The sequence below is a fragment of the Bradyrhizobium sp. CCBAU 11386 genome, assembly GCF_028128955.1.
Classification (GTDB): Bacteria; Pseudomonadota; Alphaproteobacteria; order Rhizobiales; family Xanthobacteraceae; genus Bradyrhizobium.
This window is the reverse complement of the sequence record NZ_LBKA01000228.1, coordinates 1-57671: the sequence shown is the minus strand read 5'-3', so window position 1 is coordinate 57671 and position 57671 is coordinate 1. Positions and strand designations below refer to the sequence as shown.

The window sequence follows — 57671 nt, the reverse complement described above, 5'->3', positions numbered from 1 at the left end:
CGTGTTGTCGAGGTCGAACACCCAGGTATCGACGTGGGTGAAGGCGCGGGGTGGGTTCATTTCAATGCTCTATCTGCTGCACGCAACCGTCGCCCATTCTCCACCGTCGTCCCGGCGAAGGGACCCATACTCCCGGGAGTGGTTTTGCGAAGACTCGGAGTTGGCAGCTTCGCGCGACAACTTGCTCTTGTGGTTATGGGTCCCTGTGTCTTCGCCGGGACGACACCGGCATTTTTGGCCATCATCAAATCACGGCATCGCAAACCGCAGCGTCCTGCCGCCGCTCGACATGTCGACCGCGCCAAAACCCATCGCTGCAAAACCGCGCGCGCCGCAATCGGTCTGCTCGTTGGTCTCGAACTTGGTCTCGCGCGTGCAGAGCTGCCTGTCGCCGCCCCAGTTCAGCGGCTTGTCCTTCAGCTTGACCGCGCGGTTGTCGGCATCGACGGCTTCCGCGAAGCTGAAGGTCTGCTTCGGCTGGCCGCTCACGTCGGGGTGCAGGCATTTGCCGGGGTCGATGCGGTACCAGCCGCGGCTCGTCACCGACTTGCCGTCGTCGGTGGCGATCGCCGCCATCACCTTGTGCGGGGTGTCGTTGCACCAGGTCAGGCCGCTCGGCGACGGCGTCTGCGTCGCATCGACCATGGTCTTGAAGAAATTCGGCGACGACACGGCGTCTGACGAGAGCCCGCGGCTCTTCAGGAACGCAGCGAGCGCTGCTTGCGTCTTCGGTCCGTCGACACCGTCGATCGCGCCGACGTCATAACCGATGATCACCAGCAGCCGCTGGATGCCGGCGAGGCGCGCCTGCTCGTCGTCATATTCGGAATCCTCGGCGAGATACGTCACCAGATTGCCGTCGTCGCCCTGCGTCGGCGTCACTTGTGTGAAGGCGGCCTGGGTCTGGCCGCTGCGGCATTGCCGCGCAGCCGCGATGACGAAATTGTCCTGGGCGACGCACAGCATGTCGCTGCCGTTCTGCGGGATCGGCGAGGCGCCATAGACGCCGAGCGCGCGGGCGTTGAGCAGGATGCGGTCGGCGGTCAGCGTGCCCTGCACCACCACGCGGCAGGTGGCGGGATCGATCCTGAACCAGCCGCGCGTCGCGGTCGCCGCCTTGTCGTCGATGCCGATCGCGGCCTCGACGACATAGGACATGCGGTTGCAGATCTTGAGGTCGGCAAAGGCAGGAGCCGAGGAGAACAGGAACGAGACGGCCGCGGCAGGCAGCGTCATCAGGAAGCGGGTGAGGGGGGAGCGGTGCGGTCGCTGAACTCTCCGCTCGTCATGCCCGGGCTTGACCCGGGCATCCACGTCTGCGCCGCGAGAAAGATCGTGGATGGCCGGGACAGGCCCGGCCATGACGTTCTTTCGTCGATGCGTCCAGCCCATCACTTGTGGATCAGCGTCCCCGTGCCCTGGTTGGTGAACAGCTCGAGCAGCACCGCGTGCTGCATCTTGCCGTCGATGATGACGACGCCCTGCACGCCCTGTTCGAGCGCGTAGATGCAGGTCTCGACCTTGGGGATCATGCCGCCGGAAATGGTGCCGTCGGCGATCAGCTTGCGCGCGTCCTTGACCGAGAGCTGCGGGATCAGCTTCTTGGACTTGTCGAGCACGCCAGGCACGTCGGTGAGCAGCAGCAGGCGTTTTGCCTTCAGTGCACCGGCCACGGCACCGGCAAAGGTGTCGGCGTTGACGTTGAAGGTCTGGCCTTCCTTCGAGGTCGCGAGCGGCGCCAGCACCGGGATCAGCTCGTAGCCGATCAGCTGGTTGAGCAGCGTGAGGTCGACCTTCTCCGGTTCGCCGACGAAACCGAGATCGACCACCTTCTCGATGTTGGAGCCGGGATCGATCATGGTGCGCGTCGCCTTCGACGCGGTGACCATGTTGCCGTCCTTGCCGCAGAGGCCGACGGCCTTGCCGCCGGCTTCGTTGATGTAGCCGACCAGCGACTTGTTGATGGAGCCGGCCAGCACCATCTCGACGATCTCGATGGTCGCCGCATCGGTGATACGCAGGCCGGCGGCGAATTCCGAGACGATGCCGAGGCGCTTGAGCATGGTCGCGATCTGCGGCCCGCCGCCATGCACCACCACCGGGTTGATCGCGGTCTGCTCCAGCAGCACGATGTCGCGGGCAAAGTTCTTCGCGGTCTCCTCGTCGCCCATGGCATGTCCGCCATATTTGATGACGATGGTTTCCTCGTCATACTGCTGCATGTGCGGCAGCGCTTCGGACAGGATGCGGGCCTGGTCGAGCGGGGAGATGTCGGTCATGAGGCGGATCTCGCTGGCGGGACTGTCGGGCCGCGTTCTATCCGATTGGCGGGGGCAGCGCAAAGTGGGTGTTCGCTGTTACCCTCCCCTGGAGGGGGAGGGTCGCTATGCATGCAGCGAAGCGAAATGCGTAGCGGGGTGGGATGACAGTCTATCCGCCCGAGATGGTGCCCGAGTGGAGAGATCACCCCACCCCGGCTCACATTTCGCTACGCTCAATATGAGCCGACCCTCCCCCTCCAGGGGAGGGTGAGATCGAGTGCTACTTCCGTGCCACCACCGCCGCCAACGTCACCGCCAGCCAGCTCAAGATCATCACCGTTCCGCCGGTCGGCGCCGCATAGGGAAACAGCGAGTGCCCGGCATATTGCCGCAAGGCGAGATCGCCTGCGAACAGCGCGGCGCCGCTTACGAAGCCGGACGCGGCCACGAGGCCAATTCCGCCGTGCAGAAGGCCGCGCGCGAGCAATCCGATCACCGCGAGTATGGCAGTTGCATGAAACAGCAGCATGGCGCTCGCCGACGCAAGCCGGCTGGCGTCGCCGCCATGGGCGGAAGCGGCGGCCAGCGCGACGCCGGCGGCGCCCATCAAACCGGCAAGCCCAAGCAACAGGCGGTGCGCGGCCATCACGTGCTCCGCTCCTCCAGCAGCTTCGCCATTGCGGCGCGCAGCTCGGCCATGCCCGTCGCGCTCCGCGACGAGGTCGCGAGCACGTTCGGGAATGCGGCCGGATGCTTGGCCAGCGCGGCCTCGGTCTCGGCAATGCGCGAGGCAAGCTCGGAGGCCTTCACCTGGTCGGCCTTGGTCAGCACGATCTGATAGCTCACGGCGGAGCGGTCGAGCGTCCCAAGGATATCGAGATCGACGTCCTTCAGGCCGTGCCGCGCGTCGATCAGCACATAGACGCGTGCGAGGCTGGCGCGGCCCAGCAGGAATTTGTGAATGAGCTCGGTCCAGGACGCGACCTGGCTCTTCGGCGCCTTGGCATAGCCATAGCCGGGCATGTCGACGAGGCGCAGGTCGGTTTTCCCGGGGACCTCGAAGAAGATCAGCTCTTGCGTGCGGCCCGGCGTGTGCGAGGTGCGCGCCAGCGCATTGCGGCCGGTGAGCGCGTTGATCAGGCTCGACTTGCCGACATTGGAGCGGCCGGCAAAGGCGATCTCCAGCCCGTCCATCGGCGGCAGCGTCTGGATCGAGGGCGAGGCCCAGATGAACTGCCAGTCGCGCGCGAACAGCTTTCGCCCGGCCTCGATCAGTCGCTCGTCGGTCTTGTCGTTCATGCGAGCGGTCTATCCTCTCGTCATGGCCGGGCTTGTCCCGGCCATCCACGTCTAGCCACGGAGCACGCTTCCAAAACGTGGATGCCCGGGACAAGCCCGGGCATGACGACTTGGAAGCATTGTGCCCGCATTACTGGGGCACTTGCCGGACGGCTACGTCGCCTTCTTCGCGAACGTTGCCTTGAGATTGTCGAACAGCTCCACCTTCACGCCGTTGCGGCGCATGATGAAGCTCTGCTGGAGCACCGAGAGCGTGTTGTTCCAGGCCCAGTAGATCACGAGGCCCGCCGGGAAGCCCGCCAGCATGAAGGTGAAGATCAGCGGCATCCAGTTGAAGATCAGCTGCTGGGTCGGATCCGGCGGCGTCGGGTTCAGCTTCATCTGGAACCACATCGTGATGCCCATGATGATCGGCCAGATGCCGAGCGCGAGGTAATGGCCGAACACCGGAATCGTGGTCGGATCGAACGGGATCAGCCCGAACAGGTTGAACAGATTGGTCGGGTCCGGCGCGGAGAGGTCCTTGATCCAGCCGTAGAACGGCGCGTGCCGCATCTCGATGGTGACGAACAGCACCTTGTAGAGCGAGAAGAACACGGGGATCTGGATCACGACGGGAAGACAGCCGGCGACCGGATTGATCTTCTCCTTGCGGTAGATCTCCATCATCTCCTGCTGCTGCTTCACCTTATCGTCAGGGTAGCGCTCTTTCAGCGCCTGAAGCTGCGGCTGGATCGACTTCATTTTCGCCATCGAGGCATAGGACTTGTTCGCCAGCGGGAAGAACAAGAGCTTCACGATCACGGTCACGAGCAGGATCGAGATGCCGAAATTGCCGAAGAAGCGGTAGAAGAAGTCGAGGCCGAGGAACATCGGCTTGGTGATGAAATAGAACCAGCCCCAGTCGATCAACAGGTCGAAATGGTTGAGGCTGAGTTCCTTGTTGTAGCCGCCGTGGCCGGCGAGCGGGAAGTTGATGCCGACCACGCCGGCTTCCTTGGCGCCGGCGAACAGGCGCGCGTTCGCCGTCGCACTGCCGCCGATCGCGACGGTGACGGGATCGAGCAGGTAGTCGGTCTGGTAGGTGTGGACGTTGCCGCTCGGGTTCGACGAGAAGCGCGCCTGAAGCTGGGCGCTGGTGTCCGGCAGCAGCGCGGAGGCCCAGTACTTGTCGGTCATGCCGAGCCAGCCATTGGTGGCTTTGAAGTTCACCGTCTTGGCTTCGTCGATCTTCTTGTAGGCATATTCCTGAAGGCCATCGAGATAGCCGATCAGGCCTTCATGCAGGATGTAGTAGCCGGAGACCTGCGGGGTGCCGTGGCGTGAGATCAGCGCGAACGGATAAAGCGTGACCGGCGCGTTGCCGACATTGCTCACCTCGTCCTTGATGGTGAAGAGATAGTGGTCGTCGACCGAGATGGTGCGGCGGAAGGTGAGGCCCTCACCGTTGTCCCATTTCAGCACCGCCGGCGTCGTCGGCGTCAGGCTGCCGCTGCCGTCCTGCTGCCAGACGGTCCGCGCGTCCGGCAGTTTCGCCGTCACGCCCGTGGCCGGCACCCAGCCGAACTCGGCGTAATAGGGCTCCGCGGTGCCCGAGGGCGAATAGAGGATGATCGGCGGCGACTTCGGATCGACCGTTTCGCGATACTGCACCAGCGCGAGATCGTCGATGCGGCCGCCCTTCAGCGAGATGCTGCCGGCGATCCGCGGCGTGTCGATCTTCACGCGCGGGCTGGCCGCAATCGCGGTGTCGCGGGCGACGACCGGCTGGGCCTGCTGGTTCGCTGCTGGCGTTGACGGCTGCGCGGCGCCGCCGGATTGCGGCGTGGCGCCCGGCGTTGCGGAGGCCGTCGGCTGCGGCGTGGTCTTCTGGAGCTCGGCCTGGGCCTGCTGCTGGGCGCGCTGCTTCTCCATCGCCGGCACGTTGTAGAAATACTGCCAGGCGATCAGCACGAGGCCCGATAGAATGACGGCGAGGATGGTATTGCGATTGTCGGTCATCATCTAATGTCTCGTCATCAATCCGGTTTGCGGCTGGCAGCAGGAGCGGTGCCGGGCCCAATGCAGTCGGTTCTTGGGCCGCGTCCCTTTGACTGTCCCTTGTGAGATCCCGTGTGAGATCCCTTGGCCGTATGCCGCGCGGGCTTCGAGAACGCTATGCGCAGATCGTCGAGCATGGTGGCGAAGGGGCGCGAGAGCGCGTCCCTTCGGCCGACCAGTACATAGTCATGATGGGGCTGCATTGACACCGGATCGAGCCGCTTCACCAGTTCGCGAAGCCGGCGCCGGATGCGATTGCGCTCGGGGGCGTTGCCGTTCTTTTTGGTGACGGTGAAGCCTACTCGGATCGGGCCGCCGTCGTCGCGGGGGCGGCTTTGCAGGACGAACGCGGGACTATTCACCCGCGCGCCATTGGCAACGGCGAGGAAATCCGCCCGCTGCCTCAGCCGATCCATGATGAAATCCCAAAAAGGGGGTCTGGCTCAGGCGCTCAGACGCTTGCGGCCGCGGGCGCGGCGGGCGGCGAGAACCTTGCGGCCGCCGGCAGTGGCGAGACGGGCACGGAAACCGTGACGGCGCTTGCGCACCAGTTTGCTGGGTTGATAAGTCCGCTTCACGGGTTTTTCTCCGCTGACCGGGCAATTTGCCTGTAGAATTGATGGTAAAGTCCGGAAGATGCGGCCCAAAACGGGCCCTTTTTCGGCCCCAAGAGAGCCGCTCCCGGCGTTACACCGGGTCATCGCGGACAATTCGCGCGGCTTATATGCGAGCGCCCCCTTTTCGTCAACGCCACAAGAGCGCAGGATTCCGCTGAATATCGCTGTTTGTGCGGGGTTTTTAATGGTTGAGGTAGCGACTCGCCGTATCAGCGCTTACATCCCACGTTGGGAGATTAGCGATCCGTAATTTGACCGGACCGGGGGCGGGCCGCATCCTTCCCCCGCCAGATCGTTCACCGGCCAAGTCAATAAGGACGAATTTCGTGGCAGCGACAGACCTCCAGCCGATCCAGGATACGGATCAGCGGGACCCGCCGGCGATCCGGCCGCGCGGGCCTGCCGGGCTCGGGCTGTCGGGCAAGCTGCTGCTGCTCACCGTCCCCCTGGTGATGATCGCGGCCGTCCTGCTCTATGTGCCCGCCATCGCCAACTTCTGGGTCAACCGGCTGAACGACCGCGTGGCCGCCGCCAACACGGCGGCGCTGGTCCTCGACGCCGCGCCGCTCGGCATGGTTCCCGATTCACTGTCGCGCGAGATCCTGAAAAGCATCAATGCCCGCGCCGTCGCCATCAAGATGGGCCAGCAGCGCCGGCTGCTCGCCAGCGACAATCTGCCGGCCGCGATCGAGCACGACGTTGACCTCCGCGACATGACCGTGTGGGAGGCGATCACCGGCTCGTTCCAGATGATGCTGGAGACCGGCAATCAGGCCATCCGCATCGTCGGCCCCGGCGTCGGCAATGCCCAGTTCGTCGAGATCGTGACCGATGAATTGCCGCTGCGGCAGTCGATGTACCGCTTCTCGCGCAATGTCGTCGTGGTCGCGCTGATCATCGGGGTGCTGACCGCGGGCCTCGTCTATCTCGCGCTCCACTATCTCTTCGTGCGGCCGATGCGGCGGCTGACCGCGAGCCTGGTCGGCTTCCACGAAAACCCCGAGAGCTCGGCGCGGATCATCGTGCCGAGCCAGCGCAGCGACGAGATCGGGGTCGCCGAACGCGAATTGTCGGACATGCAGCGCGATTTGATGTCGATGCTGCATCAGAAGAGCCGGCTTGCCGCGCTCGGCCTCGCCGTCTCCAAGATCAACCACGATCTGCGCAATTTGCTCGCGTCGGCGCAGCTTCTGTCGGACCAGCTTGCCAGCGTGCCGGATCCACGGGTGCAGCGCTTTGCGCCCAAGCTCGTGCGCTCGCTCGAGCGCGCCATCGCCTTCTGCCAGTCGACGCTGTCCTACGGCCGCGCCCAGGAGGCCTCGCCCGACCGCCGCATGATCCTGATCGAGCCTGTCGTGCTCGAGGTGCGCGAGACCGCGGGCCTTGCCAGCGATGCCTCGATCGCCTGGGTCGCCGCGATCGAGCGCGGGCTCGCGGTCGATGCCGACCCCGACCAGCTGTTCCGCGTGCTGCTCAACCTCGTCCGCAACGCCGCCCAGGCGCTGGAAAGCCATTCCTCCGGCGACGGCGGGGTGCAGCAGATCCGGATCACGGGCAAGCGCGAGGGCGCCGTCGCCATCCTGGAGGTCTCCGACACCGGTCCCGGCGTCCCCCAGAAGACGAGGGACCATCTGTTTGAGGCGTTCCAGACCTCGGGGCGCCCCGGCGGCAGCGGCCTTGGCCTCGCCATCGCCGCCGAGCTCGTCCGCGCCCATGGCGGCGACATCCATCTGGTCGAAGGCACCATCGGCGCCACCTTCCGGGTCGTCATCCCCGACCGCCCCGTGGAACTGCTCTCCATCCGCAACGAGCGGGCGCGCGCGTAAGTCGCCCAGCGGCCGACCGCCTCTCGTCATTCCGGGACGACCCGAAGGGTCGGGCCCGGAATCCATAACCCCCGCTGGTGGTTATGGATTCCGGGCTCGCGACTTCGCCGCGCCCCGGAATGACGGCCAGGGAGGTGGAAATATGCGAAAATCTCCCCATCCCGGACCTTGCCAACCGGGACAAGAGCGGTTAGTCAGAGCGCTCTTTCGCACCCCTCCGGCGCTGTCCGGAGGCTGCCTGCGGGCCCAGCCCGCACTGTCCGCGAAAAACGCGCCCGTAGCTCAGCTGGATAGAGCATCAGACTACGAATCTGAGGGTCGGACGTTCGAATCGTTCCGGGCGCGCCATTCTACGCTGTAGCGCCGGACAGCGGCCTGCCGGCCTACTTGCCCGCGCAGGCGTGCTTCGCTATGACGCGACCCCGACCCTGCCATGATGCATGGGCCATCGGGGGTTACGCGTCCGGCTTGAGAGAGCCCTTGCATCGGTGCACTTCTGCGAGGCGCGTAGCTCCGTGCTCGTTCTGGCACGCATGGGAAATCGTAACCGCCTCGCCTCGGAGAGTCCCTGTCAATTCCGGTCGAACTTCTCTTGCCGCCAAAGACACGCGGCGATCCACACGCAGCCGACTGCGACCAGTAATCCATGCGCAATGCGGAGGGGCTGCGCGCCGAGGAATTGCGGAATGTATAAGGACATCCCGACGGCGAAGGGAACGCCGCTTGCCTTCGGATAGCGACCGGAGCGCCAAAGCGCCGTTGCGGTTGCAATCGCGGCAGCGGCAAGGAGCAGCAGACCGGCAAGGAACATGACAAGGCCAGGGCCGGAACGGATGATCTCGACCAGGCCGAGCGGAGAGTCAGAGTGCTGCCGCATCGCTTCCTGTCCCAGCGCGTGAAGGCCATAGGCTTCGCCGCCGTAGAACGGCAGCGTAAAGCCTGTGCCAATCATGCTTAGGACGAGGGCGACAAAGAGCAGCCGTTCGGCCGACGTTCCGAGGAGAGAGCGTTGCAGCCCGAGCAGACTCACCGGCAATAAGGTAAACGCCACCATCGCAAGCATGTGGGAAACTAACCATGCCCCAGATCCAAAGGCCGCGGCACCCAGCAGCGACCTCTCGTCGGAGAATGGGCGAAGTGCCGGGTAGGTCACGAACAGGATCCCGGAGATGACAAGAGCGCCGGCGCTCAAGCGGATACGGTTCGCAGACATCGGTTCCTCTGAGGCGACTACATGAGCATGACCTCGCAACCATGCGCCTCAAGCGCAGCGTTTCCGAGAGGGCACGCGAAGTCGGGATGGCTTCTTCGCAAATTCGGATGGTTCATCATAGTGCCACGGCGAAGCAATAGTGCCCATCTTCATCGGCAATGGCGCGCCATTTCGTATACGCTATTGTATTGACCGCCCAATCTCGCCGATTCTGCGAATTCAGGGCAAAGAAGCAGCGACGGAAGCGGGATTCCTAGAGGACCGCTTACCGACCGTCGTGCAATGACTTCGCTGTTTCACAGTCCCAATGCGCTCAATCAAGCGAGAAATGCGGATTCACGCGGCACGCTAAAAGCCAGCCGCACCTTTTTGGAAGAGTATCCATGATGGGCATCAGCTTCGAACTAATGGTACTGGCAGCCGCAAGCCTTTGGGGCTTCCTTCAGCTCGTCGCTGCGGCGCAGGCCGCAAACGCGCAGCACGGCCTCAAATGGGCTGCAAGCCCGCGCGATGTCGAGATGCCGTCGCTCGCACCCATCCCCGGGCGTATCAACCGTAACTTCCGCAACTACATGGAGACGTTTCCATTCTTTGCCGCGGCGGTTCTCACTTCACAGGCGGCAGGCGTTCATAATGAGCTGACCCATTGGGGGGCGATCGCCTATATCGGCGGGCGCATCGCTTACACCGCGCTCTACATATCCGGAATACCGCTCATCCGCTCGCTGTTCTGGAACATTGCGGCTTTTGGCGCGCTCGCCGTCCTGGCGGCGCCTTTCGTATCACGCTGAAGCACCCAACGGCACAGGCTGCGAGCGTAGGCACCCTGCGCACCGCGGCGCGCAACATCGCACGCCCCAAGACATAACTTCAGAATGTTGATTCGAGGGCCGGACAAAGATGTCCGTCTCGCTATTCCAGATACGGCGTCAGCACATCTTCGATCCATTTCATGAATGCGCGGACTCGGCGCGACAGATTGCGCCGATGCGCTACTACGAGGGACACGGCGAGCGCCCGGCGACAAAAATCGGGTATGATCTCCACAAGCGCTCCACTCTCTAAGTATCGGCCAATCCCCAAGAGCGGCGCCTGAATCAGGCCAAGGCCGGCGAGAGCAGCGGCTTCGTAGGTCTGCGCGCTGTTGACGTGTAACGCACCTGGCAACTGAAGCGTCGCGTAGCTGTCGCCGTCCGGATATTCCCATCCATAGGGTCTTGCGCCCAGCATCGTCGAAAAATGAATTGTCCGATGTTCCTGACGCTGGAGATCTTCTAGCGATCGAGGGACGCCATAGCGCGCCAGATAGGCAGGACTGGCGGCGTTGACCATGCGTAACTTGCCCAGCGGGCGGGCAATCAGCGTCTCGTCCCCTATGGGGCCAAGCCGCAATACACAGTCGAACCCCTCTTGAACCAGATCGACTTGCCGATCCGTACTCGACACCTCCAGCTCCAATTCGGGGTGAGTCGCCATGAAATCCGGCAAGGCCGGCACGATGGTTGTGCGCGCCACCTCGGTCGGAAGATCGACCCGCAAACGCCCGCGAAGTGCCACGCGATCGCCTGCGAACATCGAGTGTAGGTCATCGACTTCAGCAAGAAGATCGCGGGCACGGGCATGAAATGCGCGTCCGTCCTCCGTCAACTGCACGCTGCGCGTCGTCCGGTGCAGGAGCCTGACACCGACATCTTCTTCCAGCTTCCGGACCGCCGTTGAGGCCCTCCCCTTTTGGATGCCCAGGCTATCGGCCGCGTGGGTGAAGCTCCCCATTTCCGCGACCGTTATGAATATGAGGATGGGTTCGAGATTCTGCATTTTCGTCCCTCGGCATTGTTCGCCACAGAGAGAACAGTGTGTTCACTTTCTCGGTGTTTATAACGCCCACGAGACACAATAGCTTCCGAATATGGGATCCCCCATCGGAGGACGACAAATGTCCGAAACTATGAACCTGCATCAGCTGCCTGAGACTTTGACCTTGCATCGCGCCCTGTGGGCCGGCCGGACAATGAGCGCGTTTATCGTGATCGCTCTGGTAGCAGACGGCACTATTCAGCTTTTCGCGCCGGCACAGATCGCGAGCATGTTGCAGGAAACCGGGTTCGCGATGGACCTGACCCGTGTCGTGGGTCCGATCATACTCGCCTGCGCCGTCCTTTATGCCATCCCGGCCACTGCCGTCCTCGGCGCGATCCTGGTGACGGGCTTTTTGGGAGGCGCCATCTGCGCCCATGTCCGCATTGGTGAGTTGGGGTCGCCGCCGGAAATCATTTCCCTGCTTCTGGGCGCGATGACATGGGGCGGCCTCTACGCGCGCGATTCCCGAATCCGGGCCATTCTGCCGCTCATCCGTTGAACCAACAGGGGCAGGCTCTGTCCCTCAAGATCAGGAGAAAACGCATGTTTTTAGTAATGGGAATCACGGGAAAAGTGGGCGGCGCAACGGCAGAACATCTGTTGGCGCGCGGCAAGGAAGTCCGCGCGCTGGTCCGCAATCGCGAGAATGCGTCGAGCTGGGCGAACCGGGGCGTGGAACTGGTTGACGGTGATTGGAATGATTCGGCAGCCATCGAGCGGGCGCTCAAAGGCGTCGAAGGCGCGTTTGTCATGTTGCCGGCCGTCTGGGCTCCCTCGCCCGATTACAAAGAAGCCAAGGTTGTGATTGCGAACTATGTCGAGGCGCTCACCAAGGCAGCGCCGCCGCGGGTGGTAGCGCTTTCGTCGATGGGCGCGAACAGGACCAGCGGGCTTGGCATGATCACGGCCTTGTCGCTTCTGGAGCAAGGTTTTCGCGACCTGATATCGCCGATCGCATTTGTGCGCGCAGGTGGATTCTTCGAAAACTTCCTCTACGGCTTGCAGGTCGCCCAGGGCGGAACGCTACCGGTCTACTACAATCCGACAAACCGGAAATCGACCATGGTCGCGACGAACGACATCGGCACGGAGGTCGCAACCCTTTTGACCGGGCCAGCGTGGTCAGGGCAGCGCGTCGTCGAGCTTGGTTCGATGGTCACCGCGGATGAAGTCGCGGAGCAATTGGGTGAAGTCCTGAATCTCGACGTGAAAGCCTTTGCAGTCCCGCGTGCAGGGTGGGCGGAAGCGTTCGAGCAATTCGGCATCCCGAAGGGCCACACCGGACCTGCCGAAGAAATGTTTGAGGCCGTGAATGCAGGATGGATGGACCTTGGAGTCGAGGGTACGGAGCACGTAGCGGGTACGACGTCCGCACGCGACGTCTTCGCGGCGGCCCAGAAGGCCGTGACGGCGTGAACCGCGACGTTCACACCATGAAGATCGAGATCGAACATGAAGGTTCTTGTTTGGGCGCAACGGGCGGAACCGGACGGCTGATCGTCCGCGCATGAGGCGAAGTGCAATATCGCAGGACGTCGCAGATTTGCCGATTGGTGCGGCATCATAGCGCCACGGCGAAGCAGTAGTGCCCATCTTCATCGGCCGTGGCGCGCCATTTTCCCACCATTCAGTACAAACCTCAGTACAAAACCGCGAATTGTTGCAGAGCTCCGGTATGGATCGGTGCCTATTTGATCCCCGATGGCATCTAGGGTTGATGTCATCGACTCGGCCGGTGTCGTCGCCGTCGCCTCAGCGGATCATAGTCTTCCGCTCCGCTCCGTCTCGCCTGGGCACCACTTCGACCGCCGAAGCCAAAAGGGTCGGTTGGAGCAGGACGGCGAACTCTTCGAGCGGTAGCGGCGGAGAAAAAATATAACCTTGCGCCATGGTGGCGCCGTTTTCGGCCGCGAACCGAAGGTCTTCGGCCGTTTCAACGCCTTCTACGACCGTTTCGAACCCCAATTCGTCCGCAAGTCCGAGCGCCAGGCGAAGGATCGTCTGCTTTTCGCGGTCTCCCGCGACACCCGCCACGAGCGTGCGATCGAGCTTCACGGCGTCGAAGGGGAGCCTCGCCATCGTCGAAAGATTCGAATAGCCGGCTCCGAAATCGTCCATTGCGAAGCGTATGCCCAATTGCCTGAGCAGGCTTATTCTCTCGCGCACGACATCAGGATTGCGCATCGCGACCGACTCTGTGACCTCGATCTCGAGGTTTGGCGGCGGGAAGTCGGCCTTGCGAACGGTCGTGATGATATCCCTGATGAACAGCGGGTCTTCGATTTCCGTCGCCGCGACATTTACGGCGAGCACGAGGTTCGAGCCGGCCCGGATCAAGCCCCCGATTTCGGCGAGCGCGCGCCTGAGCACGAAGCGGTCGAGCTCCATGATGAGGCCGATCTCTTCCGCGATCTTGATGAAGCGCTGAGGAGGAATGTCGCCCTCCTTCGGGTGATGCCAGCGCGCCAGCGCCTCCACCCCCAGGATGCGGCCATCCATGCAGGACACCTTGGGCTGGTAATGGACGACGAGCTCTTCATTGCGGATCGCCAGGGCGAGGTCGGTTTCGAGCGCATGGCGGGCACGCGCGACCTCTGCGAGATCCGGAGTGAAGAACGCGTAGGTATTGCGTCCCGAGCTCTTCGCGACGTACATCGCAAGGTCGGCGCCGATCAGGAGATCGTCATAGGTTGTGCCGTGGGTGGGACAGATCGCAATGCCGATGCTGGCGCCGATGGTCGCATGGTTGCTCTGGAGCTTGAAGGAAACCTGCAGCGTCTCGATCATCTCGCGGGCACTGAGGCTCGCGGCCTCGACCGTCTTCACCCCAGCGATGATGGCGACGAACTCGTCGCCCCCGACCCGGGCGAGCAGACATTTGCCGGCAGCGCCCTTGGACGTCAGCAAATTGCTCAAGCGCTCGGCCACCATCCTGAGCAGCTCGTCGCCAGCCTTGTGCCCGAAAGTGTCGTTGATGGATTTGAAGCCATCCAGGTCGAGGAAGAACAGCGCTGCGCCCTCTTCCGCGTCGATCAGCGCCGGCGCATCGACGCGCATCTTCTCCCGATTGGGAAGGCGGCTCACCGTGTCGTAGAAAGCGAGCTGACGAATTCTTTGAGTGCTGGCCCGCAAATGCGTTAGCATTCGCTCGAATGCGAGGCCGAGGCCGCGGACCTCACCGATGCCCGTTGCGCGGAATTGAACGTCAAGATTGCCCCCCGCGATTTCCTGGGCGGTCTTGGCGAGCGCTGAAAGTCCTTTCGTGAGGTGCCTCACGGCGGCCAATAGCGCGACGACCAAGGCACCGAGCGCCAGCGCCGCGGATGCCAGGAACTGCCACATCAGCGAACGCGTATGGGATGCGCCGATCTGGAACATCTGATCGCGGGTCGTCGTCACCAGCGATGCGCTCGCGAACGTACACACCTTGAGCGTCGCCTCGTAATCGACACAGCGCGCGACGTAGTTGCCGTCATCCGAGCGCTGCAGCCCGGCCAAACGCGACCTGGCGCCGCTGAATCTCACCCCTTCAGGCCCCGCGGAAGATACGATCTCATTGTCACCCGTGATAATGACCACGCCGGCATTGGCTAGCGAAGTGAAGTTCTCGAGAGTTCGTTCCGTGCGGCCGAGCGGTCGGATGGCGGCAAGCGCGCCGATGAGGTCGCCGAAGTCGTCGAACACGGGCTCGATCGCGGTGTGCGCTATGGTGTGGCGCTCCGGCAGGTCGAGCGCTGACAATTCACGCAATTTGAGCTCATAGGTGCCTTCCTCACCCTGCGGGTGCGAGCGGCTATTGTCCTTGAGGATCGGGTTGAGATTGACAGAGAGAGCGGTATCCTCGAACGCCCAGTTCAGCGCGAGGAGGTCGAGGGGCGTGTTGGCGCCGATCACGCGACCGGTTTCGTCGAAGGCGATCAGCCTTTCGAAGCCGGAGGTCGAAGCAACGATGCTGAGCAGCTCGCGGATAGTCACATCGTTGTTCGAGGCGACCGCCTTGGCGACATCGGCGCGCTGAGCGATCTGACGCAGGCGAGATGCGGTTTCTGCGCCTAGGACCTCGATTCGCGCTCGCGCCAACTGCGCCTCGCCGTCGAGGCGATGAGCGAGCTGGTCTTCTGAGAGTTCACCCAGTGCCGCAGCCTGATGCCTCAGTTGCTGCTGCAGGCGTAGCGCCGTCAAGCCACCGATGAGGCCGAGCCCGAGGACGCCGGTCGCGAGCACGACGGCAACAAGGCGCATGGCAATAGACGAGGGGAAACCCGGAATCCCGGACGGAACGGCCCAACGACGCCAGCGGGGCGGCGCCCTCGATGCCTCTGCCAAGTCCGCGTCAGTCGCCACCACCGCCAGCACCCTGAGCTTACGGGGCCGGTCAATGTCGCTCATTGAGGCCCCTTCCAGGCGCCAACCTTAGGCGAGTGGAATACTCAAAATCGTCAATTTGATCGTCTATTTGTGGCCGGTTAATTAGCAAATGGTTATTCGAAACCATCGGATTTTGTGCTTTTTACTTTCTGTCCGCCACGCTGATGATTCCAAAAGGCACGGTATTGCGACAACAGATGGTTTAGGTTTCTTTGCCAGATTGCACACCTCGTCGTTCGAAGGGGTTTGCCATGGCATTTTCGAGGATAGCGGCGGCAATTTTGGGCCTTTGCCTTGCGGGGGTGAATGCCGCTGGCGCCGAAACACGCAGGCTCGACATCGTCGGGACCGGAGACGGCATCGATGTCCTGCGCGCCATCGCCGCGAGCTTCATGCAGCAGGAAGGGGCGGCACAGGTCGAGGTCCCGCCGAGCATCGGTTCTGGCGGAGGCATCGCGGCCGTGGGGTCCGGCAAGGCAATCTTAGGGCGCGTCGCGCGCCGCCTGACCGACGCCGAAGCGGCTTCCGGCATCGTCTACAAGGCGATCGCCCGCCTGCCCTCGGCTTTCATCGTCCATCCCGGCTGTGGAGTGAGTGCCGTCACGAGCGATCAGCTCGTTGCGATCTATTCGGGCCGCCTCGCGAATTGGAAGGAGCTGGGCGGCGCCGATATGCGCATCCGCGTCGTGCGGCGCGAGGACCAGGACAGCACTCTCACCGTGCTACGGGCCAGCATGCCCGGCTGGCATGATCTCGAGATCACCGAGAAATCGAAGACGGCAACGACCACACAGGAAGCGATCGAGACGGTTCGCGATGTTCAAGGCGCGATCGGCTTCGGTCCCTTCTCGCGGCCGTTGGAACAGGGGCTCACAGTGCTTCGCGTGGACGGCCACTACCCGACCGACGCGGATTATCCCTCGAGCGTGGTGCTGGCGCTAATCTATCTAAAAACGTTGCAGGATCCGGACGCCTTGGCCTTTCTACGCTTTGCCGATGCGCAGAAGGCGGCCGACGTCATCACCAGCCTCGGTAGTCTGCCCGTCAAGCCGTGAGCCGTCGGGGCTCGGCGGCCGCCGGCGCAGCTGAGCTCGGCATCGGCTCACAGACCGGGGCGATGTGGCTGCTCCCGGCTTCGCCATAGACGGGTGATCTTGTCCATCAGCGATGGGGTTTGAGAGCTCGGCAGGAAAGGATCGGCGTAGCACTGCGCATTGGCCGAGCGTGCCTTGTTCTTCACGATATCGACGAGACCAACGGGGCCGGCGACGTAGACCGTATCCTCCAGCCCGAGCAGGGGCAGGTAGTGCGATGGGCGCCCGGGCCTGATCGGCAGGGTAGATCCGACCTCCGTCGTCGCAATGACGTCGCGGACACCGTCGTCGATCAGCCACTGCAACGACGGAAGCATATAGAGGTTATCGACATCCCGGCTGCCGGCGACGACCGCGATCTCGCGGTTGCGCTGGGTCGAGCGCGCCGAGCGGGCCAGCGCCCAGATCGGGGCCCAGCCTGCTCCGCCGGCGACCAGCACTAGCGGCCCCTGGCCCTGTCGTAGATAGGCTTGTCCGAAGGGGCCTTGCACATGCGCCGCATGGCCGGGCCTGATGGCCTTGCCGACCTGCCCCGACACGGTGCCGTCAGGCAGGCGCCGGATGTGGAAGACGAGTTCGCTTTGCTTGAAGGAGCCATCGAGCCTGAAGGTCGGGCTGAACTCGCGCGCAGGATAGCCGGAAAACTTGACGCGCACATATTGGCCCGGCCGAAACTCGAGCGGCGCTGAGGTCGTCAGCACGACTTCGGCGATCTCTGGCGAGAGCTCGTTGATCTCGGTAACGGCGCACGCCCGCTTCATCGGTAGCGGCAATTCTTCGAATTCGATCTCCGCATCGCCTGCGACCGCGGCCTGGCAGGCGAGCACAGTGCGGCCATGGCCCGAGCCGCCGTCATCGACCGAGCCCGAAACGACCGTCACCCGACAGCTCTGACATTGTCCCGATCTGCAGTCGTGTGGAATGAGGATCGAGCCGCCGAGCGCGGCGTCGATCAGGCTTTCGCCGGCGCGGGCTTCGACGAGCTTGCCGTTGAGGACGAGCCGACAATGCCTCTTCATCGCGAGGCCTCTGGGCGCAGCGAATTTCTGCGAGCAGGCCGCTGCTCGCCGCGCCAGAATGCGATGCGCGGATGAAGGCGAAGCCATGCTTCAGCGCAGCCGCGCCGCAGTGGCCTCCGGTCGAGCACGTCGCCCCCCATGAGACGCCTAGTTCTGCGTGACGACACGCACCGGGCGGTTATGGGTCGCATGCCGCGTCTGTGCATGGTCAAAGACAGCGACCCACATGTAGAGATCGCGGGCTGGCACGAAGGCTTTGTCATATCTGCCATCGCTTTTCATGTTGCGCGTCAGCTCGAGCGTCCAATGTCCATTGCTCCATTTTGCAACACCGGTGACATTGGCCCGCTCTCCTTCGTAGTCGCCGGCAATAATCACGCCGGGCAGGATCGTGCCAATGGGAATCCTCGCGTCGGCCTGTGGAGTGAAGGGTTCGCTCTCCCAGTCGAACATGTACCAGCGGCCGTTCTCGTCGTCGCTGCTGTTGGGATCAAGATCGAATTTGCTGAGGGCTGCGACCTGCGCCTTCCAGTCCTTGGGAAGCCGCAGAACCGTGACGGGCCCTTTGTCGTTCCTGTGGATGAACTTGAAGTTATACGAATAAAAAGCGCGGCCAGGCTTGTTCCAATAGCCGCCCTGGTAGCGGGCATCGTAATTCTGCTCGTCCAAGGTCGGGGCGTAGGGCGGGCCGATATATTGGCTGTCGACACGCCCGAGCATGCCCCCGCGCGACGCCTTCCACTGCCACATGTCTATGTAGCTGCCATCCGTCGTGAAGTGGAAGCCCCGGCCGTTGATCGGCATCGGTTTGCCGGGCAGCGGGTTGGCGCCGAGATCCGTCGCGCCTGCGCCGCCGAGCGATGGATTATCCGAGAAAATGACCGACAGTTTATCCTCGTAGAAGTCGACGGCGTCTTGCAGGCCCGCACGCTCGTCGAGGACGTGCCAGCCATCCTCTTTCTTGATGATCGGAATGCGGCGCAGGGAGCGCGTGGGATCTTCCCAGCGGAAGGCGAAATAGATCTTCTGCCCGTCGTGCAGGGCGCGCGCCTCCACGAGCGATTCGCCCGATCCGCCGAGATTGGCACCCTGCTGCGTGCGGATGAAGACGGGGCGCGCGCGCGACCAGGCGGGATCGCCCATGGCGCCGTCCAGCTTGGGCGCGTCGCTCACCCGCGCGACGACGAGCGTATCGCGCGTCGCCCAGTCGAGCCCGGCGACGCCGCACGCGACTGCCACCCCGATTGCAGCGGCGACGAGAAGAGGCCTCGGCCGCAGGGCCTTCGTGATCGCGAGCGGCGCCGGCCGAAACACGCGGAAAATCTGCAGCCAGCCGCCATAGAGATAATGCGCGGCGACATGCGCGAAGATATAGACGAGCGCAACATAGGCGGCGGTCGAGTGGAGATAAGCCCACCAGCCGCCATAGCCGAGATACATCATGACGCCCGTCGCCGTGAGGAAGATCACGAGCGCATAGACGAACCAGTGCAGGATGACGTTGACGGCTCCCCACTTGAGGCGAGCCGGAGCGCGCATCGCGAGGATCCGCGTCTTCTTGGGGCTGTTGCGCTCGACGAGGCCGCTGCGCGCGAGGTAGGCGACGTAGGCCGACCCGCAGAAGAAGACGGCGAGTCCCGCGAGGAAATGCCAGGAAAAGATCTCGCCCTGCGGCAGGACCGGAGTGAGCCATTTCGAGAAGGGGGCGCTCAACGCGTCCGCTGCGATGCGTATGCCGGTAACGAGGCTTACGACGAACGCGAGCGCGGTCGCCCAATGGAGCGTTATCGTCCCGACATCCGTGCGTGGCGGGCTTTCGTGAGTCTTTGTTTGAGCGAGGCTTCTCTCGGTCAAGGCGTCGGCGTTCGTTCGAGCGGTGACATTGTTCATTGCATAAAGCTTACCTACGGTGAACCGGCAGAGCTAGAGCGTCCGCTTTTCGCTTCTCCCGGAAAAGCGGACAGCTGCGAACAAGCTACCTCCGCGATATCATAAGCAAGTTATCAAGTCTGGCGAGATCGCTCGTTTCGCGACAATTCGTCCCCGGTCGGCCGTCCTTTGGACATTCGAGAAGGCGCGAGCATCACGAGGTTTCCGTGGGATTTCTGGTGGGCAGTTTTGCTCCCCCTTGGTGACACCCTGCTGGTCGAAGGCGATCAGGCGGCTGTTGGCGATGGCAACGCGGTGGGTGTAGAGCGACAGATAGGCGGGCATGGCCTCGGGCCAGCCGAACGGCCGCGTTGCGTAGACGACCCACTCCGCTTGCGCAGTGGCGCCAGAAGGGCTGCGAAGCATTGGGGATTTGGCAAGATGGGCGTGGTCGCCGAAGAAGCTAAGGCGGCGGGCAACGATCATTATCCCAGTCAATGCGGTCGGCCAAGGAGCCGCCCTTGGGGCATATGTCAGCCTCGAAGTCTGGTTTCTAACCCAGGTTAGCTCTAAACCACGCCCGTCATAAACTCGGCGGAAACCGTTGGGGGGGCGTAGGTAAGCCTTCAGTGAGTCGATCCTCCCCAGTAGCTTGAATTTATATAACAATTTCAACTATATATGAGTTCGCGGTTTTGTTCTGAATGGCGCGCCATTTGCGGTGGTAAGTTGTCCAATGCGTACTATCGATCGTCTGTTCTCCTGCCTCGTCCTGTTCCTTGCAATCGCAGCCGTCCCGGTCCTTCCCGTGCGCGCGGCCGAAACCTGCCCGTTCATCAGCGCCCAGGAACTCGCCAGTGCGATGCCGGCGCTCAAATGGTCACTGATTTCAAATCAGGACGGCCGCGGCTGCATCTACCAGGGCGGGCGCGGCGACACGATGATGTTGACCGTGTTCCGCAATCCCGACAAGGACCGCGCCAGGGAATTGTACGCGACCTTCGTCAAGACGCTCGGCGAGCGCATGCCGCTGAACGCAGTGTCCGGGATCGGCGACGAAGGCCAGGGCGGAACGAGCGCCGCCGGCGCGCAGCGCCAGGAAGCCTCGGTCGTCGCCTTGTCCGGTGATTACATCCTGCAGATCAGCGTCTATCCGATCGGCCGGCGTGCCGACGATGCGCTGCTCGGACCGATCACCGAAGCCGCGCGCGTTGCCATCGGCAATGTGAGCAAGAGCAGCGAGCGCTTCGGCAATTGCGAGTGGCTCACGGCCGCGGATGCCGACGGCTTTCTCGACAAGAGCACGCTGACGGTTCAGCGGACCGGCGCGGGCAGCTGCATGATGTTCGATCGCGAGGCCAACACCATGACCGTCGCGGTGATCGCGATCTCGCGCGACACCGTCGTCAGCATGATGAAGCGCACGGGCCCGTGCCAACACGTGGCGATACCCGAGCTCGGCAGCGAAGCGTTCGGCGAGCATTCCTGCACCAAGGGCAACGGCAACGCCGTCAACATCTATGTCTGGAAGAACGGCAGGCAGGCTTCGATCCTGTTCGCGCCGGTCAAGCCGCATCCTGAGTCCGGCTCGGTCGAGCGCCTGAAGGCGGTCGCCGGGCGAGTCTATGGAAAACTGTAACGGCGCCGCGTGACAGCGCCGGTGCACGCGCCCGTGGCTCGGCTGGATAGAGCGTTAGACTGCGAATCCGAGGGGCGGACGTTCGAATCGTTCCGGGCGCGCCATTCTTGGGCCATTCGTTGCCAGCTAGGCTGTCTCCACCAGCCTTCCGGCGTCTCTGCAAACGCGGAATTGCTCAGGGCTGACCGCGGCTTCGGATCGGAATTCTTGCCGCAACGTCTGGCCGGTTTTTCTCGAGCCAGGCTATTGCCTCCGGTCCATCGACGAGACACGCGAAGGTTTCCCAGGCTGGATCCTCGATTGTGTCGGGTTGCAGGCGCTTCGCCGCATACTCAACGAGGTCGTGCAGGCCTTCATATCCTCGTCGGCCCTCGAGCGAGTCCGCAATCGCCGTGCTGGCCCAGCCTCGTTGAGCCAGATCGACAATGCTCGGAGCGTTCGCCTCGCTGAACCAGGGTGTGGCATCGAACTCGAGGCAGCGGATGTTATCGGCGGTATGGCAAGTCGCGTGGATCATCGGGTCCCTCCGTTCACCGGCTAACAACCCTGCCCCTGACATTGCAGACTCGCCAGCGCTGCCGCGCGCCCGTCAGCCCTTGACAAGGTCCCCCAGCAAGTTCGCGGCCACCATGAGCTTGGCGAGCGTCAGGCCGCCAGCGGCAATCTCCTCGACCGCGCGGCGCAGGCGCGTGGCTTCGGGGTGAGCAGCAAGCCAGGTCTCCACAGCCTGCTGACCGGATTGGCCGGTTGCCAGCATATCCGCGGTCAGGCGTCTTTCGGCTGCCGCGATCAGTTCGACGGCGCGGTCGATGGCCAGGCGTTCGAAATGATCGCTGGCCGGCACGCTGCGCGCGGCGGCGATGATGCGGTCGAGACGGAAATTGGCGTCGGCGGCAAAGAACGTCGCAGTGGCATCGCGGATGCTGCGGCTGGTGCGCTCGGCGACCGTCACGATATCAGGCGCAGAGACCAGGGCGTCGAGGTCCGCCAATTCGCCGGCGAGGCCGGTCGGGACGCCGGCATCGGTCAGCTCCTGCCGGCGCTTGCCGCGCGCGGCTTGCAGGTCCGGCGGCAGGGCGTCGTCGAGAGAGGCTGCGATCTCGCGGACGGCAGGGCCAAACCGGGCGTTGATCGCGCTCAGCCCATCCTTGAAATCGACATTGCGCACATACCAGACCATGCGGGAGAGCAGGAGATCCTGGATCGTCGCGTAGAGGCTGAGCTGCAACTGTCCGTCGATACGTGTGTCGAGCGCGTCGATCGCGTCATTGAGTCGCCTGAGCTCGTAGATCGCGTCCACCGCCACCTGCGCCATGACGATGGTCGAGATGTCGGCGTCGGTCTCGTCGGTCAGGCGCACGATGCAGGCCGGGCCCCCGCGGTTGATCACGGCATTGACGAGACTGGTCGCGATGATCTCGCGTCGGAGGCGATGGTGCTCGACTGCGGTCGGGAATTTGTCGAGAACCTCGCGCGGAAAATACAGGGACAGTCTGCGGGCGAGATAAGGATCATCCGGCACGCCGGTGAGGAGCAGGTCTTCGTAGAGTGTCAGCTTGGCGTAGGCGAGCAATACGGCAAGCTCCGGCCGTGTCAGGGCCTGGCCGCGCCTCGTGCGCTCGGTGATGGCGGCGTCGTCGGGCAGGAATTCCACGGCACGGCTGAGCAGGCCGCGCTGCTCGAGCGACTGCATCAGGCGGGTGAGGAAGCCGGTCTCGGCCACGCCCTTGCGTTCGGCAAGCGAGAGCGCCAGCGTCTGCAGGTAGTTGTTGCGCAGCACCAGCGTGCCGACTTCGTCGGTCATCGCCGCGAGCAGGGTGTTGCGGTCAGCCGGGCTGAGGCGTCCCTCGCGCTCGGGGCGCGCCAATGCAATCTTGATGTTGACCTCGACGTCGGAGGTATTCACGCCGGCCGAATTGTCGATCGCGTCGGTGTTGAGCTTGACGCCCGCCTGCGCCGCTTCGATGCGGCCGCGCTGGGTGACGCCGAGATTGGCGCCTTCGCCGATCACCCTGGCGCGAACCTCGGTCCCGGTGATGCGGATCGGATCATTGGCGCGGTCGCCGGCCTGATCGTCGCTCTCCGCCGACGCCCGGATGTAGGTGCCGATGCCGCCGAACCACAGCAAGTCCGCGCGCGCCTTCAGGATCGCCGTCATCACCTCGAACGGCGTTGCCTGCTCCTTGTCGAGATCGAGCAGGGTGCGCACTTCCGGTGCTAGCGGTATAGCCTTGAGCGAGCGCGAGAACACGCCGCCGCCCGGCGAGATCAGCGATTTGTTGTAGTCCTGCCAGCTCGATCGCGGCAGGTCGAACAGGCGCTTGCGTTCGGCGAAGCTGATCGAGGGATCAGGCGAGGGATCGATGAAGATGTCGCGGTGATCGAATGCCGCGACGAGCTTCGTCGCCGGCGAGAGCAGCATGCCGTTGCCGAAGACGTCGCCGGACATGTCGCCGACGCCGACCACGGTGAAAGGCATGGTTTGAATGTCGGTGCCGAGCTCGCGGAAGTGGCGCTTGACCGCCTCCCAGGCGCCGCGCGCCGTGATCCCCATCTTCTTGTGGTCGTAGCCTTGGCTGCCGCCGGAGGCAAAGGCATCGCCGAGCCAATGGTGCTTCTCGGCCGAAATCGCATTGGCGACGTCGGAGAAGGTGGCGGTGCCCTTGTCGGCGGCAACGACGAGGTACGGGTCGTCGCCGTCGTGCCGCACGGTCAAGCCCGGCGGGATCACGATGTCGCCGTCGAGATTGTCGGTGAGTTCGAGCAGCGAGCGCACGAAGATGCGATAGGCCTCGGTGCCCTCCGCGAGCCACGCCTCGCGATCGGAGGGCGCCGGCAGGCGCTTGGGCACGAAGCCGCCCTTGGCGCCGACCGGCACGATCACGGCGTTCTTGACTTGCTGCGCTTTCACGAGGCCGAGGATCTCGGTGCGGAAATCCTGCGGCCGATCGGACCAGCGCAAGCCACCGCGCGCAACCTTACCGAAGCGCAGGTGAATGCCTTCGACACGCGGTGAATAGACGAAAATCTCGTAGAGCGGTCGGGGAGGGGGCAGATCCTCGATCTTGCGCGCGTCGAACTTGAAGGAGATCACCGGGCGCGGATGTCCGTCCGGGCCGACCTGCCACAAATTGGTGCGGATGGTCGACTGCACCAGATTGGTGAAACGGCGCAGGATGCGGTCTTCATCGAGCGAGGAGACGGATTTGAGCTGCTCCTCGATCTCGGCAAGGAGAGTTATCTCGCGCGCCAAACGCTCGCGATCGGTCAGGACGAGGCGCGGATCGCGGCGGGCCTGGAACAGCGCGACGAGGTTGGCCGTGATCGCGGCGTTCTTGCGCAAGGTCTCCCACATATAGTCCTGGGTGAACGGAGCGCGGATCTGGTGCAAATAGCGCGACAGCGCCCGGATGGTCGAGATTTCCCGCCAGCCCAGGGCCGTGCGCAGGATCAAGGCATTGTACCCGTCGGATTCGGCGCGATCGGTGACCACCGCCATGATCGAGGCCTCCAGGCGATGGCTGAAGTCCCGGCTGATCTCGATCGGCTGGCCGTCGCTGGTCTCGATCGTCATGTCGTGCAGCCAGACCGGCTCGGGCCTGTTGCCGGGCACGATCTGATAGGTGCGTTCGTTGACCACGCGCAGGCCGTGATTTTCGATCACCGGCACGCGATAGGACAGCGATAGCGGCGCGGCGTCCGAAAACACCTTCAGGCCGAAGCGCCTGGGATCGTCCTGCTCGAAGCGGTGAACCGAAATTGTCACCGGGCGGGCTGGCGTGAGCTTCTCGATGGTGGCGATATCGGCGATCGCCTGTTCTGCCGTGGAAGCCTCGGTATAGCCGCCGCCGAAGGCCTGAGCGTAGCGATTTGCGAGCATGCGCGCCCGCATACCGTCGGTCGACGCAGCCAGCGCGGCCTTCAGCTTGTCGGCCCAGGTCGCGGCAATGGCGCTGATCCCGGCTTCCAGCGTGGCGCGCTCGACGGCGGGGGTCTTACCTTCATAGCGTCCGATGATGTAGTGGACGCGCGCCAATGCTCCTTCGGGGAAGGACACGTAGGAGGCCGACAGTGTCCCCTTGTAGCTCTGCGACAGGAAGGCGCCGACGCGCGTTCGCACGTCGGTGTCGTATTTGTCGCGCGGAATGAAGACGAGGATGGAAACGAAGCGATCGAACTTGTCGACCCGCGCCAGCGCCCGGACGCGGGGCCTCTCATAGAGGATCAGGATCTCCATGACGAAATCGAAAAGGGTATCGACGTCTACCTGGAAGAGTTCGTCGCGCGGATATTCCTCGAGAATATGCTGGAGAGCCTTGCCGGAATGGCTGTTCGGGTCGAAGCCGGCGCGCTGCAGCACCCGCGATACCTTGTGGCGAACATGGGGGATCTGTCGTGCCGAGCGCGTGTAGGCGCCCGAGGTGAACAGGCCGACGACTCGCAATTCACCCTCGAGCCGGCCGTCGGGCGCATAGAGCTTGATGCCGACATAATCCATCCGGATGCGGCGATGAACGCGGCTGCTCACATTGGCCTTGATGACGATCAGCAGGGTCGGCTCGCGCATGAACTCGCGAATTTCCGGCGTCATCACCACCATTTCGTTGCCGCGGCGCAGGACCTTCGCATCGGGATCGCGGAGGATGCCGAGGCCCTCAGCGGTCGTGATGTCGTCCGACGCATCGCGGCCGGGCGAGAAGCGATATTCGCGCACGCCGAGAAAGGTGAAATTGTCCGCGCACAGCCATTGCAGGAACTGGTTGGCCTCGGCGACCTCGTCGATCGGCAGCGGCGGCGGATTGGACGAGAACGTCTTGACCGCGTCCTCGACGCGGTCGCGCATGGCGCGCCAGTCCGCGACGCAGGCGCGCACGTCGCTCAACGTCCTGGTGAGGCCGTCAATCAGCCTCTCGCGGTCTGCGTCCGCGTCGAGGCGGGTGATGTGGAGGTGAATCAGGCTCTCTCGCGCGCCCTTTGCCCCTTCCGGCAGTGCCTCGCCGTAGAAGCGCAGGAGCTTGCCCTGGTCATCACGCTCCGCCGCGATGATGGGGTGAGCGACGAGGGTGACTTCGATGCCCTGCTCGGCGATTTCAGCCATGGTGGAATCGAACAGGAAGGGCATGTTGTCGTTGAGGATTTCGAGCACGGAGATCTCGCGCCCGTCCGGCATTAGCGGATTGACGACGCGGATATCGGCACGCCCCGCCGTGCGCCGCTGCACATGCTCCCAGGCTTGCTCCGCCAGAAAGGCAAGCGAGGAGGCATCGTGACTAGCGAGATCCTCGACATTGGTGAAGGCGAACAGAAGCTCGGCAAAGCTTCGGGGGGCCTTGCCCGGCTGCACGCTTCCGGCTGCCTCGCGGATCAGAGTTGCCCGGGCCTTGTCGTCGCGCCATGCCATTGCGTCCTCCATATCCCGGCCGACGAACCGCAAATGCGGTCAGGCGTTGTTTTTGGAGTGCGTCTCTTCGCGCGCCATCGTCTCGACCGTATTTCAATCGCTTCGGTCTTGCGGCCTTCACGATACTAGCATCCCGAAGCCGCCATGGCGCGCAGAGTTATGAGGCGTGCTTAAGGCCGAAGTCGGCGGGGGAGGATCGCAGCGCCGTGAGCACTCGCAAAATCACAAGGAGTTTCAATTGTGTAGGAGTTCGTCGTTTTGTTCCGGATGGCGCGCCATTTCGGTACAAATTGACAAGCCGAAACCCGCCGTTTTTGCGATTGTGGCGGACACCTGCCTGCGGCGATCTTGGTGATCGCAATCAAATAGAATGGAGCTCGCCGGTCGCCAATCGCGCGGCCTCACGGCGCTGGCCGCTGCAGCCCGTTGGCAATGAAGGCAGCAGTAGCGTCGGCCGAGTTCAAATATTGGACGAAAGCGTTGGCGGGCGCGGAGTTCTCAGCCGCGGCAGAAACCACCGCGGTATAAGTGGTGACGTTCTGCAGAGGCGATGGCAGCACGCCTGCAAATTCCACCGCTTGAACGGTGACGATGTTGGGTACGGTGATGACGGTCAGATCGGCATCGCCGCGCGCCACGGCTTCGACCGGATTTCCGCTGACCGTCTTGAGCTTCGTCTGCATCTGCGGGCCGATGCCGAGACGATCGATCAAGCTGAGGAAGTATTTTCCACTGGCGCTGTCCGCGCCGTAGGCAGCGGAGTTGGTCGACAACAAGGATCGTCGCAGCGCATCGGGTGAGCTGATGTCGGGTCTCGGGAGCCCCTTGCGGACGGCGACGCCGACCAGGGCGACAGCGAGATCGGTTCGGGAGGCGCGCGCGGCCTTTCCCTCCTTGATGAGGTCGTCGACCGCAGCGGGCAACAGCAGAGCGACGTCGAATGCAGCGCCGCCATCGATCTCACGCTTCAGCGCAGCGACGGCTGCGTAAGTGACCTTGAGCGTGTGCCGGGTCGATCCCTCGAACTTCGGGCCAAGATGATCCAATACGGGCTTCAAGGACGGCGTACTGAACACGACGATCTCATCGGCCGCTGCAGGTGACGGACCAAGGTAAGCCGCGCTGACGACGAGTGCGGCTACGATCGATTTCATCATGGCTCTTCCAATCCCCTGCCTTGCATTTGCGCTGGAGGTTAGCAAGGCGCAGGCGTAGCCTGAAGCTCTCATTTGTCACTGATGTGTAGCAGTATAGGTACGTCGGATGAACTGGCCGGATCGCATTGGGCAGCGCTTGTCGCCGCGCGATTTACACGTATTCCTCGTTGTCGCCGCAGAGCTCAACATGGCGAAAGCCGCGCAGCGTTTGTCGGTTTCACGCCCCGTCGTCTCGCGCACCATCGCGGGTCTCGAGCGCACGCTTGGCGTGCCATTGTTCGACCGGCTTTCCCGCGGCAGCGAGCTTACCGGATACGGGGTTGCCCTTTCGAAGCATGCCGCTGCCGTGTTCGACGAACTGCGCCGCAGCGTCGAAGCCGGGCACCGGCGAGGTGCGCATCGCGGCTAGCGAGATCTGGGCGGCGGGTCTCGTCCCCGCAGCAATCGAGCGTGTAGCGCAGCGGCATCCCCACCTGCAATTCCATGTCGAGGCCATCACGCCGTCCACGCTGCAGGCTTATCTCCGCGAGCGGCGGGGCGAGCTGGCCGTCACCCGGCTCATCCGCGGCACGCCGGAGTCCGATATCGAAGTCGAGGACCTCTACCACGAGCGGCTTGTCGTCGTGGCGGGCGCTGGAAACCCTTGGATCGCCCGTCGCAATCTGCGACTGCGCCAGTTGATCGACGAGCCTTGGATCATCTCGCCGTTCGAGCTCGACGAAAGCTCGCCCCTCATGAAGGCATGCGCCGCCGAAGGCCTCTCGCCACCCACGAACCGGATTCTTAGCAATTCCTTCAATCTCCGAGCGGGCCTGCTGCTTGGCGGTCGCTTCCTGACTCTCGTTCCTGGCTCCGTGCTTGCGTTCCAACCCTGGTGTGCCCTCCTGAAACCACTTCGGGTCGAGCTGCCGAGGTGGGAGTTCCCGACTGCCGTCTTCAAACTGAAGGACCGAACCTTGAGTGCCGGCACGGAGGCGTTTCTGAGCGCCCTTCGCCTGGAGGCCAAGCGGTTCTGAAAATGGCGGAATCAAACCTGCACGCCGTCATCGGCAATGGCGCGCCGTTCATCATCAGGCATTCATGCGCTCTTCGGCCGAAACGCGACGACGGATCCGGCCGGCTCTTCCTCGCCCATCGCCGCCTCGATCGCCTTCGCAAGCGCGGCCTGGTCGAACGGCTTTGCCAGGCGCGGCAGGCTGGATCGCGCGTCGCTCGGGAGGTCCGCGTATCCCGTGCTGAGGAGGATGACCGTCTCCGGGCGCTCCGCAGCGATGGCGCCGGCAAGCTGCAGGCCGGTCATGCCGGGCATGGCATAGTCGGTCACGACCAGGTCGACGGTGCGCGTGCGGCGGAGCAAAGCCAGAGCCTCATCGCCCGAGAGCGCCTCGACCACGATGTGCCCGAGATCCTCAAGCATCGCTGCCGTGTTCTCGAGCACCAGGAGGTCGTCGTCGACGACGAGCACGGAAAGCTGCCGGCTGGCCCGGGCTACGGGTGCCGGAGCCGCCGTGCGCGGGTCTGGCACCGCGGTCGCCTCGGCGATCGGCAGCCAGATGTCGGCCGTCGTGCCCTCTCCGGGACGGCTCTTCAAGACGAGCCTGCCGCCGGACTGCTCGGCAAGTCCATGGACCATCGACAGGCCGAGCCCGGTGCCTTTGCCGACGCCCTTGGTCGTGAAGAACGGCTCCTGGGCGTGCTTGAGAATCTCCTCGCTCATGCCGCAGCCCGTGTCGCTGACCGAGAGCACGACATAACCGCTGCTCGAATGGCCGCCTTCGCCCTGCTCCTCGTGCGCGGCGATGGTGATCAGGCCGCCATCCGGCATCGCATCGCGCGCGTTGACCGCGAGGTTGAGGATCGCCAATTCGAGCTGGTTGGCGTCGACCTTCACCTTCGGCAGATGCATCGGGAACCGGGTCTCGACACCAATTCCGGCCTCGAATTTCAGCAATGACGCCATGCCGCGCACCAGCTCGCCGACATCGACGACCGCCGGCTTGAGGTGCTGCTTACGCGCGAAAGCGAGCATGCGCTGGGTCAGCGAGGCGCCCCGCGCCGCGCCTTGCATCGCGTTCTCCAACAGGCGCTGGATCTTCGGATCGCCCGTCGGCAGGCGCTTCTTCAAGAGCTCGAGGCTGCCGAGAACGGCCGCCAGCAGGTTGTTGAAGTCGTGGGCCACGCCGCCGGTGAGCTGGCCGATGGTCTCCATCTTCTGCGACATCATCAGTGCTTCGCGCGCGCGATCCAGCGCTTCCTGCGCCCGTCTCCGTTCGCTGACGTCGCGCACGATCTTGGCAAAGCCGGCGATTGCGCCGCTTTCGTTCCGGACCGCGACGATCGTTGCCTCCGCCCAGAAGCGGCTGCCGTCCTTGCGCACCCGCCAGCCTTCGATGGCGGACTTCCCCTCCCGCTCGGCTTCAACGAGCGCGCGCGCGGGCGTCTCGGCGGCGCAATCTTCCTCGGTGTGAAAAATGGCGTAGCTCGTCCCGACGATGTCGTCGCCATAGCCCATCAGCCGGCGCGCGCCGAGATTCCAGTTGCCCACGCGCCCGTCCGGATCGAGCATGAAGATCGCGTGGTCGACGATACCTTCGACGAGCAGCCGAAAGCGTTCTTCGCTGCGCCTCAGTGCGTCGGCCTCGCGTTGGGCCCGCTCCGCCGATACCCTGTCATAGACGGCCGCCGCGATCCCGATGCTCAGGATGATGATGGTGATGCCGGCGAGCAGGAACGCGAGCGGCGCCTGACCGACGCCGAGATGTCCTGCCTGCCGGGCCATGGTGCTCGTCGGCACGAACATGGCGCCTTCCATCGCGGCGTAATGCATGCCGGAGATCGCAAGGCCCATCACCAGGCCCGCGAACAGCCGCTGGACCGCGTTGGTGTTGCGAAAGGCGAGCCAGAGCGCCACGATCGAGGCGCTGATCGCGATCAGGATCGAGAGCACGACCCAGCGGGGATCATATTGTAGGAGGGCCGCCATCCGCATCGCGGCCATGCCGGTATAGTGCATGCCGGAGATGCCAAGTCCCATCGCGAAGCCGGATGCGAGCAGCGCCTGCGGGCGGCGTCCGACAACGGCAAAGGCGGCAGCGGCGACGGCAATCGGAATGGCCAGCGAGAGCAGAGTCAGGAATGGATCGTACGAGATCTCGATTCCAGGCAGGCTGAAGGCCAGCATGCCGACGAAATGCATCGACCAGATGCCGCCGCCCATGGCGATCGCCGCGGCGACCAGCCAGGATCGGCGGGCCCTTCCCGAAGCTGCTCGCATCCGGGTCGCCAGGTCCAACGCCGTATAGGAGGCGAGGGCCGCGATCAGAATCGATAACGCGACCAGAACTGGATCGTGAAAAGCCGCATGGTGATGCATTTCGGCCAACACTAGCCGGGCTTGCGTTCGGGTTTACGCATGAAGTCCTCCCCCGACACCGAGATCGTCCGCGGCACCAAGGCGTCCACGAAGTTCGAATCGGCCGTTATGGTGCACGCAATCATGCGTTGCCGCCACTCTCATGGTGTCATCGGGGCGATCCCGCGGGAACCATCCGTCATGCCGGCAGCAGACCGGCCGCGCGGTAGCTGTCGATCAAGGCGTCGTAGAGCGAGAGATCCGACCGGCTTCGCGCAAGGAGCTGGGCACCGGCGATGGCGGCGAAGATCGCTCGTGCGCGCCGTTCGCACTCCCCGGTGCCGGCCGGCGCCGCAGCGGACAGAACCTTGCTCAGCCAGGCGACATTCACGTCGGCAAAGGCCTGCACCTCCCGCTTCACCGCGTCCGGCAGGTCGTCATGCTCGGCGGCCATGAAGCTGCACAGGCACATGCGGTTGCCGTTCTCGAGCGCCTTGCGGAACACGTCGGGATAGCGGTGCAGGCAGCGCAGGGGATCCGGGGTTTCGGCCAGCATGGCGTCGAGCGCCGTCGCGGTGTCCTCCCAGTAGCGTCTGGCGACTGCTGCGCCGAGATCGGCCTTGCTGGGGAAATGATAGTGGATGCTGGCGGCCTTGATGCCGACTTCAGCGGCGAGATCGCGGAAGTTCAGGCCGCCATAGCCGTGCGCCTGTGCGGTGCGTCTGGCGGCCGCCATGATGGCTTCCCGCGCGCTGGAACTCATGTCGGCGCCTCACCGCTTCGTTATCTACCAAGTGACAGATAGGCTTTGACTGCCAGGTTTTGAAGGCTATAGTTGCCTACCAAGTGGCAGGTAGATGGAAACGAAGAGGTTCAGCGATGAAGATTCACGATTGGGCCACCGGCCCTTACCCGGCCCGCGTCCGCATCGCCATCGCCGAGAAGAATCTGCAGCCGCGCGTCACATTCGTGTCGGTCAACCTGCGCAAGGGCGAGCACAAGAAACCCGAGTTCCTCGCCAAGAACTACTCGGGCACGCTGCCGGTGCTCGAGCTCGACGACGGCACCTTCATCGGCGAATGCACCGCCATCACCGAATATCTCGACTTGCTCGACGGCGCGCCCGTGCTCACCGGCAGGACGCCCCGCGAGAAGGGCGTGATCCACATGATGAACAAGCGCGCCGAGCTGGAGCTGCTCGACGCGATCAGTGTGTACTTTCATCACGCAACGCCCGGGCTTGGGCCCGAGGTCGAGGTCTATCAGAACGCCGAGTGGGGCCTGCGTCAGCGCGACAAGGCCTTCAGAGGCATGCACTACTTCGACGGCATTCTGAAACAGCAGCCATTCGTCGCCGGCGAGGCCTTCTCGATGGCCGACATCGCGGTCATCGGCGGCTTGATCTTTGCGGAGCTCCTGAAGCTGCCGGTGCCTGCGGAGTGCGAGGCTCTTCGAGCCTGGTATGCCCGGATGCAGGAGCGCCCCAGCGTCAAGAACCGGGTGACGATGTCGGAGCCGGCCGAAGCGTCCGCCTGACATCAGCGCCGCGCCAACGCGAAGGCCTGTCGAAGCAGGTTGATCCGACTTGTCCCATCGATGACGCTCTCGGTCGGTGAGGCGGAGCAATCCTCCGATGCTTGACGGCTGACGTCGGTCGTGCGCGTCGGCACGTTGTTGTTGGCGTCGCCGCACGATCATTGATCTGAAACAATGACGACCTTCAGCACAAATGCTAGGGGGAGTCGCAGGTCACGACGCTGGGCTCCCCAGGCCGGTCGAGACAATCTCAGCGCGTGTTGGAATCCGAGGGCTCAATGGGACGACTACTGAATATTGTGACGCCACTGCATACCGCGACCAAGCGCGACTACATGGGCCGCATGAACGACGACAAGATCGGCTGCTCGCTGAAGGCGCGGGAATACGAGGCCGATTACTGGGATGGCGATCGTCGCTTCGGCTATGGCGGCTACCGCTTCATCGAGGGGCGCTGGGCGCCGGTCGCCAAGGCGCTGATCGAGCCTATGGCCTGAAGGATGGCTCCAGCGTACTCGACGTCGGCTGCGGCAAGGGCTTCCTGCTGTACGAGATGCAAAAGATCCTGCCGGGCTTGAAGGTCGTCGGCTTCGATATCTCCAAGCACGGTCTTGCGAATTCCCACGAGCAGGTGAGGCCGTATTTGTTCAATTATCGCGCCCAGGATGTCTATCCCTATGGCGACGACAGTTTCGACCTCGTCATCTCGCTCGGCACGCTGCACAATCTCAGGCTCTATGAGCTCGATGCGGCGCTCAAGGAGATCGAGCGGGTCGGGAAGAACAAATACGTCATGGTCGAGGGCTACCGGAACGTTGCCGAGCTGCACAACCTCGAATGCTGGGCGCTGACGGCGGAGTCCATCCTGCACACATCGGAATGGATCTGGCTCTACGGAAAGCTCGGCTACACCGGCGATTACGAATTCATCTATTTCGAGTGACCGGGCGCTGCTCATGGATATCAAGACTGCCAAGGCGGCGATTCTCGTCGAATCGGGCAAGCCGCTGATCGTCGACGAGTTCACCCTGCCTGATACGCTCGAGCACGGCCAGGTGCTTGCGCACGTGCACACGTCGAGCATCTGCGGCGCGCAGATCAACGAGATCGACGCCGTCAAGGGCGTCGACAAGTTTCTGCCGCACCTCTTGGGGCACGAAGCGCTGGCGACCATCGTCCAAACCGGACCCGGCGTCGTCTCCTGCAAGCAGGGCGACACCGTCGTCATGCATTGGCGGCCGGGCAAGGGCGTGCAGTCCAATACGCCGGTCTATTCCTGGCGCGGCAAGCGCCTCAACGCGGGCTGGGTCACCACCTTCAATGAATACGCCGTGGTGTCGGAAAATCGCGTCACGCCCGTTCCCCCCTCGATCGATCGCAGCAGCGCGCCGCTGCTCGGCTGCGCGGTGACGACCGCGCTCGGCGTCGTCAACAACGACGCGCAAATCGCCATCGGCGAAGCCGTCGTCGTGTTCGGCGTCGGCGGCGTCGGGCTGAACATCGTGCAGTTTGCCGCGATGGTCGGCGCCTGGCCGGTCATTGCGATCGACCGCCTCGACAACAAGCTCGAGATGGCCCGGCAGTTCGGCGCCACCCACACCATCAACTCCGAGGCGGTCAAGGATGTGGCCGCCGAGGTTCGGTCCATCACGGGGGCCGACGGACCCGACAAGGTCGTCGAGACCACCGGCGTCAAGAACTTGATCGAGCTCGCCTACGAGATCACGGCGAAGAAGGGCCGCTGCATCCTTGTCGGTGTTCCCCGCGAGAAGGCCGAAATCTATACGCTGCCGCTGCACTTCGAGAAGGTGCTGAAGGGCTCGGAAGGCGGGCAATGCCAGCCCGCGCGCGATATCCCACGTCTGGTTCGTCTGAGCGATGCCGGCAAGGTCAGTTACCGCGGCATCGTGACCCACGAGTTCGCGCTCGATGACATCAACGACGCGCTGGATCTGATGCGCAGCGGCGAGTCGGGGCGGATCCTTCTCAACATCAGCTGAGCGCTGCGGCCGGTCGTTGGCCGGTCAGTCGTGGATGATCGCTGTTGCTTCGATCTCGACCCGTGCGGCGGCGGGCGTGAGGGCGCCGACCTGGACAAGCGTGCTCACGGGGCGGACCCGGTCGAAGGCTTCGGAATGTGCGCGGGCAACATGCTGGATGTCCGCCATGTCGATGACGTAGACCACTGTACGAACGACGTGCCGCAGGTCCGCGCTGGTCTGGGCCAGCGCGTCGGCAATCATCGCCAGCGCGGCCTTCGCCTGCGCATAGGCATCGCCGCCCAGCTCCGGCGGCCGGGCCGTCGTGCCGGAGACAAAGACCTGGTTTCCGACGCGGACGGCCCGCGAATATCCGTACGCGTTTTCAAAAGCGTAACCGGACGAGATGTTCTGCCTTGGCAAGCGGGTTCTCCTGCATGGTTCGGTGGATGCCGGGCGGCCGAGGCGATGCAGCCGGGTGGACGTTGCCCGATCGGCCGGTTTCGGTTCAAGATCACCTGTAATCTGTTTCACACGCAAACGCACCCAATGGCGTTAGATCAGCTTAGGCCTCGCCTACGAGCGGCCTGGTTCGGAGCTGGCGATGATGGCTGCATTGGCAAAGGCAATCTCCCGTGCGACGAGAACCAACGTTGACGTCGAGATTCTCAAAGTCATCATGATCTTCTCGGGTGCGGGCCTGCTGCTCTGCCTCGTGGCCGCGATGATCTACGGACAGGCGATCAATGCCGCTCTATTCTGAGAACGCGCGAGCAGGCGCGCTTCGTCTTCCGTCTCAGGACCTTGTATTCGCGCGCACGCGCCTGACGCGCAAGCCGCCGGCGTTCGGACGCTTGACGAGGTCGCGAACCACTTCATCAAGTTGTGCGTCCCCTTGTTTGGGGTCTTCCTGAACCCAAGCGGTCCCGACCGAGAAGGCCGACACGCGGCCACCCGGCAAACGACCGAACCGCAATCGGACGCGCCGGACATCATCGAACTGTCACCGCTTTGTCATTCGCGCTCTATTGATTGCTGCTCCTTTCGCCGCGCATCGTGGAGGCTGATATGCATCTGACTGAAACAATTTCGCCCGACCGCCGGTCGATTCTGAAGGGCCTCGCGGCCGCAGCCCTGGCACCGCTTGCCGCGCCGGCGATGGCGGCCGAGGGCCTTTCGGCGCCGACCGGTTCGGCCGTCGCGGCCGCCACCGACAACGCCTATTGGGCGGATGTGAAGCGGCTCTATGCCGTGACGCCTGATGTCGTCAATTTCGAGAACGGCTATTGGGGCATCATGGCTGAGCCCGTGAGGCGCGAGTTCATCCGCCAGTCCGACATGATCAACTATCAGAACACCTATTATGCGCGGCAGCGCGCGGGTGCGGATTTCGAGGCGGTGCGTACCAAAGTGGCGGAGGCGGTCGGCGCGGCGCCCGAGGAGATCGCGCTCACCCGCGGCGCGACCGAAGCGTTGCAGCTCCTCATCGGCGGCTACAACAGGCTGAAGCCTGGCGACGGCGTGCTCTACGCCGACCTCGACTATGATTCGATGCAGTATGCGATGAACGCGCTTAAAGCGCGCCGCGGTGTCGACGTGGTCAAGTTCGATGTGCCCGAGCCCGCCACCCGCCGGGCGGTGCTCGACGCCTATGCCCGTGCGATCGAGACGAATCCGAAGACAAAACTTCTGCTCCTGACTCATGTCAGCCATCGCACCGGCCTCGTCATGCCGGTCGCCGAGATCGCCCGCATGGCAAAGGCAAAGGGCATCGACACCATCGTCGACGCCGCCCATTCGTGGGGACAGATCGACTTCCGGGTCGGCGAGCTCGAGGCCGATTTCGTCGGCTTCAATCTGCACAAATGGATCGGCGCGCCGCTCGGTGTGGGCTTTCTCTACATCAGCAAGAACCGCCTCGCCGACATCGACCGCGACATGGGCGACGAGGACTTTGCGGAGACCGATATCCGCTCGCGGGTTCATACCGGCACGGTCAATTTCGCCACGGTGCTGACGGTGCCGACGGCCGTGGCGCTGCATCAGCGGATCGGCGCCGCGGCCAAGCAAGCCCGCCTGCGCTATCTGCGCGACTATTGGGTGAGCCGCGCCCGAGGATTCAAGGACATCGAGATCCTGACGCCGGATGAAGCCGGCTCGTATGGCGCGATCACGTCCTTTCGCCTCGCCGGCAAGACCAGCAAGGCCGACAACGAGGCTATCGTGGCGAAGCTCCGGGACAGCCACAGGGTCATGACGGTGCGCCGGGCCGGCGTCGCCAAGGGCCAATGCATCCGTGTGGCGCCGGCGCTCTTCACCGACGAGGCCGATCTCGACCGCCTCGTCGAGGCGCTGGCCGTCATCACCGGTACGAAGACGGGGTGAGCTAGAGGGCGGGCGCCCGCCTCCGATCGTCTCAATGCCACCCGAGCGCCGCTCGGCGACGCCCTGCTGCTGCTGATCGAAGGCATCCACGTCACCGGCCAGCAGTCCGAAGACGGCCCCGCGCAGTCGGCGCTTGCGGCGGCGAAGATGTTGATCGAGGCGGGTGTGAAGGCGGGGTGATGCAGGGCCAACGCTGCGGCAGGCGCGGCATCGCTGCGCCCCGCGTCCATCGGGAAGTCCACAATGCGCCGCAAGTGCACGCTCTTACGCGGTCGTACTGCCGATCGAACGGCGGATCTCCCGCTGCACTTCCGCGCTCGATAGAAACAGATCGTGATTGATGATGCTCCAGCCTTCCTGGGAAGCATCGACCACGCGCACGCCGAGCCGCTGGATGACAGCCTTCTCGGCGGCGCCGACCCTGGTCATTCCACCCGCGATTTGTCCCGACAGAGCCAGAGCGCGATCGTTCGTCGCGGCGATCACGGTGATCTTGCCGGCAAGCGGACCGATGCGGTGGATCGCCGACGTGAACACGTCCATGTCGATGTCGGGTGCGGCAAACACGACCGTCCCGATCCTGCTCGTGACAGTGTCGCCGTATCGCGCATAGAGCTGACGCAGGCTCTCGAGCGTCAGCATGGTCCCCATGCTGTGCGCAACGATGTGCACGCGGGCGCCGCCTGACGTCGACACGAGGGAAGAGAGCACGCGTTCGAAATCGTCGCGGGACCACATCGCACTGTCCCGGTCATAGGCATAGTCGAACAATCCTGCCTTGGAGGGCCAGGAGAACACCATGGTCCGGCCGCGGAACTTGATCCCATCGGAGAGATGGGCGGCGTCGAGCGCGGCCGTCTCGAATGTCTGCTTGAAGCCGTGCACATAGATCAGCACGTCTCCTCCCGCGCCGCCCTGCGCAAGGAGATCGCCAATTTCGGCTTGCACCGGTTCGACCTGATCCAGGCGCCAATCGCCCAGTCCGACCGAGGCGAGGGAAAGTCGGCTCTCGTCCGGCGCCACCAGCCTTGCCCGCGCGACCGTCATTGCGGTCGCGCGCTCCGGCCCGAACCAGGGTTTCGTGCGGCCGCCCTTCACGGGCTTTCGTGTGGTGGCGACGAGCAGTGTGGGATCACCGGAAAGGGACGACGCGTCGTAGCGCGCGCCGGTCGCGCCCAAGCCTGCGCATCCGCCCAGCGCGAGAGCACTGCCTGCCGAGACAAGCCCGCGCAGGAGCGCGCGGCGCGAAAGAGAATGATGAGAGTCGCGTTGTAGAAGATGTCGGACGATCACACGGAACCTTTGGGAACTATGCCCACCATAGCGCCGCCCCGCCTAACTCCCTGAATGACAATGGGGGCGAGAAGACGGCGGAGCAGCGTCCTGGCAGGTCGCGTGTCATGGCGTCGGTTCGCGATGCGACGAAGTTCCAACGCCTGGGTGGCGGTTGCCCATCAATGATGGGGCCGACATGCCCTTGACGCATTGGGTCAACAGATCAACGGTGGCGAATTGGCCGACATGTGATGCACGGCTTTCGCCAGATCTCTCAGCGCCACCCAAGCGCCGGAGCAACGTGTGTCAGGATCGCCTCAATCGCATGCGCGCAGTAGTCCACGCCGAGCTGGTTGGGGATCGTCAGCAGCAACGTATCGGCCTCGGCGATCGCCTCGTCTTGCCGTAGCTGCTCGATCAGCACATCAGGCTCCGCCGCATAGGAGCGGCCGAAGATCGCGCGCGTCTGCGGGTCGATGAAGCCGATCTGGTCTTCGCCTCCGCGCTCCCCGCCGAAATAGGCGCGGTCGCGATCGTTCATCAGCGCGAAGATACTGCGGCTGACGGATACGCGCGGCTCGCGGGTGTGGCCGGCTTCCTTCCACGCGGCGCGATAGGCGCGGATCTGGGTGGCTTGTTGCACGTGAAAAGCTTCGCCGGTCTCGTCGTTCTTGAGCGTCGAGCTCTGCAGGTTCATGCCGAGCTTCGCCGCCCAGACCGCGGTGGCATTCGAGCCGGCGCCCCACCAGATCCGCTCGCGCAGACCCTGCGCGTGCGGCTCGAGGCGCAGCAGCCCCGGCGGATTCGGAAACATCGGCTGCGGATTGGGCTCCGCAAAGCCTTCGCCGCGGAGCAGGTCGAGAAAGACCTCCGCGTGGCGGCGGCCCATGTCGGCGTCGCTCTGGCCGTCGGCCGGCCGGTAACCGAAATAGCGCCAGCCGTCGATCACCTGCTCCGGCGAGCCGCGGCTGATGCCGAGCTGGAGCCGCCCGCCGGCGATGAGATCGGCGGAGCCGGCGTCCTCCACCATGTAGAGCGGGTTCTCGTAGCGCATGTCGATCACGGCGGTGCCGATCTCGATCTTGCTGGTCCTGGCGCCGACCGCGGCCAGCAGCGGAAAGGGCGAGGCGAGCTGGCGCGCGAAGTGATGCACGCGGAAATAGGCGCCGTCCGCGCCGAGCTGTTCCGCCGCAACCGCAAGCTCGATCGATTGCAGCAGCGTATCCGCCGCCGAGCGGGTCTGCGACTGCGGCGAGGGCGTCCAGTGGCCGAAGGAGAGGAATCCGATCTTTTTCATGGGGGCAACATATGGATGATCGGAAGGGTTTGCGAGACGTCGATCGGAGGAAAGATGGCAATACGGGGTTTGCACCCGTAAGCCCCCTTTGGGGAAAGCAGATTAGGCGCGGTTTGGACTGCTGCCCGACAGCGGGCCACGAACTCAGATCGCTCAACTTCAATCGGCCACGCCGAGAAGCGTCCTCAGATGTCGCAACCGGTCAAATTCAATGCCTTGCGCAAGCCACCAAACGCCTTGAGCCGACAGGGCTCCGCATTGCTTGCGGCCTTTGAGCGCTGGAAGTTGGCAGTTCGCTTGACAACGGTTGCCTTCGGCTTGGGACGTTCAGCGGTCGCGATCTTTTTCGGATTATGCCGATGACGGACGATCGGCTTCGGCTCCGACGAGCCGATATGGGCCTCTTCTGGCGGAGCAACGCGGTCTTCCACCGAAGCAGTCTGTGTCGGCATCGCGCTGCTCACGGCGGCAACGTCGAGGCGGTCGGCCTTCGCCAGGGCGTCGTGTGAAGCAGAAGTGCCCGCGTCTTGCTCGGCAAGTGGCTGCACGATCGCAGCCGCACGACGCGGTGGCGCTATCAGCTCCATTGCCGACAGCATTCCTACACTCAACAGGATGAGCAGGCCCAACAACGCCATTCTCAGCATAATGCGCCTCTGACCCGGATTCGTGCCGCTGAAAATTCTCCGCGCCAATGAGGCAACTTTGTCGACGGCTGCCGACTTGCGACGAATCATTTGCCGACAGGGTTAACGTCGGTGATGCTCCCGCACGTGCCGATAATGCCGCCGCTCGCGTCGGCTTCCGTGAGCAGACCGTACTTGGTCACGCGAAAATGGTCTGTCAGTGGCCCCGAGCCGAGCGCCACGAGAGCCATCGTCATGTCTGCTGTTTGAGGGAGGCCGGACGCCGCCTGACCGATTGGACGACCGCTGCTTTTGACCCTGGCTGTGTGAAAACGCCGCTGCTTTGCTATGATTCTCTCGTGATTCTGCGGGGGAAGCTGATGAGGCGCTTCGTTGAGCAGGCCGATCGTGGGCAGTGGACGCTATTGCCCGAATGCCTCGATGATTTCATTGACGAGAGCAACCCTGTTCGCGTGATCGACGTATTCGTCGATGCGCTCGATTTGGCCGAGTTAAGCTTCGAGGGAGTGGAGCCGGCGGCGACCGGTCGGCCGTCATACCATCCCTCGGTTCTCCTGAAGCTTTACATCTACGGCTATCTGAACCGGGTGCAGTCGAGCCGACGGCTCGAACGAGAGGCCGGACGCAATGTCGAGGCCATGTGGCTGCTGGGCCGGCTCACTCCCGATCATAAGACGATCGCGGACTTCCGCAAAGACAAGGGCTTGGCGCTCCGCAAGGTATGTGCACGCTTCGTCGAACTCTGCCGTGAAATGGGTCTCCTCGCGACATCGAGCGTCGCCATCGATGGCAGCAAGTTCAAAGCGGTGAACAACCGGGACAAGAACTTCACGCGGGCGAAGGTGGAGCGGCGGCGAGCCCAGCTGGAGGAGAGCGTTGCGCGCTATCTGAGCCAACTTGACGCGGCCGACCGGCAGGAACCGACGGAGGCGCTGGCCGCCAAGGTGACGAGGCTGACCGAGAAGCTGACGAAGCTGAAGGAGGAAATGGGCAAGCTTGCTGTCTACGAGAAGCAGATGCTTGCTTCGCCGGATCAGCAAATCTCCCTGACTGATCCCGACAGCCGTTCGATGCCCACGAGCGGCCGCGGCTCCGGGGTCGTCGGTTACAACGTGCAGGTCGCCGTCGACACCGAACATCATTTGATCGTGACGCACGAGGTGACGAACAGCGGTTCAGATCGGGCACAACTCGCCAATATGGCCAAGCAGGCGAAGGCTGTTCTAAAGACCGAGACACTCGAAGCTGTAGCCGATCGCGGCTACTTCAACAGCCCGGAGATCCTCGCGTGCCACGAGGCCGGCATCACGGTAACGCTGCCTAAGCCGCAGACGTCTGGCGCCAAATCCGAGGGGCGCTTCGGTAAGCAGGACTTTGCGTATTTGCCAGGGGAGGACGCCTATTGCTGTCCAGCTGGGGAGCGACTGCCGTATCGCTACACAAACGAAGAAGACGGCAAGATGCTACGGCGTTACTGGACCACAGCCTGTCAAAATTGTTCGCTCAAATCGCAATGTACGACCGGGCCAGAGCGGCGGATTACGCGATGGGAGCATGAGCATCTGCTCGAGGCTGTGCAGCAGCGCCTTGATGCAAACCCACAGGCCATGCGCCAGCGTCGCGAGACAGTCGAGCATCCATTCGGCACGATGAAGGCTCGCATGGGAGCGACACACTTCCTCACCAAAACCCTCCCAAAAGTAGCCGCCGAGATGGCACTCTCGGTCCTGGCCTATAATCTGACGCGAGTCATGAACATCGTCGGGAGCAAGCAGCTGATGGCTGCGATCGTGGCCTGAGACCAAGCCGGTCCTGGCTTCTCACCGACTTCCCCAGGGAACGGTGTTTTTACACGACCAAGACCCGTTGCAGACATTGGGGTCCGCTGTCATTCTCCTCGAATGGTAGGCGGCTGGGAAAAAGCTCGACGGATGGATTTGCGGCGTTCCACAGGCACGCGCGCCGACCCGCGTCCACCTAAAGCGGTGCGCGGACAAGATTACCTCATTGCTCATGCCTGCTTCGAGTGTCGGAAATCATGGAAGGTGCGGGCGGCCCCGGGCGCAGCTTGCCCGCAGTGCGGCTCATGTCTGCATGAGATGGGCCGATCGTTCAAAGCTCCAAAGCGTTCCGACGCCGAGCAATGGCAAAAGGTGCAAGCCCTCTGGTCAGCGGGTTTCCGCTTCTGGAGCTACCGGAGCCATCCCGACGCCGAACCATTGCCAGAACGATTGCGGGATGTTGATGATTTCATACGCCGCAACCCAAAGCACCCGATGCGCATCGCGCGCTAATCCCCTATTGGCCCATCAGCGAAGTGGCGACACCTTTCATTGAGGTCCGCTTGCTTGGTGGGATAGAGCGGACTGACTTTGCTCACTCTGAGTTCTTCGCATTTTGACCCATTGCCGACATGATCCGTGTCCGACATATTGATCGCATGCCTAGGGATGAGAGCTATCTTGAAAGAATTGCTGATCTTGCACCTCAATTGAGAGAGGTGCTCGCTAAGCTAAAGGCCGAATGGTCGCCTGAAGTGGTGTCCGTAACCCTCGTGGGTACCGGATTGGCGGAGGCTCTTGTCGAGCATTTCAATCGACTGCCAAGAAGCACAATACAATCCGTCTTTGAACTCTGCGAACAAGCGCTCGAAGACGGCTCTGCTCAAGAACGTGCCGCTTTATCAACCGGCTTTCTTGAATCACTACAGCATGCAGATGGCACAAAGGCATTCGATTTCAGGTCGGTGGTAGGTTTCCTGGGGCCGAAGTCCAGAGAGCATTGCTCAGCGATGGATAGGTTTTGGAAAGCCACGACGAACGGCTTGTAGAGGTCCGCTTCTGGGCCCCTGGCGGACCTTCGCTCGGAAGGCCACAAAGTCGGCTTTCGGGAGGTGAGGCGAACAGCGTCATGCGAGCAGCCTCAAGGCAGCCCTTGACCCGAAGCGGACATGAGACTTTCACTGTGAGTCCTTATTTGGCCGCGCGATTGCGGGCCAGTTTGAAAAATCCCAACCCAACGATGAGGAATACTGGAAAAATCGTGGAGAAAAGGGAGAATGTAAGCATGCTGGGATAGGCAACAAGAAAATAGATTACCAAGCCGACAACGATTAACGCGAAGATCGACCCCATCACGTACACCATGATGCGCGCTCGATGGTCTCACTTCGGTGAAATGCCGGCCAAGCGAATCACGTCAGCGTATTTCTGGGTTTCGTGAGCGACGAATTTCTGAAACTCTGCTTGTGAGCCAACCATCACATCGCCTCCAAGATCTGCAATTCTTGCTTTCGTGCCAGGGTCCATGAGGGCTGCATTGACCTCATTATTCAGCAGTTGGACGATGTCCTTGGGGGTTGCCCTCGGCGCCCCTATGCCGAACCATGATCCCGCTTCGTACCCTGTGACGGTGTCAGCCGCTACCGGCACCTCCGGCAAGTTCGCCGATCTGCTCAGAGTTGTCACTGCGATCGGGACGAGCTCGCCTCGTTTGAGGTGCGCAATCGAAGAGGGCATCGGGTCGAACATGGCGTGAATGTTGCCGGCGAGAAGATCCGAAAGGGCGGGTGTTGAACCGAGATAAGGCACCAACGTGAGATCTACGCCAGCCAAGATCTTGAACAGCTCGATTCCCACATGCTGTGGCGTGCCGCGGCCAGCGAACCCGACCTTGAGCTTGCCGGGATTGGCCTTGGCGAAGGCAACAAACTCCGAAAGGGTTCTGACCGGTACGGAAGGATGCACTTCGATGACGAGCGGGACACGGTAGAGCCCGGCAACAGGCGTGATATCGCTCCCGAAGTCGAAGTCGAGATCTTTGAACAGAGTCGTATTGATCGCGTTCACCGGCCCGCAAACGAGAAGTGTGTGCCCGTCAGGTTCTGCCTTAACCACCGATCTGGTAGCGGCATTTCCGCTCTCCCCCGGCTGATTCTCCACACTGAACGGGTGGCTCAAACGCTGAGAGAGCCAGGGCGCGATGAACCGACCCGCGATGTCCACCGGTCCACCCGCGGGAAATCCGACCAAAAGTCGAACGCCTTTTGTCGGATATCCTTCAGCAACCGCGATGCCTGGCGCGGACGCGATCGTGGCGAGTGCGATCCTTAGAAAATGCCGCCTCGGCAAACGCATTTTGCTCTCCTCGTCATCTTGGGGATCGCTGATAGCGTCTTCCCAAGAGCCCCGCTATGCTATGCGTGGAACGATTGCGATACTTTTTGGGTATGTGATGGATCTCAGACGCCTTCGCTATTTCATCGCCGTAGCGCAAGAAGGGCATATCACGCGCGCGGCAGAGCGGCTCGACATGCAGCAGCCGCCGCTCAGTCGACAAATCAGCTTGATTGAAAGAGAATTGAACGTTCAGCTTTTTCGCCGTTCGTCGCGTGGAGTCGAGCTGACAGCAGCTGGACATGTTCTCTTTCGCGAGGCCACGGCAGTGCTCAATGATTTTGAGCGCGCGATCGAAGCTACGCGCCGCGCAGCACGAGGTGAGCTGGGATCCTTATGCGTCGGCATTGCACCGACTGCGCCATTCAATCCCCTCGTTCCCGATGCCATTCGTACCTTCCGAGAACAATTTCCAGGTGTTTCGCTCGTCCTGCATGAAGGACTCAGCAACGAGATCGTTGCTCAATTCAACGACAATCAAATGGACGTGGCGTTCGTGCGAGCCCCCCAAGTACATGCCGATGGCGTCGACGTGACGCTGCTTCAACGCGAGGCGCTGGTCGCAGCGTTGCCAAGTCATCACCCCTTGGCAAGGACAAGGTCGAAAACCGTATCGCTGAAAAGCCTGGCAAATGACCAGTTTATCATGATTGGTCCGGCGGGCACGGGGTTGCACGACGAGACCATGGCAGCGTGTCGAGCGGCGGGATTTATCCCGCGTCTGGGGCAGCCGGCGCCCAGAATTACGTCAACTCTAGGCCTGGTCGCTGCCGGACTGGGGATCGCTCTGGTGCCATCGACGATGCAGAGCGTGCGCATGAAAGGCGTGGTGTATCGGGCTCTCGGCGATGCCTCCCCGAAGGCGTTTCTCGGATTGGCTTGGCGACGAGGAGACCCGTCTCCAGTCCTAAAGAACTTTGTGAGCCTGGTCCGGACGATGGCGAAGAGAAGACCGCAGGTCTCAGGGTGATAGCTTCTGCTGTGGGTCACAAGCCGCCTATCCCACTCAAGACGGCTGACTTCCGCGTTGCCCTGGAAAGCCGACGTCTATGAGCACAGTGAACCAAGATGGAGCACCTTGAGCGCGGAGCGGGCAAGGCAGAGCCAGCGGCGGTATTCGCAGACGTTGCTGGGCTGCCAGGTGGGCAGGCGTTCACGGACGCCATCCTGCTGCGCGTCGAACAGCAGAACAGCCGCGAGACGCGGCGTGAAGCTCGAGGATGTTGATACAGAGTAGCGGATCGGGCTCGCCCTATCCTCGTTCTCCGATGCTGCCATCCTGCCCCTGTTTTGCCCGACGGGTCAACGGTTTCGTAAAATCAGCAGAATGCGCAGCGCTCCGTCGAACAGATCATGCTCAGTCGACGAGCTAAGGCGTGGCGATGATCCATCCCATCTCGTCGCACTCTAAGCCGTTGATTTTGCTGCCCCTGGCTACTGTGCATGGGGTTGTTTTCGACATTTTTGTTTTGGAGGGGCGAAAGCGCCACGTAGAACCGGACCTGATCCGGCTCTCGCCCGCTACTTCATCACCCGCAGGCCCTTGGTCGTGAACCGCTGCATCTTGTCGCCCGGCCGAACCGGACGCCTTGTGCCAGCGGCCTTGCCGGTGCCGGGGGGCTGGTGCGCTGGGACGAGCTGGTCGGGGCGGGAGCCGATCAGGTCGGCGCGGCCCATCGCTTTCAGCGCCTCGCGCAGCGCCGGCCAGTTGTCGGGGTCGTGATAGCGCAGGAACGCCTTGTGCAGGCGGCGCTGGCGCAGGCCCTTGATGGCCTCGACCTTGTCGCTGCCGCCGTGGCGTACGCCGCGCAGCGGATTGACGCCGGTGTGGTACATCGCGGTTGCGGTCGCCATCGGCGAGGGCAGGAAGGTCTGCACCTGGTCGGCGCGGTAGCGGTTCTTCTTGAGCCAGAGCGCGAGGTTCATCATGTCCTCGTCGGTCGTGCCCGGATGCGCCGCGATGAAATAGGGGATGAGGTAATATTTTTTGCCGGCCTGCTCGGCGGCGGCATCGAACATCCGCTTGAACTGGTTGTAGGCGCCGATGCCCGGCTTCATCATCTTGTCGAGCGGGCCGCGCTCGGTATGTTCAGGCGCGATCTTCAGGTAGCCGCCGACGTGATGGGTGACGAGCTCCTTGATGTATTCCGGGCTCTCCACCGCGAGGTCGTAGCGCACGCCGGAGGCGACCATCACCTTCTTGATGCCCTTGGTCTCGCGCACCTTGCGATAGAGCCGGATCAAATCGTCATGCGAGGTGTTGAGGTTCGGGCAGATCTCCGGGAAGACGCAGGACGGCCGCCGGCACGCCGCCTCGACCTTCGGGTCCTTGCACGCCATCCGGTACATGTTGGCGGTGGGGCCGCCGATGTCGGAGATCACGCCGGTGAAGCCCGGCGTCTTGTCGCGGATCTTCTCGATCTCGCGCAGAATAGAACCCTCGGAGCGGTTCTGGATGATGCGGCCTTCATGCTCGGTGATCGAGCAGAAGGTGCAGCCGCCGAAGCAGCCGCGCATGATCGTCACCGAGAACTTGATCATGTCCCAGGCGGGGATTTTGGCATCGCCATAGGACGGATGCGGGGCGCGCGCATAAGGCAGGTCGTAGACCGCGTCCATCTCGTCGCTGGTCAGCGGGATCGGCGGCGGGTTGAGCCAGAGATCGCGGTCGCCATGACGCTGCACCAGCGGCCGCGCATTGCCGGGATTGCTCTCCCGGTGCAACACGCGTGACGCGCGGGCATAGGCTTCCTTGTCCTGCTCGACCTGCTCCAGCGCCGGAAGCCGGATCACGGTGGGGCCTTTCGTCCGCGATGCGCCCTCGTCGGCGGAATCGAGATCGTCGGCGTGCAGCTCCGAATAGTCCTCGGGCACGCGACGAAACAGCGCGACGCCCCTGATGTCGTCGAGCTCGCGCGGCGCTTCGCCTGCGGCAAGACGATTGGCCACCTCGACGACGGCGCGCTCGGCATTGCCGTAGAGCAGCAGGTCCGCCTTGGCGTCGGCCAGCACCGAGCGGCGCACCTTGTCGGACCAGTAGTCGTAATGTGCGATCCGGCGCAGCGATGCCTCGATGCCGCCGAGCACGACCGGCACGTCCTTGAACGCCTCGCGGCAGCGCTGGGCGTAGACGATGGTGCAGCGATCCGGCCGCTTGCCGCCTTCGCCGCCCGCCGTATAGGCGTCGTCATGGCGCAGGCGGCGGTCCGCGGTGTAGCGGTTCACCATCGAGTCCATGTTGCCGCCAGTGACGCCGAAAAAGACTTTTGGCTTGCCTAACGCCCTAAACGGCTCGGCCGAGTGCCAGTCCGGCTGCGCGATGATGCCGACCCGAAAGCCCTGCGCCTCGAGCAGCCGGCCGATGATCGCCATGCCGAAGCTTGGATGGTCGACATAGGCGTCCCCGGTCACCAGCACGATGTCGCAGGCATCCCAGCCGAGCGCGTCCATCTCGGTGCGGCTCATGGGCAGGAACGGCGCCGGCTTGCGCGGGCGGGCCTGGGCCATCAGGGGCTTTTCGGCAGTGATGATCTGGATGTCCATGGGCCTACGCATAGGACTCCGGAGACGCGAATACAACCGATCGATGGGCCGTCCTCGCCGATTCCGGTTCCCGCGTGGCGCGCAATTTGGCAACGCCGCGCGCGGGGCCGTTGTGGTTCATTTGCGGGAACCAACCGCCCCCCGCGAACATTCTGACCTAGGCACCGGCGCGAGCTCTGCTCGCGCGCGCCTTGGACAATCCCGGCGCCAGTGCCCGCAACTGGATTTTTGCCTTGATGCTCGCTTCGGGGTGATGGGGGACTTGTGAGTACGGTCATTGAGAACTTGCTGGCGCGGAAGCAGAAGCTCGTAGAGGAACTCGAGACGGCGCAAACCGTCGAGGACCGCGACAGGATCGAGCATCAGCTCGAGCAGATCAACACCGCGCTGGATTTCCTGGACAGGCCGGGTCCGGAGGACGGGCGGTAGAAGAATTGCTCAATCCACTTTCAGCGCCTCGACTTTCAAGGCCTTGGCGTAGACCACGCCAGAATTGGTGATGTGCGTGGTCATCAGTGCTTCGAACGCAGCATGCTCGCCGCGTGCGAACAGATCGAGCAGCTTGCGGTGCTCGTCGAAGGACGAGCGGGTGCGCACGTCGATCGGCGAGGTCAGATTGGTGCGCAGCGCAGCGACGCGGCCGGAGACGAGCTGGTAGGATTCGACGAGGTAGCGGTTGCCGCAATGGGTGAACAGCGCCTCGTGGAACGCGGCATCGGCGCGGCCATAGGCGATGTTGTCGCGTGCCGTGACCGCCGGCTCCATCGCCGCGATCGCCTCACTCATCGTCGCGACCGCACCGTCGCGATCGTGGCGGAAGGCGAGCTCTGCGGCCTTGGGCTCGAGCGCGATCCTGAAGGTGCAGAGCGCAGCGATGTCCTCGTCGCTCGGGGTGAAGACAAAACTGCCGACCTGCGGGCGGATCACCACGAGGCCCTGCGCCTGCAACTGGCCCATCGCCTCGCGCACCGGCGTCCGGCTGACGCCGAAGGAATTCGCCACCATCTCCTCGGAGATCGCAGCGCCGAGCGCGAACTCGCCGTCGATGATGGCCTGGCGCAGCCGCTGCATCACCCGCTGCGACAGCGATTTCGGCGTATCGAGCTTGAGCGATCGCATTGCTCTCTCAGATCACCTTGCCGGGATTGAGCAGATGATCGGGATCCAGCGCGGCCTTCAGCGTCCGCATCAGCGCGATCTCGGCCTCGCTCCTGGCATGGCCAAGCCACTTCTTCTTCAGCGTGCCGATGCCGTGCTCGGCGGAGACGCTGCCGCCCATCTCGCGCACGAGACCATAGATGATCGTGTCCATCTCCTCCTTCGGCTGCTGCGCGATCGTGAGGCCCGTGACCCAGGACACGAGGTGCAGATTGCCGTCGCCGATATGGCCGTAATAGACGCTCTCGCAGCCCTTGATGCCGTCGGCGAGCGCGGCCTTGCAGCGCGTGACGAACTCGTCCATCCGCGCCACCGCAAGTCCGATGTCATAGGAGATGTGCGGGCCCAGCACCTGGCCGAACTCGGCGCAGATGTCGCGCACCCGCCAGAAGGCTTGCGTCTGCGCCAGCGATTGCGCCACCGCGGCATCGGCGAGCAGCCCGCGCTCCATCAGCTCCTCGAGCCAGGCCTGGAAGCGCGGTGCATCCAGGCTCTCGTCGGTGCCCTGCGCCTCCACCAGCACGTAGAGGCCGTGGCCTGCGGCGACCGGCGGCTTCACGCCGGCGCGCGTCGTGATCACGTCCCAATAATCCGGCCACATCACCTCGAACGCCGACAGCAGCGGGCCGAGCCCGCTGCGCGCGGCATCGAGCAGTGCGATCACCGCCGCATAATCCTTCAGCGCGCACAGCGCCGCCATGGTCGAGCACGGCTTCGGGAACAGCTTCAGCACCACGCGGGTGATGATGCCGAGCGTGCCTTCCGAGCCGATGAAGAGATGCTTCAGGTCGTAGCCGGCATTGTTCTTCATCAGCTTGTTGAGATTGGTGATGATGGTGCCATCCGGCAGCACCACCTCCAGGCCGAGCACCAGCTCGCGCGTCATGCCGTAGCGGATCACGCGATTGCCGCCGGCATTGGTGGAGAGATTGCCGCCGATCGCACAGGAGCCGCGCGAGCCGAGGTCGAGCGGAAAGAAGAAGCCGGCCTCATCCGCGGCCTTCTGGATCGTCTCCAGCGGCGTGCCCGCCTTCACCGTCATCGTCGCGGAGGCGCGATCGATCTCCTCGATGCCGGTCATGCGCTCCAGCGAGATCGCGACCCAGCCTGCTTCAGGCGAGGCGCCGCGGCACAGCCCGGTCAGTCCGCCCTGCGGCACGAACGGCAGATGCGCCTGCCGGCAGGCCAGAATCGCATCCGCAACGCCCGGCGCATCGAGCGGACGGATCACCGCGCGCGGCGTTTGCGGCAGGCTCGCGCTCCAGTCGTTGCAATTGCGCGCCGGCACGTCAGCGCCGATCAGCACGGCGGCTGCGCCGAGCTTGTCGCGCAAGGCGCCGAGCAATTGGTCGGGCCGCTCCACGGGGGTCACCATGTCCATGCAAGACCTCCTCAAAATCCGGCCGCGTCTGTCGCGCGCCTGCAGCGATGGGGATTTGCGCCCGTCTTGTATGTAAGGTACAAGGTGAAAAGTAAAGCAAAAACAAGTCTCCGCTAGGCGCGGAAGATCCTTAGGGATCAGTGGCTTAGTCCGAGACTGCAGCAAAGGGTGGTGTGATGACGGAGGCGATTCGCGGGTTCTGGGTGGCGTCGGCGACGCCGCTGGCGACCGACGGTGGCGTGGATCACGGCCGGCTCGCCGCCCACGCCAAGCAGCTCTTCAGCAAAGGCGTCGACGGCGTCGTGCTGTTCGGCACCACCGGCGAAGGCACCTGCTTCAACGTCGCCGAACGCGTCGCGACCATCGAAGCCGTGCTCAAGGCCGGCGTCGCGCCGGAGCGCATCGGAATCGGCGGCGGCTTCCCCGCCATCAGCGACAGCATCGCGTTGACGCGCGCCGTGCTCGGCCTCGGCCTGCGCCATGTGCTGCTGTTGCCGCCTTACTTCGACCGCAGCGTCACGCCCGAGGGTATCGAGGATGCCTTCGCTGCGATCATCGACGGCGTTGCCGACGATCGCCTGCGTGCCTCGCTCTATCACATCCCGCAGGTCTCCGGCGTCGCGATCCCGACCACGGTCGCCGCAAGCTTGCGCAAGCGCTACGGCAAGCTGGTTGCAGGCCTGAAGGATTCCAGCGGCGACTTCAAGCAGTTCGAGGCGTTCCGCGCAGCCAGCTCCGAGCTCGCCATCACCGTCGGCAACGAAGCCGACATCGCCCGCGCCATCGCCGCCGGTGGTGCCGGCACCATCTGCGGCATGGCGAATATTGCGCCGGAGCTGGTCAAGGCGATGATCGACGGCAAGGATGTCGAAGCACGCATGCAAGCGGCGATCGACATCGTGGTGAAGACGCCATCCTTCCTCGCAACGCTGAAGGCCATTCTCGCCGCGCAGACCGGCGATGCAGCGTGGCTGCGCGTGCGCCCGCCGCTCCGGGCCTTGTCCGACGGCACCGCGCTCAAGCGGAAGCTCGACGAGCTGACGAGCCCTGCCATCGCGTGAAATCTCGCAATGTCGCGATAAGCCGCCGCGAATTTCGCGCGCAGCGTGTCGCGATCGGCGCGAGAACAATCCATGATTGCCGTTTCGCGGCCATCTGCGCTTAGAACCATTCAACACTAGAGCGATTCAATTCCGCCTACGGTTCTCTTCACCCGTAACGGCTGTTAGACGCGCCAGCATCAATGCTGTGTCTGACCTGGAAGTGAATCGAAAGTGCGTGCTCATCTGGATGGCCGCGTCAGCGGTCATCGAATTCGTGCCGGCGGGAGTCGTGCAGGTCTTCTCATCGGAGCAGCCGTGCTGCTCGCCGAATGCCCCTCCAACACGACGACCGCACAGGCGCAATCGGCGCTGCCACCGGTGACGGTGGAGGCGCCGGCGCAGCGGCCGAAACCGGCGCGCGCATCGGAGCAGTCTTCACGCCGTACCCAGGCCGCCGCGCGCAATCGCAATGCCGCGCCGGCAGCGCCGACGCGTTCGGAGCGCGCCGCCGCGGAGGCCGCCGCGCAGCAAGCCGCCAAGCTCGGCTACCGTGCGATGCCGAGCGCGACCACGCTGCGTTCGGGCGCATCGCCGCTCGACACATCGCAGACCGTCAACGTCGTGCCCGCGCAGGTCCTGAAGGACCAGTTGCCGCGCAATATCGACGATGCGCTGGTCAACATCAGCGGGATCACCCAGACCAACACGCTCGCCGGCACCCAGGACGCCGTGATCCGCCGCGGCTTCGGTGACAATCGCGACGGCTCGATCATGCGCAACGGCATGCCGCTGGTGCAGGGCCGCAGTCTGAACGCCGCTGTCGAGAGCGTCGAGGTGCTGAAGGGACCGGCCTCGCTGCTCTATGGCATCATGGATCCCGGCGGCATCGTCAACACGATCAGCAAGCGTCCGGAGCTCTATCAGCACGGCTCGGTCACGCTGCTCGGCTCGACCTATGCGAACAATCGCAGCGGCGCCGACGGTTTGCTCGACATCACCGGTCCGATTGGCGACCAGGGCCTTGCGTATCGCTTCATCGGCTACGGCGTCAGCGAGGATTATTGGCGCAATTTCGGCCGTCACCGCGAGATGCTGGTGGCGCCGTCGCTGGCCTGGTACGGCCAGGACACCACGGTTCAGCTCAACTACGAGCACCGCGAGTTTATCTATCCGTTCGACCGCGGCACGGCGTTCAACCCGGCGACCGGGGCGCCACTCGCCGTTCCCGCGACGCGCCGGCTCGACGAGCCCTTTAACAACACCTGGGGTACGTCGGACCTGATGCAGGCTTCGGTCGAGCACCGCCTCAATCAGGACTGGAAGGTCTACGCCGGCTACAGCTACAACACCGAAACCTTCAGCGCCAACCAGCTCCGCATCACCTCCATCGACTTCAAGACCGGCGCCGAGAAGCGCAGCAATGACGGTACGGGGAGCTCGCTCAGCAACGTCAGCTACGGAACGTCCTACATCTCCGGCGGCTTCTGGCTCGGCAACATGCGCAATGACGTGGTGTTCGGCGGCGACGGTCAGTATCGCACCATCTACCGCGACACTTTGATCCGGCAGGCAACTCCGGCCTTCAATGTCTATAATCCCGTCTACGGGCTGATCGGGCCGGGGACGACGGCGTCGAGCCAGGACAGCGCCCAGACCGACAAGCTCGGCCAGTGGTCGTTGTTCTTCCAGGACACGCTGCATCTCACCGAGCGATTCGCGCTGGTCGGTGGCGTGCGCTACATGGACTACGACCAGATCGCCGGACGCGGGAAAAACCCGTTCAACACCAATACCAACGTGTCTCAGGACAAGGTGCTTCCGCTTGGCGGCGCCATTTTCAAGCTCACCGACCAGATTTCGCTCTATGCGAGCTACACCGAGTCGCTGAAGCCGAACTCGACCATTGCGCCGATCGGCGTCGTGGTCGATTCCAAAGTCGCGCCGGAAGAGGGTGTCTCCTACGAGACGGGCATCAAGTTTGATCTGAACAAGCGCATCTCTGGTACGCTAGCGCTCTACGATCTCGACAAGAAGAACGTGCAGACGACGATCACCAACAGCGCGAATGTCGTGGAGATCCACACTGTCGGCCGCGCCCACTCGCGCGGCGTCGAGCTGGACGTCACCGGCAGGCTCACCGACAGCTGGGCCTTGATCGGCAGCTATGGCTACACCGACGCGCGGGTTACGGCGTCCGAGGATGTAACTCTGCTCGGCAGGAAGCTGCAGAACGTTGCGTTGAACACGGCATCGCTCTATCTGGTCTATGACTTCGGTACGGCTTTGCCGGGGCAGCTCCGCCTCGGCGGCGGCGCGCGCTATGTCGGCGACCGTCCCGGCGATGCGATCAACAGCTTCTTCTTGCCGTCCTATGTGGTCGCCGATATTTTCGCGACCTACGAGACGAAATACCAGAACACGCCCGTGGTCTACCAGTTCAACGTCAAGAACCTGTTCGACACCGTCTACTATCCCTCCGCCGTCAACAATCTGAACGTTGCGGTCGGCGATGCGCGCCGCGTGTCTCTGTCGGCCACGGTGAAGTTCTAGCGATGGCGGCGCGGCACAGAGCCATCGCGGTCCTGATCGCGGTGGCATCTGCCTGCCTTGCTGCCACAGGTGCGAGCCGCGCCGAGGAGATCACGCTCTATTCGACCAGGGAGGCCGCCCTGGTCGAGCCTGCGCTCGCAGCTTTCACCGAAGCCAGCGGCGTCGAGGTGAAGATCGTCTTCGTCGAGGACAGCCTCGTCAAGCGCCTTGTGTCGGAAGGCGACGCGTCGCCCGCAGACGTTCTGATGACGATCGGTCTGGACAAGACGACCCAGCTCTCCAGCCGTGGTCTGACGCGAGCCTTCACATCGTCGCGCCTCGAGCAGGCCGTCCCCCCAAATCTTCGCGGCGGCGATGCGCAGTGGATCGCGCTCGCCATCCGCCCGCGCGTCGCATTCGTGCGCAAGGACAGCGCGCTCGCGGCGATCGACTACGAAGACCTCGCGGGTCCGCAATGGCGCGGCAAGCTCTGCATGCGCACGCCGCTGCATCAGAACAATGTCGCGCTCGTTGCGGCCTATCTCGTCCATCACGGCGAAGCGGCGACGGCGGCCTGGCTTGCCGGCCTGAAAGCCAACCTGGCCCACAGGCCTGATGGCAAGGACAACGACGTGATCCGCGAGATCGCGCAGGGCGTCTGCGAGATCGGCATCGGCAACACCGTCGCATTGGCGCAATTACGTGACGGACGGGAAGGGGCCGACTGGCGCGCATGGGCAATGGAGGCCAAGGCCGTCCCGACGGCATTCAAGGGCGGCGGGGCGCATGTGAATCTCACCGGTGCGGCCATCGCGAAGCACACGCCGCATCCGGAGGCCGCGCAAAAGCTGGTCGAGTTCCTGGTGACGCCTGCCGCGCAACGGATCTTTGCCGCCGCCGAGCTGGAATATCCCGTGATCGCGGCGGCGGAACGAGCTCCCGTCGTTGCCGAGATGGGCTCGTACAATGCCGATGCGCTGCCCATCGATCGGATCGCCGCGCATCAGCAGGCCGCGATCGCGCTGATCAAGAAGGCGGGCTTCGATGAATAGGTTGGGGCACACCATCAAGGCCGCATTGCTCCAGGTCCATTCCATCGCGGGCCTGGTCCTGGCGCTGCTGCTTGCGCTGATCGCGCTGACCGGCGTGATCATGAGCTTTGAGGACGAGATCGTCGACCATCTCAACGCCGGCATCATGCAGGTCGCGCCGCGCCAGGCGCCGGTGTTGATGCCGGACGAACTGGTCGCGCGGCTGAAGACGGGGCAGGATCTCGGCAAGGTCTCGGCCGTCACGCTGTCGAGCGATCCGGCAGCGGCGGTGCGTGTCCGCTTCGCGCGCGACGAGCAGGGCGCGCGGCCGACCTCGCTCTATGTCGACCCCTACGACGCGCACGTGCTGGGCTCGCCGCGCGGCGAAGAGTTTTTCGCGACCGTGCGCAGGCTGCATCGCTGGCTGCTCGTCCCAGGCGATGCCAAGGGCTGGGGCCGTCAGGTCACGGGCGTGGCCGCGCTCGGCCTGATCGTCATGCTGGTCTCGGGCCTCGTGCTGCGCTGGCCACGCCGCGCGGGCAGCGTGAAGATGTGGCTGAAGCCGAATCTCGGGCTCAGCGGACGCGGGCTGCACCGGTCGCTGCATGCGGTGATCGGCACCTGGGTGCTGCCGGTCTATCTGGTGATGACGCTCACCGGGCTGTGGTACTCGTTCGACTGGTACAAGGATGGCGTCGTCTGGCTGCTGTCGCGTCCGGAGGTCAGTGCTGCGAAGATGCAGCCGAAGATGCCCGCAAAGGCGCCGCGTGCGTCCGCCCGGCCCGAGCCGGCCCAGCCGATCGGGTTCGACCAGGCATGGACGACGTTCCGTCGCGAGGAGGGCGACCGCTTCTCCAGGGCCTTGCTGACGCTGCCCGCAGGTTCCGGCACGGCGATACGGATCCGGTCGTGGGGGAAGGACTCGACGCTCGATACCACGCGCGACGAATTCCGCGTCGATGCCGTGACCGGCCAGCTGGCCTCCGCGGAGCGCTATTCCGACAAGACGTTCGGCGAGAAGATCATCGCCAACCTGCTCGACATCCACCGCGGCGCAGTCCTGGGCTGGCCCGGCAAGCTTGCGTTCCTGATCGCCGCGGCGCTGATGCCGCTGTTCTCGGTGACCGGCGTGCTGCTCTATCTGTCGCGCCGCAGGTTGCGGCGCCCCGCGCAGCCGCCGCTCGGGCGACTGGTCCCGGGCGAGTGAACGGACGCGAAGGCTAGCCAAGGCCGCCGCAATCGTTCAAAAGCCCATGGCTCGTCCTCGCCAAGGTTCACGCCATGAAGCTCCCGACCGTCACCCCCGCCGATATCCGCCGCGCGCTGCTGTTGCGCGAGGAGATCGCGCTGCTCGATCTCAGGCATGAGGCTGGCTTCGCCACGGGCCATCCCCTGTTCGCGGCGAACATGGCCGCGGACCGGATCGCGATCGAAGCCGAGGTAAGGCTGCCGCGCAAGGACGTGGCGATCGTGCTCTATGATGATGGTGAGGGGCTTGTTGCAACCGGCGCCGAACGTCTTGCCGCGCTCGGCTATACCAATGTCAGTGTGCTCGACGGCGGCCTGAAGGCCTGGCGCGCTGCCGGCTATCAAATGTTCGAGGACGTCAATTCCTATTCGAAGGCGTTTGGCGAGCTGGTCGAGGCGCGGCGGCACACGCCGTCATTCAGTGCTGACGAGGTCGCCAAGCTTATCGCGGACAAGGCCAACATCGCCATCCTCGACGTCCGCCGCTTCGACGAATATGCGACCATGAACATTCCGGGCTCGGTCAGCGTGCCCGGCGCGGAGCTGGTGCTGCGGGCAGGCCAGGCCGCACCCGATCCTGACACCACCATCATCGTCAATTGCGCCGGCCGCACCCGTTCGATCATCGGCACCCAGTCGCTGATCAATGCCGGCGTGCCCAACAAGGTGCGGGCGCTGCGCAACGGCACGATCGGCTGGACGCTGGCGCGGCATGCGCTCAACCATGGCGCCGACCGGCGCGGGGCGATCGGACCGTTCGAAGGCGGTCCGGCCAATGCCCGCGACGTCGCCTATCGCGCTGGTGTCCGCCACATCGGTGCAGGCGAGGCGGCGGCGCTCGCGGCGCAGACCGATCGCACGCTCTACCGCTTCGACGTGCGCGATGCGGAGGAATATGCGGCTAGCCACCTCCCGGGCTTCCGCCACTATCCCGGCGGCCAGCTCGTCCAGGAGACCGACATGGCCGCACCGGTGCGTGGCGCACGCATCCTCCTGTCCGACGACAAGGGCGTCCGCGCCGACATGACGGCGTCCTGGCTCGCGCAGATGGGCTGGGAGGTGTACGTGCTCGAGGGCGGCTATGACGGCGCGGTGGAGGTTGGTCCGCCGCTGGTGCTGCCGAAGCCGGACCCGGCGCACCGCTACCGCCGGCCCTATGAGGGGACCGATGTCGCGGAAGGTGCGATGCAGGCCTATCTCGATTGGGAGTATGGATTGGTCGAGCAGCTCCGGCTTGACGGGACGCACGGGTTTTACGTGATTTGAGGCCGTCACGATGCTGGGAAAATCTTTCCGTCGTCCTGGACAAGCGAGCGCTTGGCAACGCGTAGCGTTGTCCAATAGCGAGCGCTGATCTACCGTCTTGTCTGTCAAGGGGGCCGATCGGCTGTAAGTGTGCGGCATCGTGCTCGGCAGTCAAGGCGGCTGC

At 63.7% G+C, this 57671-nt stretch carries 48 protein-coding genes, 2 tRNA genes and 2 pseudogenes (1 of these 52 running past the window's edge); 24 read left to right on the top strand and 28 right to left on the bottom strand.

The genetic code is table 11. The annotated features are described in order from the left end of the window. The 8 genes from XI09_RS21555 to rpmH form a co-directional block, all read right to left on the bottom strand. Positions 1–60, bottom strand: the 5' portion of a protein-coding gene (locus XI09_RS21555) for a pyrimidine 5'-nucleotidase (protein ID WP_271568628.1). It extends 633 nt beyond the left edge of the window; the window shows 60 of its 693 coding nt (coding positions 1–60); it begins with the start codon at positions 58–60; its stop codon lies off the left edge, out of view. A gap of 189 nt (positions 61–249) precedes the next feature. Beyond that, entirely contained in the window at positions 250–1236 is a 987-nt protein-coding gene (locus XI09_RS21550) for a DUF1036 domain-containing protein (RefSeq protein ID WP_271568650.1), read from the bottom strand. A gap of 155 nt (positions 1237–1391) precedes the next feature. Then, positions 1392–2279 carry an acetylglutamate kinase gene (gene argB / locus XI09_RS21545; RefSeq protein WP_271568627.1) on the bottom strand — a complete coding sequence of 296 codons (888 nt, stop codon included), beginning with the start codon at positions 2277–2279 and terminating at the stop codon, positions 1392–1394. Positions 2280–2541: 262 nt separating this feature from the next. Continuing rightward, positions 2542–2907: a DUF423 domain-containing protein gene (locus tag XI09_RS21540; RefSeq protein WP_271568626.1), complete on the bottom strand. Its 366-nt coding sequence runs from the start codon at positions 2905–2907 to the stop codon at positions 2542–2544. Next, positions 2907–3560 (bottom strand): ribosome biogenesis GTP-binding protein YihA/YsxC, encoded by a 654-nt coding sequence (gene yihA / locus XI09_RS21535; protein ID WP_271568625.1) that lies wholly within the window; start codon positions 3558–3560, stop codon positions 2907–2909. Before yihA ends, XI09_RS21540 begins: the two co-directional genes overlap by 1 nt. 153 nt (positions 3561–3713) lie before the next feature. Then, positions 3714–5561, bottom strand: a complete 1848-nt coding sequence (gene yidC, locus XI09_RS21530) for a membrane protein insertase YidC (RefSeq protein ID WP_271568649.1) — start codon at positions 5559–5561, stop codon at positions 3714–3716. A 17-nt stretch (positions 5562–5578) separates the two neighbouring features. Further along, positions 5579–6016 (bottom strand): ribonuclease P protein component, encoded by a 438-nt coding sequence (gene rnpA, locus XI09_RS21525; RefSeq protein ID WP_271568624.1) that lies wholly within the window; start codon positions 6014–6016, stop codon positions 5579–5581. 27 nt (positions 6017–6043) lie between these two features. Further along, entirely contained in the window at positions 6044–6178 is a 135-nt protein-coding gene (rpmH, locus tag XI09_RS21520; RefSeq protein ID WP_008542748.1) for a 50S ribosomal protein L34, read from the bottom strand. 365 nt (positions 6179–6543) lie between these two features. On the opposite strand from rpmH, the gene XI09_RS21515 reads away from it, so the two are divergent. Both XI09_RS21515 and XI09_RS21510 read left to right on the top strand, forming a co-directional pair. Beyond that, positions 6544–8043, top strand: a complete 1500-nt coding sequence (locus XI09_RS21515; RefSeq protein WP_271568623.1) for a sensor histidine kinase — start codon at positions 6544–6546, stop codon at positions 8041–8043. Between the two features lie 271 nt (positions 8044–8314). Continuing rightward, positions 8315–8391: transfer RNA gene (locus XI09_RS21510), tRNA-Arg, on the top strand. 223 nt (positions 8392–8614) lie between these two features. On the opposite strand, the gene XI09_RS21505 is transcribed toward XI09_RS21510, so the two are convergent. After that, the gene (locus tag XI09_RS21505) at positions 8615–9256 is read right to left on the bottom strand and encodes a hypothetical protein (protein ID WP_271568622.1); all 642 of its coding nucleotides are present in this window, start codon (positions 9254–9256) and stop codon (positions 8615–8617) included. Positions 9257–9639: 383 nt separating this feature from the next. On the opposite strand from XI09_RS21505, the gene XI09_RS21500 reads away from it, so the two are divergent. Continuing rightward, the gene (locus tag XI09_RS21500) at positions 9640–10047 is read left to right on the top strand and encodes an MAPEG family protein (protein WP_271568621.1); all 408 of its coding nucleotides are present in this window, start codon (positions 9640–9642) and stop codon (positions 10045–10047) included. Positions 10048–10168: 121 nt separating this feature from the next. On the opposite strand, the gene XI09_RS21495 is transcribed toward XI09_RS21500, so the two are convergent. Further along, a complete protein-coding gene (locus XI09_RS21495; RefSeq protein WP_271568620.1) occupies positions 10169–11074 on the bottom strand; it encodes a LysR family transcriptional regulator in 906 nt (301 codons plus the stop codon). Between the two features lie 118 nt (positions 11075–11192). Between XI09_RS21495 and XI09_RS21490 the strand changes: the two genes are divergently transcribed. Further along, complete coding sequence (locus XI09_RS21490; RefSeq protein WP_271568619.1) at positions 11193–11615, top strand: DoxX family protein; 423 nt, start codon at positions 11193–11195, stop codon at positions 11613–11615. 44 nt (positions 11616–11659) lie between these two features. Then, positions 11660–12532, top strand: coding sequence for an NmrA family NAD(P)-binding protein (locus tag XI09_RS21485; RefSeq protein ID WP_271568648.1), 873 nt, complete (start codon positions 11660–11662; stop codon positions 12530–12532). 336 nt (positions 12533–12868) lie between these two features. Here XI09_RS21485 and XI09_RS21480 read toward each other — a convergent pair whose 3' ends face one another. Beyond that, positions 12869–15505, bottom strand: a complete 2637-nt coding sequence (locus tag XI09_RS21480; RefSeq protein ID WP_271568618.1) for a bifunctional diguanylate cyclase/phosphodiesterase — start codon at positions 15503–15505, stop codon at positions 12869–12871. A gap of 230 nt (positions 15506–15735) precedes the next feature. Between XI09_RS21480 and XI09_RS21475 the strand changes: the two genes are divergently transcribed. Continuing rightward, positions 15736–16539, top strand: a complete 804-nt coding sequence (locus XI09_RS21475) for a PstS family phosphate ABC transporter substrate-binding protein (protein WP_442869611.1) — start codon at positions 15736–15738, stop codon at positions 16537–16539. A 47-nt stretch (positions 16540–16586) separates the two neighbouring features. Here XI09_RS21475 and XI09_RS21470 read toward each other — a convergent pair whose 3' ends face one another. From XI09_RS21470 to XI09_RS21460, 3 genes and pseudogenes are all read right to left on the bottom strand, one after another. Further along, positions 16587–17597, bottom strand: a complete 1011-nt coding sequence (locus XI09_RS21470; RefSeq protein WP_271568616.1) for a 2Fe-2S iron-sulfur cluster-binding protein — start codon at positions 17595–17597, stop codon at positions 16587–16589. A gap of 147 nt (positions 17598–17744) precedes the next feature. Further along, positions 17745–19487, bottom strand: a complete 1743-nt coding sequence (locus tag XI09_RS21465; protein ID WP_271568615.1) for an ethylbenzene dehydrogenase-related protein — start codon at positions 19485–19487, stop codon at positions 17745–17747. A 240-nt stretch (positions 19488–19727) separates the two neighbouring features. Further along, positions 19728–19906, bottom strand: a pseudogene (locus tag XI09_RS21460) (transposase); the annotation flags it as partial. Positions 19907–20202: 296 nt separating this feature from the next. Between XI09_RS21460 and XI09_RS21455 the strand changes: the two are divergent. Together XI09_RS21455 and XI09_RS21450 are read left to right on the top strand one after the other, a co-directional pair. Then, positions 20203–21105 carry a hypothetical protein gene (locus XI09_RS21455; protein ID WP_271568614.1) on the top strand — a complete coding sequence of 301 codons (903 nt, stop codon included), beginning with the start codon at positions 20203–20205 and terminating at the stop codon, positions 21103–21105. Between the two features lie 27 nt (positions 21106–21132). After that, positions 21133–21209, top strand: a tRNA-Arg gene (locus tag XI09_RS21450). Between the two features lie 71 nt (positions 21210–21280). Here the strand turns inward: XI09_RS21450 and XI09_RS21445 are convergent. The 3 genes from XI09_RS21445 to XI09_RS21435 all read right to left on the bottom strand — a co-directional run bounded on the left by XI09_RS21445 (position 21281) and on the right by XI09_RS21435 (position 27663). Continuing rightward, positions 21281–21622, bottom strand: coding sequence for a hypothetical protein (locus tag XI09_RS21445; RefSeq protein ID WP_271568613.1), 342 nt, complete (start codon positions 21620–21622; stop codon positions 21281–21283). Positions 21623–21694: 72 nt separating this feature from the next. Next, positions 21695–26518 carry an NAD-glutamate dehydrogenase gene (locus tag XI09_RS21440; RefSeq protein ID WP_271568612.1) on the bottom strand — a complete coding sequence of 1608 codons (4824 nt, stop codon included), beginning with the start codon at positions 26516–26518 and terminating at the stop codon, positions 21695–21697. A gap of 389 nt (positions 26519–26907) precedes the next feature. Further along, positions 26908–27663 carry a molybdate ABC transporter substrate-binding protein gene (locus XI09_RS21435; RefSeq protein WP_271568611.1) on the bottom strand — a complete coding sequence of 252 codons (756 nt, stop codon included), beginning with the start codon at positions 27661–27663 and terminating at the stop codon, positions 26908–26910. Between the two features lie 106 nt (positions 27664–27769). Here XI09_RS21435 and XI09_RS21430 point away from each other — a divergent pair, with 106 nt between their 5' ends. Then, a complete protein-coding gene (locus XI09_RS21430; RefSeq protein ID WP_271568610.1) occupies positions 27770–28072 on the top strand; it encodes a helix-turn-helix domain-containing protein in 303 nt (100 codons plus the stop codon). After that, entirely contained in the window at positions 28056–28679 is a 624-nt protein-coding gene (locus XI09_RS21425; RefSeq protein WP_271568609.1) for a LysR substrate-binding domain-containing protein, read from the top strand. Before XI09_RS21430 ends, XI09_RS21425 begins: the two co-directional genes overlap by 17 nt. 62 nt (positions 28680–28741) lie before the next feature. Here XI09_RS21425 and XI09_RS21420 read toward each other — a convergent pair whose 3' ends face one another. Both XI09_RS21420 and XI09_RS21415 read right to left on the bottom strand, forming a co-directional pair. Then, the gene (locus XI09_RS21420) at positions 28742–31036 is read right to left on the bottom strand and encodes an MHYT domain-containing protein (protein ID WP_271568608.1); all 2295 of its coding nucleotides are present in this window, start codon (positions 31034–31036) and stop codon (positions 28742–28744) included. Positions 31037–31214: 178 nt separating this feature from the next. After that, on the bottom strand, positions 31215–31778 hold the full coding sequence (locus XI09_RS21415; protein WP_271568607.1) for a TetR/AcrR family transcriptional regulator: 564 nt from the start codon (positions 31776–31778) through the stop codon (positions 31215–31217). A gap of 116 nt (positions 31779–31894) precedes the next feature. On the opposite strand from XI09_RS21415, the gene XI09_RS21410 reads away from it, so the two are divergent. The 3 genes and pseudogenes from XI09_RS21410 to XI09_RS21400 all read left to right on the top strand — a co-directional run bounded on the left by XI09_RS21410 (position 31895) and on the right by XI09_RS21400 (position 34551). Beyond that, positions 31895–32551 (top strand): glutathione S-transferase, encoded by a 657-nt coding sequence (locus XI09_RS21410; protein ID WP_271568606.1) that lies wholly within the window; start codon positions 31895–31897, stop codon positions 32549–32551. Positions 32552–32808: 257 nt separating this feature from the next. Next, positions 32809–33494: pseudogene (locus XI09_RS21405) on the top strand (class I SAM-dependent methyltransferase). Between the two features lie 13 nt (positions 33495–33507). Next, the gene (locus tag XI09_RS21400) at positions 33508–34551 is read left to right on the top strand and encodes a zinc-binding dehydrogenase (protein ID WP_271568605.1); all 1044 of its coding nucleotides are present in this window, start codon (positions 33508–33510) and stop codon (positions 34549–34551) included. 24 nt (positions 34552–34575) lie between these two features. Here the strand turns inward: XI09_RS21400 and XI09_RS21395 are convergent, their stop codons facing one another. Next, a complete protein-coding gene (locus tag XI09_RS21395) occupies positions 34576–34953 on the bottom strand; it encodes a Rid family hydrolase (RefSeq protein WP_271568604.1) in 378 nt (125 codons plus the stop codon). A gap of 181 nt (positions 34954–35134) precedes the next feature. On the opposite strand from XI09_RS21395, the gene XI09_RS21390 reads away from it, so the two are divergent. Together XI09_RS21390 and XI09_RS21385 are read left to right on the top strand one after the other, a co-directional pair. Next, the gene (locus XI09_RS21390) at positions 35135–35293 is read left to right on the top strand and encodes a hypothetical protein (RefSeq protein WP_271568603.1); all 159 of its coding nucleotides are present in this window, start codon (positions 35135–35137) and stop codon (positions 35291–35293) included. A 305-nt stretch (positions 35294–35598) separates the two neighbouring features. Then, entirely contained in the window at positions 35599–36915 is a 1317-nt protein-coding gene (locus XI09_RS21385; protein WP_271568602.1) for an aminotransferase class V-fold PLP-dependent enzyme, read from the top strand. Positions 36916–37179: 264 nt separating this feature from the next. On the opposite strand, the gene XI09_RS21380 is transcribed toward XI09_RS21385, so the two are convergent. From XI09_RS21380 to XI09_RS21365, 4 genes are all read right to left on the bottom strand, one after another. Further along, positions 37180–38208 (bottom strand): alpha/beta hydrolase, encoded by a 1029-nt coding sequence (locus XI09_RS21380; protein ID WP_271568601.1) that lies wholly within the window; start codon positions 38206–38208, stop codon positions 37180–37182. A gap of 256 nt (positions 38209–38464) precedes the next feature. Then, the gene (locus tag XI09_RS21375) at positions 38465–39487 is read right to left on the bottom strand and encodes an LLM class flavin-dependent oxidoreductase (protein WP_271568600.1); all 1023 of its coding nucleotides are present in this window, start codon (positions 39485–39487) and stop codon (positions 38465–38467) included. Positions 39488–39672: 185 nt separating this feature from the next. After that, entirely contained in the window at positions 39673–40125 is a 453-nt protein-coding gene (locus tag XI09_RS21370; protein WP_271568647.1) for a hypothetical protein, read from the bottom strand. 95 nt (positions 40126–40220) lie between these two features. After that, complete coding sequence (locus XI09_RS21365; RefSeq protein WP_271568599.1) at positions 40221–40364, bottom strand: hypothetical protein; 144 nt, start codon at positions 40362–40364, stop codon at positions 40221–40223. 129 nt (positions 40365–40493) lie between these two features. Here XI09_RS21365 and XI09_RS21360 point away from each other — a divergent pair, with 129 nt between their 5' ends. Together XI09_RS21360 and XI09_RS21355 are read left to right on the top strand one after the other, a co-directional pair. After that, a complete protein-coding gene (locus XI09_RS21360; RefSeq protein ID WP_271568598.1) occupies positions 40494–41933 on the top strand; it encodes an IS1182 family transposase in 1440 nt (479 codons plus the stop codon). Between the two features lie 614 nt (positions 41934–42547). Continuing rightward, positions 42548–42964 carry a DUF7674 family protein gene (locus XI09_RS21355; RefSeq protein WP_271568597.1) on the top strand — a complete coding sequence of 139 codons (417 nt, stop codon included), beginning with the start codon at positions 42548–42550 and terminating at the stop codon, positions 42962–42964. Positions 42965–43298: 334 nt separating this feature from the next. Here the strand turns inward: XI09_RS21355 and XI09_RS21350 are convergent, their stop codons facing one another. Further along, entirely contained in the window at positions 43299–44270 is a 972-nt protein-coding gene (locus XI09_RS21350) for a Bug family tripartite tricarboxylate transporter substrate binding protein (protein ID WP_271568596.1), read from the bottom strand. Positions 44271–44367: 97 nt separating this feature from the next. Here XI09_RS21350 and XI09_RS21345 point away from each other — a divergent pair, with 97 nt between their 5' ends. Continuing rightward, positions 44368–45279, top strand: coding sequence for a LysR family transcriptional regulator (locus tag XI09_RS21345; RefSeq protein WP_271568595.1), 912 nt, complete (start codon positions 44368–44370; stop codon positions 45277–45279). Positions 45280–45830: 551 nt separating this feature from the next. Here the strand turns inward: XI09_RS21345 and XI09_RS21340 are convergent. Then, complete coding sequence (locus tag XI09_RS21340) at positions 45831–47852, bottom strand: YgiQ family radical SAM protein (RefSeq protein ID WP_271568646.1); 2022 nt, start codon at positions 47850–47852, stop codon at positions 45831–45833. Positions 47853–48116: 264 nt separating this feature from the next. Between XI09_RS21340 and XI09_RS21335 the strand changes: the two genes are divergently transcribed. Then, positions 48117–48281, top strand: coding sequence for a hypothetical protein (locus XI09_RS21335; protein ID WP_271568594.1), 165 nt, complete (start codon positions 48117–48119; stop codon positions 48279–48281). Between the two features lie 9 nt (positions 48282–48290). Here the strand turns inward: XI09_RS21335 and XI09_RS21330 are convergent, their stop codons facing one another. Continuing rightward, on the bottom strand, positions 48291–48971 hold the full coding sequence (locus XI09_RS21330) for a GntR family transcriptional regulator (protein WP_271568593.1): 681 nt from the start codon (positions 48969–48971) through the stop codon (positions 48291–48293). A 7-nt stretch (positions 48972–48978) separates the two neighbouring features. Further along, positions 48979–50391: an FAD-binding oxidoreductase gene (locus XI09_RS21325; protein WP_271568592.1), complete on the bottom strand. Its 1413-nt coding sequence runs from the start codon at positions 50389–50391 to the stop codon at positions 48979–48981. Between the two features lie 176 nt (positions 50392–50567). Here XI09_RS21325 and XI09_RS21320 point away from each other — a divergent pair, with 176 nt between their 5' ends. From XI09_RS21320 to XI09_RS21300, 5 genes are all read left to right on the top strand, one after another. After that, the gene (locus XI09_RS21320) at positions 50568–51452 is read left to right on the top strand and encodes a dihydrodipicolinate synthase family protein (RefSeq protein ID WP_271568591.1); all 885 of its coding nucleotides are present in this window, start codon (positions 50568–50570) and stop codon (positions 51450–51452) included. Positions 51453–51665: 213 nt separating this feature from the next. Beyond that, positions 51666–53984: a TonB-dependent siderophore receptor gene (locus XI09_RS21315; protein WP_271568590.1), complete on the top strand. Its 2319-nt coding sequence runs from the start codon at positions 51666–51668 to the stop codon at positions 53982–53984. A gap of 2 nt (positions 53985–53986) precedes the next feature. Beyond that, positions 53987–55015: an extracellular solute-binding protein gene (locus XI09_RS21310; RefSeq protein ID WP_271568589.1), complete on the top strand. Its 1029-nt coding sequence runs from the start codon at positions 53987–53989 to the stop codon at positions 55013–55015. Then, a complete protein-coding gene (locus XI09_RS21305; protein WP_271568588.1) occupies positions 55008–56201 on the top strand; it encodes a PepSY-associated TM helix domain-containing protein in 1194 nt (397 codons plus the stop codon). Before XI09_RS21310 ends, XI09_RS21305 begins: the two co-directional genes overlap by 8 nt. Positions 56202–56275: 74 nt before the next feature. Further along, entirely contained in the window at positions 56276–57508 is a 1233-nt protein-coding gene (locus XI09_RS21300; RefSeq protein WP_271568587.1) for a rhodanese-like domain-containing protein, read from the top strand. Positions 57509–57671 lie beyond the last annotated feature (163 nt).

What these genes read in the sequence shown, in the direction of transcription:
- XI09_RS21465 (WP_271568615.1), bottom strand. Translation starts at nt 19,487, where the DNA reads ATGAACAATGTCACCGCTCGAACGAACGCCGACGCCTTGACCGAGAGA.
- XI09_RS21445 (WP_271568613.1), bottom strand. Translation starts at nt 21,622, where the DNA reads ATGATCCACGCGACTTGCCATACCGCCGATAACATCCGCTGCCTCGAG.
- XI09_RS21390 (WP_271568603.1), top strand. Translation starts at nt 35,135, where the DNA reads ATGATGGCTGCATTGGCAAAGGCAATCTCCCGTGCGACGAGAACCAAC.
- XI09_RS21325 (WP_271568592.1), bottom strand. Translation starts at nt 50,391, where the DNA reads ATGGACATGGTGACCCCCGTGGAGCGGCCCGACCAATTGCTCGGCGCC.
- XI09_RS21505 (WP_271568622.1), bottom strand. Translation starts at nt 9,256, where the DNA reads ATGTCTGCGAACCGTATCCGCTTGAGCGCCGGCGCTCTTGTCATCTCC.
- XI09_RS21300 (WP_271568587.1), top strand. Translation starts at nt 56,276, where the DNA reads ATGAAGCTCCCGACCGTCACCCCCGCCGATATCCGCCGCGCGCTGCTG.
- XI09_RS21435 (WP_271568611.1), bottom strand. Translation starts at nt 27,663, where the DNA reads ATGATGAAATCGATCGTAGCCGCACTCGTCGTCAGCGCGGCTTACCTT.
- XI09_RS21480 (WP_271568618.1), bottom strand. Translation starts at nt 15,505, where the DNA reads ATGAGCGACATTGACCGGCCCCGTAAGCTCAGGGTGCTGGCGGTGGTG.
- XI09_RS21340 (WP_271568646.1), bottom strand. Translation starts at nt 47,852, where the DNA reads ATGGACATCCAGATCATCACTGCCGAAAAGCCCCTGATGGCCCAGGCC.
- XI09_RS21475 (WP_442869611.1), top strand. Translation starts at nt 15,736, where the DNA reads ATGGCATTTTCGAGGATAGCGGCGGCAATTTTGGGCCTTTGCCTTGCG.
- XI09_RS21350 (WP_271568596.1), bottom strand. Translation starts at nt 44,270, where the DNA reads ATGCGTTTGCCGAGGCGGCATTTTCTAAGGATCGCACTCGCCACGATC.
- XI09_RS21320 (WP_271568591.1), top strand. Translation starts at nt 50,568, where the DNA reads ATGACGGAGGCGATTCGCGGGTTCTGGGTGGCGTCGGCGACGCCGCTG.
- XI09_RS21420 (WP_271568608.1), bottom strand. Translation starts at nt 31,036, where the DNA reads ATGCATCACCATGCGGCTTTTCACGATCCAGTTCTGGTCGCGTTATCG.
- XI09_RS21330 (WP_271568593.1), bottom strand. Translation starts at nt 48,971, where the DNA reads ATGCGATCGCTCAAGCTCGATACGCCGAAATCGCTGTCGCAGCGGGTG.
- XI09_RS21490 (WP_271568619.1), top strand. Translation starts at nt 11,193, where the DNA reads ATGTCCGAAACTATGAACCTGCATCAGCTGCCTGAGACTTTGACCTTG.
- XI09_RS21375 (WP_271568600.1), bottom strand. Translation starts at nt 39,487, where the DNA reads ATGAAAAAGATCGGATTCCTCTCCTTCGGCCACTGGACGCCCTCGCCG.
- XI09_RS21360 (WP_271568598.1), top strand. Translation starts at nt 40,494, where the DNA reads ATGAGGCGCTTCGTTGAGCAGGCCGATCGTGGGCAGTGGACGCTATTG.
- XI09_RS21500 (WP_271568621.1), top strand. Translation starts at nt 9,640, where the DNA reads ATGATGGGCATCAGCTTCGAACTAATGGTACTGGCAGCCGCAAGCCTT.
- XI09_RS21345 (WP_271568595.1), top strand. Translation starts at nt 44,368, where the DNA reads ATGGATCTCAGACGCCTTCGCTATTTCATCGCCGTAGCGCAAGAAGGG.
- XI09_RS21430 (WP_271568610.1), top strand. Translation starts at nt 27,770, where the DNA reads ATGAACTGGCCGGATCGCATTGGGCAGCGCTTGTCGCCGCGCGATTTA.
- XI09_RS21385 (WP_271568602.1), top strand. Translation starts at nt 35,599, where the DNA reads ATGCATCTGACTGAAACAATTTCGCCCGACCGCCGGTCGATTCTGAAG.
- XI09_RS21310 (WP_271568589.1), top strand. Translation starts at nt 53,987, where the DNA reads ATGGCGGCGCGGCACAGAGCCATCGCGGTCCTGATCGCGGTGGCATCT.
- XI09_RS21400 (WP_271568605.1), top strand. Translation starts at nt 33,508, where the DNA reads ATGGATATCAAGACTGCCAAGGCGGCGATTCTCGTCGAATCGGGCAAG.
- yihA (WP_271568625.1), bottom strand. Translation starts at nt 3,560, where the DNA reads ATGAACGACAAGACCGACGAGCGACTGATCGAGGCCGGGCGAAAGCTG.
- rnpA (WP_271568624.1), bottom strand. Translation starts at nt 6,016, where the DNA reads ATGGATCGGCTGAGGCAGCGGGCGGATTTCCTCGCCGTTGCCAATGGC.
- XI09_RS21470 (WP_271568616.1), bottom strand. Translation starts at nt 17,597, where the DNA reads ATGAAGAGGCATTGTCGGCTCGTCCTCAACGGCAAGCTCGTCGAAGCC.
- XI09_RS21355 (WP_271568597.1), top strand. Translation starts at nt 42,548, where the DNA reads ATGATCCGTGTCCGACATATTGATCGCATGCCTAGGGATGAGAGCTAT.
- XI09_RS21440 (WP_271568612.1), bottom strand. Translation starts at nt 26,518, where the DNA reads ATGGAGGACGCAATGGCATGGCGCGACGACAAGGCCCGGGCAACTCTG.
- XI09_RS21365 (WP_271568599.1), bottom strand. Translation starts at nt 40,364, where the DNA reads ATGGCTCTCGTGGCGCTCGGCTCGGGGCCACTGACAGACCATTTTCGC.
- XI09_RS21410 (WP_271568606.1), top strand. Translation starts at nt 31,895, where the DNA reads ATGAAGATTCACGATTGGGCCACCGGCCCTTACCCGGCCCGCGTCCGC.
- XI09_RS21455 (WP_271568614.1), top strand. Translation starts at nt 20,203, where the DNA reads ATGCGTACTATCGATCGTCTGTTCTCCTGCCTCGTCCTGTTCCTTGCA.
- XI09_RS21415 (WP_271568607.1), bottom strand. Translation starts at nt 31,778, where the DNA reads ATGAGTTCCAGCGCGCGGGAAGCCATCATGGCGGCCGCCAGACGCACC.
- argB (WP_271568627.1), bottom strand. Translation starts at nt 2,279, where the DNA reads ATGACCGACATCTCCCCGCTCGACCAGGCCCGCATCCTGTCCGAAGCG.
- XI09_RS21305 (WP_271568588.1), top strand. Translation starts at nt 55,008, where the DNA reads ATGAATAGGTTGGGGCACACCATCAAGGCCGCATTGCTCCAGGTCCAT.
- XI09_RS21370 (WP_271568647.1), bottom strand. Translation starts at nt 40,125, where the DNA reads ATGGCGTTGTTGGGCCTGCTCATCCTGTTGAGTGTAGGAATGCTGTCG.
- XI09_RS21485 (WP_271568648.1), top strand. Translation starts at nt 11,660, where the DNA reads ATGTTTTTAGTAATGGGAATCACGGGAAAAGTGGGCGGCGCAACGGCA.
- yidC (WP_271568649.1), bottom strand. Translation starts at nt 5,561, where the DNA reads ATGACCGACAATCGCAATACCATCCTCGCCGTCATTCTATCGGGCCTC.
- XI09_RS21550 (WP_271568650.1), bottom strand. Translation starts at nt 1,236, where the DNA reads ATGACGCTGCCTGCCGCGGCCGTCTCGTTCCTGTTCTCCTCGGCTCCT.
- XI09_RS21540 (WP_271568626.1), bottom strand. Translation starts at nt 2,907, where the DNA reads ATGGCCGCGCACCGCCTGTTGCTTGGGCTTGCCGGTTTGATGGGCGCC.
- XI09_RS21495 (WP_271568620.1), bottom strand. Translation starts at nt 11,074, where the DNA reads ATGCAGAATCTCGAACCCATCCTCATATTCATAACGGTCGCGGAAATG.